Here is a 54,957-nt window from a genome sequence, read left to right as displayed (position 1 = left end):
CCTATATCGGCTCGATGCCCGGCAAGATCATCCAGTCGATGCGCAAGGCGAAGAGTTCGAATCCGCTGTTCCTGCTGGACGAGATCGACAAGATGGGCGCCGATTTCCGCGGCGATCCGTCGTCGGCGCTGCTTGAGGTTCTGGACCCCGAGCAGAACTCGACCTTCAACGACCACTATCTGGAGGTCGACTACGATCTGTCGAACGTCATGTTCATCACGACCGCGAATACGCTGAATATTCCGGGTCCCCTGATGGACCGCATGGAGATCATCCGGATCGCCGGCTATACCGAGAACGAGAAGGTCGAGATCGCGCGCAAGCATCTGATCCCGAACGCCATCTCCAAGCATGGCCTCGATTCCAAGGAATGGTCGATCGACGACGATGCGTTGCTTCTGATGATCCGCCGCTACACCCGCGAAGCGGGCGTGCGTAATTTGGAGCGTGAGCTGTCGACACTCGCCCGCAAGGCGGTGAAGGAGTTGATGATCTCCAAGAAGAAGTCGGTCAAGGTCACCGAGAAGACTCTCGAAGAGTTCCTCGGCGTGCCGAAGTACCGCTTCGGCGAGATCGAGAGCGAGCCGCAGGTCGGTATCGTCACGGGCCTGGCCTGGACCGATGTCGGCGGCGAGCTGCTGACCATCGAAGGCGTCATGATGCCCGGCAAGGGCAAGATGACGGTCACGGGCAATCTGCGCGACGTGATGAAGGAGTCGATCTCGGCGGCGGCGTCTTACGTCCGCTCGCGGGCGATCAACTACGGCATCGAGCCGCCGTTGTTCGACAAGCGCGACATCCACGTCCACGTGCCGGAGGGGGCAACCCCGAAGGACGGACCGTCGGCGGGTGTGGCGATGGCGACCGCGATCATCTCGGTCATGACCGGCATCCCGGTTCGCCACGATGTCGCCATGACTGGCGAGATCACGCTGCGTGGTCGCGTGCTGCCGATCGGCGGTTTGAAGGAGAAGCTGTTGGCGGCCGCCCGCGGCGGCATCAAGACGGTGCTGATTCCCGAGGACAACGCCAAGGATCTCACGGAGATTTCCGATGCGATCAAGGGCGGTATGGACATCATCCCGGTGGCCCGGCTCGACGACGTCGTGGCCAAGGCGCTGGTCCGTGCGCCGGTGCCGATCGTCTGGGAAGAGGACACCAAGGTGCCGGTCAAGCCTGACGGTGCCGACGAGGCGTCCGGTGGCCTGACGGCCCACTGAGCCCGATCAGTCACTACTGATCTGATCCGATCTAGTACAACATGATAAAACGGCGCCTCCGGGCGCCGTTTTTGTTTGTACGGACCGGATCTCCATTGGACAGGCGGAGTTGAAGGGGATGGAAATCGACGGGCAATGCCATTGCGGGCGGGTGGCCTATCGGGCGGAGATCGACCCTGCGAAAGTATCGATCTGTCACTGCACCGATTGCCAGAACCTGACGGGCTCGCCGTACCGGGTCACGGTGATCTGCTCGGCCGAGCAGATCACCGTGACGGGCGCGCCGGCGAAGATTTACGCGAAGACCGGCGACAACGGTCGCACGCGCTTCCAGCATTTTTGCGAGGGTTGTGGTTCCCCGCTGTTCTCCAGCGGCGAGGGCGGGCCCGACGATTGGGGCATCCGCTGGGGCAGCATCCGCCAGCGCGATCAACTCAAGCCGGCGCGGCAAATCTGGTGCCGCTCGGCCGCGCCGTGGATCAACGATATCGCCGGATTGCCTAGACGGCCGGGCGACTAGGGTTTCCGAACAGGCGGGGTATCCGACCCTTGCACCGAAGGGGGCCACAGGGCTAAACAGGCGGCTCAAGGGCGGCTTGCTCAGCTCGTTAGAGCATCTCGTTTACACCGAGAGGGTCGGGGTTCGAATCTCTCGCCTTCGCGCCGAAGTTGCGAAGCGACGAACGCGGACCGTCTGGATTTCGGCCTTCGAGCGGCCCCTGATTCTCCTGCCCGCTCGATCAAGCGAGCTTTGACATGCTACAACCGATCGCTGCCGACTTGCGGAACCTCGGACTGCGAAGCGGGGACACCGTTCTCGTCAGGTGTGCGGCGAGGGCAATCAAGGTTTCGAGCGGAAGTCCGGCTACCGCGCTGTTCGATGGCATCATGAAGACGATCGGGCCGTCCGGAACGCTGGTCACGCTCGCTTTCACCCCCGACTTCTACTTCTGGCAAAAGAAACGGGCCGCGCAATTTCCTTTCCATCCGCGGGCAAAGCCCGATGTTGGGGCATTCTCCCAAATCGTTCTGGATCATCCTTTGTCGGTTCGAAGCCGGCATCCCACGAATTCCTTCGTGGCGCTTGGGCCAAACGCAGACGAGATCGCCCGCGGCCATGACGAGAACGAAACCGCTTTCTATCCGCTCAAGAGACTGATCGAACTCGGCGGCAAACTGCTGCTCGTCGGCTGTGTGGAGTCCAGCCCGGGCTTTAGCACGGTCCATCGTGTCCAGGAGGACCTCGGACTGGCCGACAAGACGCTGATGAGCCGAAAGCGGATCTGCGCGGTGCAGGACGGCGATCGTATACGCTGGTTTGAACGGCGCGACATCTCGGGATGCAGCGCCGGATTCGGCAAGTTCTACGGCCGTTACGAGGCCGCGGGAATCCTGCGGAGCGGATCGGTCGGAGGGGCATATTCCATCTTTGCCGATGCAGCCGCCGCATATCGGGTCGAACGCCCTATTCTGGAAATGGATCCGACTGCTGCCTTCTGCGACGATCCTTCTTGTACTTCCTGCGGTCTTCGGACTTACTCGCCGGCACGAATGACCAGATTTTTTCTTGCCGTGCCGCTGAAAAGCATCCGTCGCATGATGGGCAGAACTGGATGATAGAGTACACGCACGTCGTTGCGTCGATCGATCCCGATCATCCAGTACCTCTCGCCGGGCGGGCAGGTGGGGCGCGTATCACGAAACGCGTCCACGATTCGCTTGAAGCAAACATCCTGGCGATCTTCGACACAGGTGCGTGCAACGCCGTTCTTATCTCAATCGACGGCGTATTTGTTGGCCGCGAACTCAGCGATGCCCTGCTGGAGGCCTGCACCGGCTTTGGCGTGAACGCGCAATCCGTGCTGATCGTTGCCAGTCACACCCATTCCGCCCCGGCGCTGGAAAACACCAAGCCTCTTCTCGGCGTCCGTTGTGACGATCATTTCGCGAGGGTACGGGGGATCCTGGTCAAGGCGGTTTCCAGCGCGCTGAGTTCACTCCCCGGAAGAGCCCCGCTGCGAAGCGGGCGGGCGACTGTAGCTGCCGGCGTGAATCGGAGGCTTCCGCGGCTGCTCCCGCAACTGACCGGGCGCGGCTTTCGTTTCGAACGGACCATCATGGCGCCCAACCCTGACGGTCCGGTCGATCGCACGGTAACGGCACTGATCATGGAGGGGGAAAGGACCGCGGTTGTATGGCATTACACATGTCACCCGACGGGATTTCCCGGTGACCTCGAGATCAGTGCGGACTATCCTGGCATGGTCCGGAACGCCTTGCGGCGGCGATTTGGCGCGGACACCACCGTGATTTTCCTGCCGGGATTCGCCGGCGATACCCGCCCGCAAAGCGCAGTGTCACCCGGCGGCGTGATTCCACTCCTGCGCTTGATGGCGCAAGGCCCGCGCTTTCATGACATGCAGATGGACGGCTGGCTCGGCTGGAGTTCGACGATTTCCGATGCCGTGATGCGGGCAATTGATTCAGCAGTCCCGGTCCATGATGTCGCTCCGGCTGGCGGCAGGGTATCCCAGACGGCGCTCGACGCGTTGATGGTTGGCGCGGATCGCAATCGGGCTGTGGAAGTCCAGCAACTCAGTGCGCTCGGTGAAAAGTTCGTCGCGGTGAGCGCCGAGCCCCTGTTGGGATTGCGCGAACTCTGCCCGGCAAATTCCCTCCTGGTGGGCTACAGCCGCGACGTCTTCGGGTATTGGCCCCCCGAACTGCAAGTCAGGCGGGGCGGCTACGAAGTGAATGGATTCAAGGAATGGTTCGGCGTTCCGCACGAATGGCGGCCCGGCCTCGATCGGGTGTTTTCCAACCTTGTCGTATGAGAATTCCGAGAGGCCGTCGGGGCAGCTGACCGGCGGTACAGCCAGCCCATATTCCAGATTAATCCGGCGCGCGCATGGACACCCCAACATGCCCCGATCAAAACGCCGATCAGGTCGCCTACTGGAACGGTTCCGTCGGACAGCGCTGGGCGGAGCGGTAAATCTGGTGCCGCCCCCCCGCCGCGCCTTGGGTCAACGATATCAGGGATTTACCAGGACGGCCGGGCGACTAGGGTTTCCGAACAGGCGGGGCTATCCGACCCTTGCACCGAAGGGGGCCGCAGGGCTAAACAGGCGGCGAGGGCGGCTAGCTCAGCTGGTTAGAGCATCTCGTTTACACCGAGAGGGTCGGCGGTTCGAATCCGTCGCCGCCTACCAGCCTTCGCCCTGCGGGCTTCGGCTTGGCAAGCCAGCCTTCCGCGGCGGCGGTGGCCAAAAAAGGTTCTGCGCGCATGGCGTGGGCTGCCGCGCCGGATCTCGAAGAAGGCGGACTGTCCAGGCGCGAGACCGAAGCCCCACGCCTCGCTCTTGTTCTTCAGCCTTGTGGGGTTGGCGTGGTAGCCGGGGGACTTAGCGGGGCTCCTCCAAGCGAAACAGGCCCTACAGGTTTAGGCTGCCGAGCCATCTTTTTGCGCACTGCTCGGGATAGCCGGTTTTGAGCGTGCCTTGCTGAAATGGAGGAAGTCACTTCCGGGGTCATTGCATTTTGCAGCGAGTCGACCTTCGCTATGAGCGTGGAGATCTTCGCAGAGATCTTTTTCACGTCTTCATGCTCATCCGCTATCTGAGCGGATATCTTCTTCACACCGCCTTGCTCATCCACGACGCTCTGTCTTAGGGAAGCAAGCGCAATTGAATCCTGCCGAACAATATCTGTGTTTTGCTGCAATAAGAGGTTATTCGCTTGCAGCGCGGCAACATATTGCTGCTGGGCCGACTGAATATCCTTCAATGCGGCGACAGCCGGATCCGGTATTGGATCGGAAGCTTTCTGGCGCGGAAGCAGTTCGGCCAAGCTGCTGATATCAGGCAGAGCAAAATCGCTGATATTCGGCAGAGCAAAGCCGGAGGGCGACATCGTATGGACGGCCGCAGCAGTGTTTATTCCAAGAGCGAACACCGCAAACGCCAGGATCGATTTCCGGCTCGATTTCTTGGTCGGTGCCGTGGATTCGGGTTGTTCGGTTTGGCTCTGCTTTTCCGATGTCGTGGTCACGTGCACAAACCTCAACTGAGTGAACAAAAAAGGAGCCGTCGCCGGATGGTCCGTCGCGACGGCTCCTCTACGCGGCACCCAACTAGAACTGCCTGAGATAATAGGCTGACGAGATTAATTCCGCGTTACGCCTCACTCGTCTGACATGAACTGCAAGCCGCTGCCGGTTGCGCTTTCTATGTGATCGGCGCCGGCGGCGCGCGGGTGCTCTCTGGGCATCGATGACATCCCCCAAATGATGCACATATTGGTGTGCCGGGATGACATGTGATGGAAACTTCCGTACCGTCGTTTCCACATCCCGACACGATGAGGAGAGACCGCGCGAATGGACGCCCCAGCCAGCCACGATCAAAACGCCGACCAGGTTGCCTACTGGAACGGACCGGCCGGCCAGCGCTGGGCCGATCGGCAGGCGGCGCAGGACGTACTGCTCAAGCCGGTTGCCGACCTTGTCGTCGACCGGGCCAAATTCACGCCGGGAGAGCGCGTGATCGACGTTGGCTGCGGCAGCGGCGCTACCGCGATCGCGTTTGCGCGGAAGGTCGCGCCTTCGGGGCGCGTGCTCGGCGTCGACGTCTCGGAGCCGATGCTGGAGCGGGCGCGGCAGGCGGCGCCAAAGGAATTGCCGATCGATTTCGTTCTGGCCGATGCGACCGTCTATCCATTCGAGCCGTCGAGTTTCGACGTGCTGGCGTCGCGCTTCGGCGTGATGTTCTTTGCCGATCCAGCGCTCTCGTTTGCCAACATGCGGAAAGCGCTGCGACCGGCAGGGCGATTGGCGTTCGCCTGCTGGCGCGAGCCGCGCGAAAACCCGTTCTTCATGGCGCCGCTTGCGGCCGCCTACAAGCACGTGCCGAAATTGCCGCAGCAGGGACCGGAAGATCCCGGGCCGTTTGCGTTCGCCTCGGAGGCGCGTGTGCGCCGCATCCTCGGTGAAGCCGGCTTTACCGGCGTCGAGATGGAGGCGTGTCCGCTGCTGCTGGATTCCGCGATCGGCCGCGGTCTCGATGGGGCGGTGCAGGGCGCACTGGAGATCGGTCCGGTGAGCCGCGCGCTGGAGGGCCAGCCCGAAGAACTCCGTAAGGCTGCCGCCAATTCGATCCGCGAAGCACTGACCCCGTTCGCCAAGGGCGATGCGGTGTTGCTGCCAGCGTCGGTCTGGATCGTCACCGCGCGCGCGTCGTAGTTCGCCTTCGTCATTTGCGAGCGGAGCGAAGCAATCCATCCATCGGCGGGCGCCGAGGCATGGATTGCTTCGTCGCTGTCACTCCCTTGCGCAAGCGCTTCGCGCTTGTCGCAGGCAATGACGGGGCGAGAGCTTCGCTGACCTGCCTATCCAGATCGTGACGGGATGCACGATGGTCTGCACGGCCCTTCCATATCCTGGCGGCTGACCCATTCCAATTAAACGCCGGATCGCCATAGCTACGCCACCAAATCGCCCGACGACTCAACGACGCTTGTTGGATCGGGCTGGCGGCGATGCGCATGGGTGCAGCAATGATGCGCTTGTCCGATCTGTATCTAACTCCGGTCCGGACTGGGCTGATTATGGTCACGGTGCTTGTGCTCGGGACGATCATCGTTCGAGTCGTCACTGGGCCCGAACACAGTGAGGTCCGCACGCATGCCACGCACGAGGTCGGCGGCCAAAGCACGTTGGATATAGGCGTAGCAGACCTGAGAGGGTCGCTGCCGTAAGACAACTTGTTGGACGGCATTGCGCGTCCGCCGGGCGACGGACACGAGGAACCTATTTGATCGTCGCTTGCACTGTAATTACGGACGTGCCGGAGGCGGTCGGCCCCTGGCCCGTTGCCTTGATGGCAAAGGTATCGCTCCCCTTGTACCTAGCCTTCGCCTTGTATTCGTAAGTCGTTATGTTGAGCTTTTTCAACTTGCCGTGCGCCGGCTTTTTTAAAATGTCCGAGCTGGTCGCTGTGCCGCGAATTGTGATCGGAAACTGGCAACTTTGCCCCGACGCGACGCTGATATCGCCGGTCGTGTTCTCGCCCCAATCCGCCAGCTCTACCAATTTTGGACAGTCGGGAGCAGCCAGTGCTGGAGATACGGACGTTGAGCCGGTAGCTCCAACGATAAGCGCCAAAGCGACGACGATAGACAACCGCATGGTGGACTTCCTCGTTTTCATGCAAAACCCGAACTGACGGGTGCGATTGGAGCAACGTCTTTCGGTCGGCTTCTTGGCCGTCGGCTTATTACTGCTTGAAGGTCCGCAGTTGATGCAAATCAATGCGATGGAAGCTTTGCCGACGTTGCTACGCCCGTTCTTCCCAAATCATGGCCAGATGCACGATCGTCTCCGCCGCCTTTTCCATGTCCTGGCGGCTGACCCATTCCAGCCGCGAATGAAACGCGTGTTCGCCGGCGAAGATGTTGGGGCAGGGCAGGCCCATGAACGACAGCCGTGAACCGTCGGTGCCGCCGCGGACCGAGCTTCGCACCGGCGTCAGCCCCGCGCGCTTGATTGCCTCGATGGCATAGTCGACGGTTTCGGGGTGGCGGTCGATCACCTGCTTCATGTTGCGGTATTGCGGCTTGATCTCCATCCGGTACGTCGAGCGTGGATAATCCTTCATCACTTGTTTGACGATGCCTTCGAGCAGGGCTTCCTTTTGCTGCAGCCCTTCGTCGGTGAAATCGCGCACGATGAAGCCGATGGTGGCTTTCTCCAGCGCGCCCGTAATGCCGATCGGGTGCAGAAAGCCTTCCTGGCCCTCGGTGGTCTCAGGCGAGCAGGTATCCCTGGGCAGGCGGTCGACGATGGCGGCGGCGATCTTGATCGCGTGCTCCATCTTGCCCTTGGCGAAGCCGGGATGGGTCGAGACGCCCTCGATGGTGATGGTGGCGCCGTCGGCCGAAAAGGTTTCGTCCTCGATATTCCCTGCGGATTCGCCGTCCATCGTATAGGCGAAGTCGGCGCCGAGTTTCTTCAGGTCGACCTTGTCGACGCCGCGGCCGATCTCCTCGTCGGGCGTGAACAGGATCTTGATCGTGCCGTGCTTGATATCAGGATTTTGAATCAGGAACCGCGCCGCGTCCATGATCTCGGCAAGGCCGGCCTTGTTATCGGCCCCCAAGAGCGTGGTGCCGTCGGTCGTGATGATGTCATGCCCGATCTGGCCGGCGAGCGCGGGATGGTCGGCTGGCCGGATCACCTGGCTGGGATCGGCCGCCAGCACGATATCGCCGCCCTGGTAATTCTTCACAATCTGCGGCTTGACGTTGGCGCCGGTGCAGTCCGGAGACGTGTCCATGTGCGAGCAGAAACAGATCACCGGAACTTGTCTGTCGGTATTGGCCGGGATCGTCGCATAGACATAGCCGTGCTCGTCGAGATGGGCGTCGGTGAGCCCCATCGCCTGTAACTCCGAGGCCAGCAGGCGGCCCAGATTCTTCTGCTTCTCGGTGGAAGGGCAGGTCGGCGATGCCGGATCGGACTGGGTGTCGATCACGACATAGCGCAGGAAGCGCTCGGTGACATCGTGGGTGAAGGCTATGGGCGAGGCCGGCATGACGATCCGAAAAACTGGGCAAGGGAAAGCGTTCTATAACAGAAAAGCGCCATTCCGGGTCCCCGCCGGAATGACGCTTTTGGTCGGATCAGGAGGCGCGTTGGAATCAGACGGCTTCCTTGAGTTCCTTGGCGGCGCGGAAGGCGACCTTCTTGCTGGCCTTGATCTGGATCGGCTCGCCGGTGGCGGGGTTGCGCCCGGTGCGGGCGGCGCGCTTGCGGACCTGGAGGATGCCGAGCCCCACGATACGGATCCGCTCGCCCTTCTTCAGGTGTTTTGCAATCTTGCCGACCATGTCGGTCAGGATCGCCTCGGCAGCCTTCTTCGACAGGTCATGTTCCTCGGCCAGCGCTGCGGCCAGATGTTTGAGTGTGATAGTGGCTGGAGTCGCTGCTTTCTTCGCCATATCTGGCGCTCCTCGTTGGTTGAATGGCTTTGAACGCGCTGTGAAACCGGTTCGCGCCGGAAAATGCCTTGCGTGGTGACTTGAAACCCTAAGAGTCCGGTGCAACCAGAGCGGGGGAGGGTTTCAAGAAACCCAGACGTATCAGGCCTTAAACGATTCGGGTAATCGCTGCCTACGCTATTTGGCCTGAAAACAGGGCGTTATTTGCATCGGAATCGCAGAAACGCCCGTCTGACGCTGGGATTCGCAACGTCCTTGACTAAGCGGGAGCGGGCCTTTATGCCCTCGGTTCTGCGCGGATCAGAACATGATTACGGCATCCGCGGGAGTAGCTCAGTTGGTTAGAGCGCCGCCCTGTCACGGCGGAGGCCGCGGGTTCGAGTCCCGTCTCTCGCGCCATTTATCAATGGCTTGAACCGATCTCTTCACGACCAGCCGCAAACAAAAAGGCCGCCCATCAGGCGGCCGTTTTTATTCCAATAAAATTCGATACCGTTTAGCGCACCGTCGAGGTGCTCGAGCTGGTGACGACCACCGGCTTGCCGGCCTTCACGACCTGGGCGGTCTGGCTGTAATCCGCGCCGGTCCGGGCGGAAATGCCGAACGCCGCCACCGCGATGCCAGCCACGAGTGCGACGACCACGATCTTCAAATGGGTACTGCGATCCGCTGAATGAATTGAGTGGTTCATATGATGCCTCCCGGACGCCTTTGACGTCCTGTGTTGGCTAGGGATGTACGCCCCGTGTGTTTCAGTATGGTTTCGCGGTTTCGGCAAAATGGTTTCATTCGGCCGGTTTTTGGCCTGTTTTCCGCCGAATATCCGTGATGTAGATCACATACAGATCGCTCGACCGACAGCGACGCGGGCCGTGCGGACGCCGGCCGGGATCAAAACAATAATAAAAACAAAAGGAAGGGCTCGGCTTCGAGCCGACCGGATCAACTCGCCCGCTGAATATCGGCGACGCCGATACGCGCCAGCGCCAGCGTTGCCACGCTTTGCGCCATGCCGCAAAAAACCGTCATCGCGCTCCAGAACGCCAGCGCAACGGCCACGATGTTGCGGCGGTTGAAGCGGTCGGCAATGCGCGCGATCGGGATGCCTAGCAGCGAATAGAACAGCGCGAAGCCGAAGCCTGCCAGCAGGCCCATCGTTGTGTCGCTGAGCGCAAACTCCTTTTTGATCGGCTCGATCAGAACGTTGAAGATGGTGCGGTCGAGGAAGTTCAGCGCATAGATGACCGTCACAACGCCAGCACGTAATATCGCCGGATCGAGGGCTTTGCGGCGGCGTCCGTTTGCAAGGCTGCCTATGGCGCGAGATCCACCATTTCCCCCTGGATGTTGCTTTTTGCCGAACGGGCCGCCTCACGCCTCGCGAATGAAATTCCCCGCCTCGAATTCCACCGGCGGCGCGTTCGAATCGAAGGAGATGCCGATTGGATCGCGGCCCGCGGCGATCGCCTCAAGCTGATCGCTCAGCATTCGCCGGATCATCAGGATGCCGCGGTCGCTCTGGCCAAAGTGCTCTTCCGAATGCAGCGTCACGGGGCCCTGGCCGACCTGCGCTTCGTAATCGCCGGGGAATTGCTGGTGCTCCTGTTCGGTCATGTCCCACCAGAACTTGCCGTTGAATTTTGAGCGCATCCGTCCGATGTCGCCCGAATTCTTCACCCGGCCCGCGACATAGATGCGGAACGACGTGTCGTCGATCGGCAACGTCCAGCCGATCGACTCGACGCGGGCGAATTGCGCCACGCGCGGATTGGCCACCACGCGCAGCGTCGGGAGGGCGGCTTCCGTCACCCGATAAAACACCTTGCCGTCGTCCTGGCTCCGGATCGAACGCACGGTGACGCCGCGCGAAGACATCTCGAACTTCACCTCCGGCATCGAGGCCATCATGTCAGTGAATTGCGGCCCCGAGAACGATCCGTGCAGCACGGGGACGTGGTAGGGGTCGACGACGTTTTCGAAATGCTGCAGCCAGTTGCAGGGAATGACGGCCGGGCCGCCGCCGCCGATGGAAGAATCATCGGCCTCGACGAACTCGCCGTCGTCCATGTTTTCCAGGCATTCGTAGCGCGGCAGAGCCGGTTTCTTCTCGGCCGGGCCGAGATAGGCGAAGATCAGGCCGTAGCGTTCCTGCAGGGGATACCAGGGCTGGCGAATTTTGTCCTTGAACAGGCCGCCCTCGGGCTCGCAGGGCTGTTCGAGGCAATGGCCCTCGGTGTCGAACTTCCAGCCGTGATAGCAGCAGCGGATGCCGTCTTCCTCGACCTTGCCGTAATAGAGCGTGGTGCCGCGATGGCAGCAGCGAGCGTGCAAGAGGCCGGCCCGCGCGTGCCTGTCGCGAAACAGCACCAGATCCTCGCCGAGCACGCGTAGTTTTCTGGGGATATCGGTGGCGTCGGCGACGAGCCCTACCGGGTGCCAGTAGCGCCGCAGCAGTTCGCCCATCGGCGTGCCGCGGCCGACCGAGGTCAGTTCGGTCCGGGTCGTGGACGGCTTCATGGCGTAGCCGGTCCCGAGATCGCGATCCCGCTGCGTAATGTTCATGCCGCTTCCTCCCGCCACGGCTTCTTGGCGCCGCGGTCGTTTGAGGTGTCCGAGTGAAGTGAAATATAGATCGATGACAATGTCAACGATCGGCATTTCGCATCGCTTGATTGATTTGTTCGATCGCGCTTCGCCACTGACCTTGGCATCGGCTCGCTTTGTTGGCAGAGGTTTGGGATGAGCCAGAAGCCCGGAAAGCAGACCGCGCCTGCGCCCGCTGCGGGGAATGACGAGGCATTGGCGCCGATCACCGCGATGATGTCATCGCGGCTGATGGTGCTGGCCAATCTGCTCAAGCGCGGCGCGATCCTGCGCTACAAGCGGCTGGCGGGGCTCTCCTCGGTGGAGTTCGGCCTGGTGGCCTCGCTGGGGCGGCGGCCGGCGATGAGCGTGGTGCGGCTGGCGGAAGCGGTCGGCATGGATAAGGGGCAGATCAGCCGGGCACTGGCGGAACTGGTCTCGCGCAAGTTGGTCGCCAAGGAGGTCAACCCGCGGGACAACCGCGAGACGCTGGTTTGCCTGACCAAGGCCGGGCTGGCAGCGCATGACACCATTGTGGCAGGCGCACAGGAGCGCAACCGACGGCTCCTGGAACAGCTCAGCAAGGACGACTTCAAGGTGCTGCTCGACCAGATCGATCGCCTGACCGACACGGCTGCCCAGATGCTCGCCGACGAGAAGGATTTGAACTGAAATTCGGCACCTTGCGGCCCGGCGCGGGTTGGTCGGGCGAGGCAGGAACGCAACACTTTTTCGGGTTCTGCCGATACGCCAAGGGCGGGCATAGACGTCAAGATGGCTTGTCTTGCGCCCTCTGTTGCGCTGCGCTAAGCCAAGAATAATTCCAATCAACGAATCTGCGGCCAAATCCGCAGGAAAAGGCACCGCCGATGACCGGCATCCTGCAAAATTACCTTCCACTTGTCGTGTTTATCGGGGTGGCAAGCTTGATCGGTCTGGCGCTCCTGATCGCCCCGTTTCTGGTCGCGTTCCAGCAGCCGGACCCGGAAAAGCTGTCCGCCTATGAATGCGGATTCAACGCATTCGACGACGCCCGCATGAAGTTCGACGTCCGCTTCTACCTGGTCGCGATCCTCTTCATCATTTTCGACCTCGAAGTGGCGTTCCTGTTCCCGTGGGCGGTCGCGTTCGGCAAGCTCGGCGCCACCGGATTCTGGTCCATGATGGTGTTCCTCGCCGTCCTCACGGTCGGCTTTGCTTATGAGTGGAAGAAAGGCGCGCTGGAATGGGATTGAGCCCGACAGCAACTTCAGGCTCTTCGCCCGCGATCGCGCAGGCGCCGAAGGGCATTCTCGACCCCTCGACCGGCAAGCCGGTCGGGGCCAATGACCCGTTCTTCCTCGAGGTCAATCACGAGCTTTCGGACAAGGGCTTCTTCGTCGCTGCCGCTGATGACCTGATCACCTGGGCGCGCACGGGATCCCTGATGTGGATGACGTTCGGTCTCGCCTGCTGTGCGGTCGAGATGATGCAGGTGTCGATGCCGCGCTACGACGTCGAGCGTTTCGGCTTTGCGCCGCGCGCCTCGCCGCGGCAGTCCGACGTCATGATCGTCGCGGGCACGCTGACCAACAAGATGGCGCCGGCGCTGCGCAAGGTCTACGACCAGATGCCGGAGCCGCGTTACGTGATCTCGATGGGGTCGTGCGCCAATGGCGGCGGCTACTATCACTATTCCTACTCGGTCGTGCGCGGCTGCGACCGCATCGTGCCGATCGACATCTACGTGCCCGGATGCCCGCCGACGGCGGAGGCGCTGCTCTACGGCGTGCTGCTGCTGCAGAAGAAGATCCGCCGCATCGGGACCATCGAACGCTAAGGTTTTAGGCAATGGACGACGGCAAGCTCGACGCTCTTGGGCAGACGATTGTTAGCGCGCTTGGCGGCGCGGCCAGCGCCCATGCGGTCGCGTTCAACCAGCTCACCGTCACGGTCGAGGCTGGCAAGATCGTCGATGTCATGAAGTACCTGAGGGACGATCCCGCGCTGCGCTTCGTCAACATCACCGACGTGACGGCGGTGGACTATCCCGGCCGCGAGAAGCGTTTCGACGTGGTCTATCATTTGCTGTCGCCGACGCTGAACGAGCGCATCCGCGTCCGCGCCGAGGCCGACGAGACCACGCAGGTGCCCTCGATCATCGACGTGTTTCCCGGCGCCGATTGGTTCGAGCGCGAGACCTACGATCTCTACGGCGTGATCTTCACCGGCCATCCCGACATGCGCCGGCTCTTGACCGATTACGGCTTCGACGGCCATCCGCTGCGCAAGGATTTCCCGCTCACCGGTTTCGTCGAGGTCCGCTACGACGACCAGGAGAAGCGAGTGCTCTACGAGCCCGTCCGCCTCAACCAGGAATTCCGCAAATTCGATTTCCTCTCGCCCTGGGAAGGCGCGGACTACCCGCTGCCGGGCGATGAGAAGGCTGAGCCGAAGGCCTGACCCATGAACGAACAGAACCTGCGTAACTTTACGATCAACTTCGGACCGCAGCATCCGGCGGCACACGGCGTGCTGCGTCTCGTGCTCGAGCTCGACGGCGAAGTCGTCGAGCGCGTCGATCCACATATCGGATTGCTCCATCGCGGCACCGAGAAGCTGATCGAGCAGAAGACCTATCTGCAGGCGATCCCGTATTTCGATCGGCTCGATTACGTCGCGCCGATGAATCAGGAGCATGCGTTCTGCATGGCGGCGGAAAAGCTGCTCGGCATCACGGTGCCGCGCCGCGGCCAGTTGATCCGCGTGCTCTATTGCGAGATCGGCCGCATCCTGTCGCATCTGCTCAACGTCACCACGCAGGCGATGGACGTCGGCGCCCTGACCCCGCCGCTGTGGGGTTTTGAAGAGCGCGAAAAGCTGATGGTGTTTTATGAGCGGGCCTCCGGCTCGCGCATGCACGCAGCCTATTTCCGCGTCGGCGGTGTGCATCAGGACCTGCCGCCGAAACTGATCGACGATATCGAGGCCTGGTGCGACCCGTTCCTGCAGGTCGTCGCCGACCTCGAAACGCTGCTGACCGGCAACCGCATCTTCAAGCAGCGCAACGTCGATATCGGCGTGGTGACGCTGCAGCAGGCCTGGGAGTGGGGCTTCTCCGGCGTGATGGTGCGCGGCTCGGGCGCTGCCTGGGACCTGCGCAAGTCGCAGCCTTACGAATGCTACGCCGAAATGGATTTCGACATTCCGATCGGCAAGAACGGCGATTGCTACGACCGCTACTGCATCCGCATGGAAGAAATGCGCCAGTCCGTGCGCATCATGAGGCAGTGCATCGCCAAACTCCGCGCGCCAGACGGGCAGGGCCCTGTCGTCGTCGAGGACAACAAGATCGCGCCGCCGCGGCGCGGCGAGATGAAGCGCTCGATGGAAGCGCTGATCCATCACTTCAAGCTCTACACCGAAGGCGTGCACGTGCCGGCCGGCGAAGTCTACGCCGCAGTCGAGGCGCCCAAAGGCGAGTTCGGCGTCTATCTCGTCTCCGACGGCAGCAACAGGCCCTACAAGTGCAAGATCCGCGCGCCGGGCTTTGCCCATCTGCAGGCGATGGATTTCATCTGCAAAGGCCATCTGCTCGCCGACGTCTCGGCCATTCTCGGCTCGCTCGACATCGTGTTCGGAGAGGTCGATCGGTGATGGCGCAGGCGCCCATCCAGTTTGACCGGGCTTCGGGCGCGCTCGTTGGCGCGAACGCGTGGGAGCGTTTGGCCGCGGTTGCGCTGGTGATGGGGTCGAAGGTGGCGTCGAATTTTTCGCATCGCGGCTACAATATATGCGCGAACCTGTTGCGCACGACGCTGCCCGAGCGCGGCATCCAGGTCAAACTCAATCCTGACGCCGTCTTCGAGTTTCCCTATGGTGACGGCTACTGGAGCAAGCTGCTCAATCGAAGCTACAGCTACGAAGACGAGCTGGAGCTGTTGTTCCGCGATTCCGCCGACGTCGACTACACGCTGCTCGATTGCGGCGCCAATTACGGCTATTGGTCGGTCCTGGTGTCGAGCAAGCCGTTCGGTTCGCACAAGGCTATCGCGATCGAGCCGTCGGGACAGAATTTTCCAAAACTCGCCAACAACGCCAAAATCAACGGCAATCGTTTCGAAGCCATGAAATGCGCGATCGGCGCGACACGCGGCACCGCACGGCTGTCCGGCACCAAGCATGAGGCCTTCAGCATCGCCGGGGACCAGTCTGATGGTGAGGAGGTGCCGGTCATCGCGCTGGATAACCTGCTGGACGACGGCAAGATCGCGCCCGGCGGCAAATATCTGATCAAGCTCGACGTCGAAGGCGTCGAGATCGAGGCCATGAAGGGCGGCGCGCGGCTGATGCAGGGCGACAGCGTGCTGCTCTGTGAGGAACACGGCAACGATCCCCAGCACACCGTATCGCGCTACATCCTCGACCATTCGCTGAAGCTGATCGTCTACGATCCGCGCAGCAATCGCCTTGAAACCGTGACCGACCTTTCGATTCTGGACCGGATCAAGGTTTCAACCCATGTCGGCTACAACGTGTTCGGCACCGCAAGCGCATTCTGGCTCGCCCGGATCGATGCGCTCAATGCGAAGACCGCGCGCCGCGTGCAATGAGAGACTGAACGATGTCCGTCCGCCGCCTCGCACCGAAGGAATTGCAGCCCGCGAGCTTTACGTTCTCGGAAGAGAATCTTGCCTGGGCGAAAGCGCAGATCGAAAAGTATCCGCCGGGTCGGCAGGCGTCCGCGGTGATTGCGATCCTGTGGCGCGTCCAGGAGCAGCATGAGGGATGGGTGTCGGAAGCTGCCATCCGCGCCGTCGCCGACCTGCTGGAAATGCCCTACATCCGTGTGCTGGAAGTGGCGACCTTCTACACCATGTTCCAGCTTCAGCCGGTCGGCAAGAAGGCCCATGTGCAGGTCTGCGGCACTACGCCGTGCCGCCTGCGCGGCGCCGAGGACATCATCAAGGTGTGCCAGAGCCGCATCCATCACGATCCCTTCCATCTGTCGAAGGACGGCAATTTCAGCTGGGAAGAGGTCGAGTGCCTGGGCGCCTGCGTGAACGCGCCGATGGTGTTGATCTGGAAGGACACCTACGAGGACCTGACCAAGGAAAACTTTGGCAAGGTGCTCGACGGTTTCGCGTCAGGCAATCCGCCGAAGCCGGGACCGCAGATCGACCGTCAGTTCTCGGCGCCGGTGGGCGGGCCGACGACGCTGAAGGAAACCACATGACGCGTAACGGCACATTGCCCGTGATCGGGCAGGGAAGGGTCAGCGCGATGAAGAACTGGCGCTATATCGGCATGCACGCCATCGCGGCGGCGGCGTTCATTTTTCTCCTGCAGCGTTACGGGCTGAACGCAACGCTCGAATCCAGCCTGTTGTGGGCGCTGACCTTCGGCGGATGCGCCGCGGGTCTCGCTTACGCGCAGTCCAATCGTTGATCCGCTAGGAAGCTTCAAGTCATGCTCGACGACAAGGATCGCATCTTCAAGAACCTCTACGGCCTCCACGACTGGAGGCTTGAGGGCGCACGCCGCCGTGGCGCGTGGGACGGCACCAAGGCGATCATCGACAAGGGCCGCGACTGGATCATCAACGAGATGAAGTCCTCCGGCCTCCGCGGGCGGGGCGGGGCGGGCTTTCCGACCGGCCTGAAATGGTCGTTCATGCCGAAGGAATCGACCGACGGCCGGCCGAGCTATCTCGTGGTCAATGCCGACGAGTCCGAGCCCGGCACCTGCAAGGACCGCGAGATCATGCGGCACGATCCGCATCTCCTCGTCGAGGGCTGCCTGTTGGCGAGCTTCGCGATGAACGCGCATGCCTGCTACATCTATGTGCGCGGCGAGTTCATCCGGGAGCGGGAGCATCTGCAGGCCGCGATCGACCAGGCCTATGACGCAAAGCTGGTCGGCAAGGACAACCTCAATGGCTGGCCGTTCGACATCTATGTCGCGCACGGCGCCGGCGCCTATATCTGCGGCGAGGAAACTGCGCTGCTGGAGAGCCTCGAGGGCAAGAAGGGCCAGCCGCGGCTGAAGCCGCCGTTCCCAGCCAATGTCGGCCTCTATGGCTGCCCGACCACGGTCAACAACGTCGAATCCATTGCGGTTGCGCCCGACATCCTGCGGCGCGGCGCGGCGTGGTTCGCTGCCATCGGCCGACCCAACAATGTCGGCACCAAATTGTTCTGCGTGTCGGGTCATGTCGAGCGGCCCTGCAACGTCGAAGAGGCGATGGGGATTCCGTTCCGCGAACTGATCGAGCGCCATTGCGGCGGCATTCGCGGCGGCTGGGACAATCTGAAGGCGGTGATCCCCGGCGGCTCGTCGGTGCGCATGGTGCCGGCCGAGCAGATCATCGACACGCCGATGGATTTCGACAGCCTCAGCAAATTGCGCTCCGGCCTCGGCACCGCCGCCGTGATCGTGATGGATAAGTCGACTGACCTGATCCGGGCGATCGCGCGCATTTCCTATTTCTACAAGCATGAGAGCTGCGGCCAGTGCACGCCATGCCGCGAAGGCACGGGGTGGATGTGGCGCGTGCTGACCCGCATGGCCGAAGGCCGCGCCCACAAGCGCGAAATCGACATGCTGCTGGAAGTGACGAAGCAGGTCGAAGGCCACACCATCTGCGCGCTCGGTGACGCCGCAGCCTGGCCGATCCAGGGTCTGATCGCGCATTTCCGCCACGAGATCGAGGCGCGCATCGACCAGTATTCGCACAAGGCCGATATCGACGATATCGGCGTGCGCGATCCCGTGAACATGGTCGCGGCGGAGTAGGGATGTCGATGTCGCAACCGAGCTCTTGGTGGCAGAGATACGGGACGCTCGCGCAGATGGCGCAGGCGGCCGTGGCGCTGCTCGGCTTTGTTGCGATCCTGTTCCAGATCAACGAGATCCGCACCAACAACCGCGGCGCCAGCGCGCGGCAGGCATTCCTGGGCTACACGGAACTGGCGTTTCAGAACCCGAAATTCTCGCAGCCCGACTACGACGCGATCAAGGCCGGCAGCCGCGAGGAGCAGGTGCAGTACGAGAGCTTCGTCTCGTATTTTCTCTACGCCTGCGAGGAGACGATCGCGGCCTTCGCCGACAAGCGCGAATGGCAGGCGTCCTGCGATTACGACCTGAAGCCGCATCTGCCGTTCCTGTGCGAGAAGAACGCGGCTCAGCCGGCCTATCTCGCCACCTACGGCGCCGAGACCCAGCAATGGATCAAGGCGTCGCTGAAGACCGCCAGCGTTACATCGCCAGACTGCAAGCTGGGAAAGACTTGAGACAGCAATGACCAAACTCATCATCGACGGCAAAGAGATCGATGTGCCTGCGGAGTTCACGCTGCTGCAGGCGTGCGAGGCCGCGGGCGCCGAAATTCCGCGCTTCTGCTACCACGAGCGGCTGTCGATCGCCGGCAATTGCCGGATGTGCCTCGTCGAGGTGAAGGGCGGCCCGAAGCCGGTCGCAAGCTGCGCCTGGGGCGTGCGGGATTGCCGGCCGGGCCCCAAGGGCGAGCCGCCGGAAATCTCGACGCGTTCACCGATGGTCAAGAAGGCGCGCGAAGGCGTGATGGAATTCCTGCTGATCAACCACCCGCTGGATTGCCCGATCTGCGACCAGGGCGGCGAGTGCGATCTGCAGGACCAGGCGATGGGCTACGGCGTCGATACCTCGCGCTTTGCCGAGAACAAGCGCGCGGTCGAGGACAAGTATCTGGGCGCGCTGGTCAAGACCTCGATGAACCGCTGCATCCAGTGCACGCGCTGCGTCCGCTTCTCCGCCGAAGTCGCCGGCGCCCCGGAGATGGGCGCGACCGGCCGTGGCGAAGACATGGAGATCACGACCTATCTGGAGCAGGCGCTGACCTCTGAACTGCAGGGCAATCTCGTCGATATCTGCCCGGTGGGCGCGCTGACCTCAAAACCTTACGCGTTCGCGGCGCGCCCGTGGGAGCTCGGCAAGACACAGTCGGTCGACGTCATGGACGGTGTTGGCTCCGCGATCCGCGTCGATACCCGCGGCCGTGAGGTGATGCGGATCCTGCCGCGCATCAACGAGGCCGTGAACGAGGAATGGATCTCCGACAAGACCCGCCACGTCGTCGACGGCCTGCGCACGCAGCGGCTTGACCGGCCTTATATTCGTGAGAACGGCAAGCTTCGCGCCGCTTCGTGGCAGGAAGCCTTTGCAGCCATCGCCGCCAAGACGAGCCGTACCGACGGCAAGCGGATCGGTGCGATCGCCGGCGATGTCGCGGCGATCGAGGAAATGTTTGCGCTGAAGGAACTGATGGCGAAATGGGGCTCCGCCAATCTAGCGGTGCAGGGGGGCGACGCCTTCAGCGCCGGCGCCGGTCGTTCGACCTACATTTTCAATCCCACTATTGCGGGCATCGAGCAGGCCGACGCGCTTCTGATCATCGGCGCGAACCCACGCAAAGAAGCCGCCGTTCTCAACGCGCGCATCCGCAAGCGCTGGCGTACCGGTCAGCTCAAGGTCGCCGTGATCGGCGCCAAGGCGGACCTCACCTATGATTACGACTATCTCGGCGCGGGCACCGATACGCTCAGCGAACTCGCGAGCGGCAAGCATTCCTTCACCGAGGTGCTGAAGGGTGCCAAGCATCCGATCGTGCTGGTCGGCGCCGGTGCGCTGGCGCGGCATGACGGCGCGGCGGTGCTGGGGCTGGCGGCCAAGGTCGTGGCCGGCGTCGGTGCGCTCAAGGACGGTTGGAACGGCTTTGCCGTGCTGCAGGATACCGCCTCGCGGGCGGGCGCGCTCGATATCGGCTTTGCGGCCGGCAAAGGCGGCCTCAACCTGGCGCAGATGACGACCTTCGGCACGCTCGACGTGCTGTTCCTGCTCGGCGCGGATGAAGTGAAAGTGCCGGATGGCACGTTCGTGGTGTATATTGGCACCCATGGCGACCGCGGCGCGCATCGCGCCGACGTCATCCTGCCGGGCGCGGCCTATACCGAAAAATCCGGCCTCTATGTCAACACCGAGGGCCGCGTGCAGATCGCCAGCCGCGCGGCGTTCCCGCCGGGCGAGGCGCGCGAGGACTGGGCGATCGTCCGTGCGTTGTCGGATGTGCTCGGCAAGAAGCTGCCCTATGATTCCCTCGGGGCGCTGCGCCAGGCGCTGTTCAAGGCCGTCCCGCATCTGATGCGGATCGACCAGATCGAGCCGGGCAAGGCCGAAGACGTCAAGGCGCTGGCGGGTAAGAAGGGCGGCAAGGTCGACAAGACCCCGTTCAAGAGTTCGGTCGAGGATTTCTATCTGACCAACCCGATCGCGCGGGCCTCGGCGGTGATGGCGGAATGTTCCCGGCTGGCGTCCGGGCGAATGCTGACGGCAGCGGAGTGAGCGTGACCTGATGGCTGATTTCTTCGCAAGCTCGTTCTGGACCGGCTTTCTCTGGCCGCTGATCGTCATGGTCGCGCAGAGCCTGTTGCTGCTCGTCGTGCTGCTGGTCGCGATCGCCTACATCCTGCTCGCTGACCGCAAGATCTGGGCGGCGGTGCAGATCCGCCGCGGCCCCAACGTCGTCGGCCCCTGGGGCCTCTTGCAATCCTTCGCGGACCTTCTGAAGTTCGTGCTGAAGGAACCGGTCATTCCCTCCGGCTCCAACAAGGGCGTGTTCCTGCTGGCGCCGCTGGTGTCCTGCGTGCTGGCGCTGGCCGCCTGGGCCGTGATCCCGATGGATCTCGGCTGGGTCATCTCCGACATCAATGTCGGCGTGCTCTACATCTTCGCGATCTCGTCGCTGTCGATCTACGGCGTCATCATGGCCGGCTGGTCGTCGAATTCGAAATATCCGTTCCTGGCCGCGCTTCGCTCCGCGGCGCAGATGGTGTCCTACGAAGTCTCGATCGGCTTCGTCATCATCACCGTTTTGCTGTGCGCCGGCTCGCTCAATCTCTCGGCCGTGGTGGAAGCGCAGAACACCCGCGGCTTCGCCAGCCTGATCGGCCTGCCGCAGCTCACCATCCTGAACTGGTATGTGTGGCCGCTGTTCCCGATGTTCGTGGTGTTCTATGTCTCGGCGTTGGCCGAAACCAACCGCCCGCCGTTCGACCTGGTGGAAGCGGAATCCGAGTTGGTCGCGGGCTTCATGACCGAATACGGCTCGACGCCGTATCTGCTGTTCATGCTCGGCGAATATGTCGCGATCACCACGATGTGCGCGTTGGCAACGATCATGTTCCTCGGCGGCTGGCTGCCGCCGGTGGACCTGCCGCCGTTCAACTGGATCCCCGGCGTGATCTGGTTCGCGCTGAAGGTGTTCTTCATGTTCTTCATGTTCGCGATGGCGAAGGCGATCGTGCCACGCTACCGCTACGATCAACTGATGCGGCTCGGCTGGAAGGTGTTTTTGCCGCTGTCGCTGGCGATGGTGGTGATTGTGGCCGGCGTGCTGCAATTCACCGGCCTCGCGCCGAAGTGAGGTTGCTATGAGTGTCAACATCAACGCAACGGCCCGCGCGCTTCTGCTGAGCGAATTCGTATCGGCGTTCTTTCTCGCCATGCGCTATTTCTTCAAGCCGAAGCCGACGCTGAATTATCCCTTCGAGAAGGGGCCGATCTCCCCGCGCTTCCGCGGCGAGCATGCGCTGCGCCGCTATCCGAACGGCGAGGAGCGCTGCATCGCCTGCAAGCTGTGCGAGGCGATCTGCCCGGCGCAGGCGATCACGATCGAGGCCGGGCCGCGCCGCAACGACGGCACCCGCCGCACCGTGCGCTACGACATCGACATGGTGAAATGCATCTATTGCGGCCTGTGCCAGGAAGCCTGTCCGGTCGATGCCATCGTCGAGGGACCGAATTTCGAATTCGCGACCGAGACCCGCGAGGAACTCTATTATGACAAGGCGAAACTGCTCGCCAATGGCGACCGCTGGGAGCGCGAGATTGCGAAAGCAATCGAACTCGACGCGCCGTACCGGTGAGGTGAGGGCATGATCGTTTCCGCGCTGTTCTTCTATCTCTTTGCCGGCGTCTGCGTGGCGTCGGCGGTCATGGTGATTGTGTCGCGCAATCCCGTGCACTCCGTGCTGTTCCTGATCCTGGCGTTCGTCAACGCTTCCGGCCTGTTTATCCTGATGGGCGCCGAATTTCTGGCAATGATTCTGGTGGTCGTCTATGTCGGCGCCGTCGCGGTGCTGTTCCTGTTCGTGATCATGATGCTCGACGTCGATTTCGTCGAGCTGCGCGAGGGCTTCCTGGAATATTTGCCAATTGGCCTGGTGATCGGCGCGATTTTCCTCGTCGAACTGCTGCTGGTCGCCGGCGGCTGGGTCATCAATCCCGGCACCGTCAAGCAGATCACGGCGGCGATCCCGGCCAATGTCAGCAACACCGAGGCGCTCGGGCTGGTGCTCTATACGAAGTACATCCACTACTTCCAGATCGCCGGCATGGTGCTTCTGGTGGCGATGATCGGCGCCATCGTGCTGACGCTGCGCCACAAGGCGAAGGTCAAGCGGCAGGACATCAACGTGCAGAACGCGCGGACGCCGGAGCTCGCGATGGCCGTGCGCCAGGTGGCGTCTGGACAGGGGCTGCAGGATGCGGATGCGGCGGAGTGGGTGAAATGACGATCGGTCTGGGGCACTATCTCGCGGTCGGCGCCATCCTGTTCACGCTTGGCATTCTCGGCATCTTCCTGAACCGCAAGAACATCATCGTCATCCTGATGTCGATCGAGCTGATCCTGCTCGCCGTCAACATCAACCTGGTGGCGTTCTCGACCTTCCTCGGCGACATCGTCGGGCAGGTGTTCGCGCTGCTCGTGCTGACGGTCGCGGCCGCTGAAGCTGCGATCGGTCTTGCCGTACTCGTGGTCTATTTCCGAAATCGCGGCTCGATTGCGGTTGAAGACGTTAATTTGATGAAGGGCTAAGGGCAGCTATGGTTCAGGCAATCGTCTTTCTGCCGCTGCTGGGCGCCATTCTGGCCGGCCTGATCGCGATCTTCGGGGCGCATGCGCGCAACCCGAGCGGCGATGCGGTCGAGCATCACGACCATGGGCACGGCGATCACGCCCATGCGGCTGACGCCCATGACGACCATGGTCATGGCGATCACGGCCACGACGACCACCACGTCTCGGAACCGCCGGCGCAGGGGTCGCGCGCGGCCGAGCTGATCACCACGGGACTTCTGTTCGTTTCCGCGGCGCTTTCCTGGGTGGTGCTGGTCGAGATCGGCTTCCTGCACCGTGATGTCGTCAGGATCGCGCTGTTTCCCTGGATCAATTCCGGCGATCTGCAGGTGGCGTGGGCGCTGCGGGTCGACACGCTGACCGCCGTGATGCTGGTCGTGGTGAACACCGTCTCCTCGCTCGTGCACCTCTATTCCATCGGCTACATGGACGAGGATCCGAACCGGCCGCGCTTCTTCAGCTATCTCAGCCTGTTCACCTTCGCGATGCTGATGCTGGTGACCGCGGACAATCTGGTCCAGCTCTTCTTCGGCTGGGAGGGCGTCGGTCTCGCCAGCTACCTCCTGATCGGCTTCTGGTATCAGAAACCGTCGGCGAACGCGGCGGCGATCAAGGCCTTCGTGGTCAACCGTGTCGGCGATTTCGGCTTCGCGCTCGGCATTTTCGCCATCTACATGCTGCTCAATACCACCGATTTCGAGACGATCTTCGCCGGCGCGCCGGGGCTGTCGGGCAAGACCATCAATTTCTTCGGCTGGCATGCCGATGCGCTGACATTGACCTGCCTGCTGCTGTTCATGGGCGCGATGGGCAAATCGGCCCAGTTCCTGCTGCACACCTGGTTGCCGGACGCCATGGAAGGCCCCACCCCGGTCTCGGCGCTGATCCACGCGGCGACCATGGTGACCGCCGGCGTGTTCATGGTGGCGCGGCTGTCGCCGCTGTTCGAGCTCGCGCCCAACGCGCAGGCGGTCGTCATGTTCTTCGGCGCCACCACCGCGTTCTTTGCCGCGACCGTCGGCCTCGTCCAGAACGACATCAAGCGCATCGTCGCCTATTCGACCTGTTCGCAGCTCGGCTACATGTTCGTGGCGATGGGAGCAGGGGCCTATTCGGTCGGCATCTTCCATCTGTTCACGCACGCCTTCTTCAAGGCGCTGTTGTTCTTGGGCTCCGGCTCGGTGATCTACGCGATGCATCACGAGCAGGACATCCGCAACATGGGCGGGCTGTGGCGCAAGATCCCCTACACCTACAGCGTGATGGTGATCGGCACCCTGGCGCTGACCGGCTTCCCGCTCACGGCCGGCTATTTCTCCAAGGACGCGATCATCGAGTCGGCCTATGTCGCGCACAATCCGTTCGGATACTACGGCTTCGCGATGACGGTGATCGCGGCGGCACTGACCTCGTTCTATTCGTGGCGCCTGATTTTCAAGACGTTCCACGGCGAGCCGCATGATCAGCATCATTACGAGGCCGCCCACGAGGCGCCACTATGGATGCTGATCCCGATCGGCATCCTCGCTGCAGGTTCGATCCTGGCCGGTTTCCCGTTCTACGAACTGTTTGCCGGCCACGGTGTGGGAGAGTTCTTCCGCGAGTCGCTGAAGATGCATCCGAACATCATCGACGAGATGCACCACATTCCGAAGATCATCGTCTATCTGCCAACCGTCATGATGGCGATTGGCCTTTACATCTCTTACGTCTTCTACATCCGCCGGCCGTATCTGCCGGTCGAGCTCGCCAACCAGCACCAGATGCTCTACCAGTTCCTGCTCAACAAATGGTATTTCGACGAGCTCTATGACTTCATCTTCGTTCGTCCGGCGAAGTGGCTCGGCCGCTTCCTGTGGAAGAAGGGCGACGGCTTGGTCATCGACGGCTTCGGCCCGGATGGTGTTTCGGCGCGCGTGCTCGATGTCACCCGCAATGTGGTGAAGATCCAGACCGGCTACCTCTATCACTATGCCTTTGCGATGCTGATCGGGGTCGCGGGGCTGATCACCTGGTTCATGTTCGGCTTGGGAGGCCAGTAATGACAACCTGGCCCATCCTTTCGGTCGTCACGTTTCTGCCGGTCATCGGCGCGCTGGCGATCTATCTCACCCGCGGCGACGACGAGGCCGCGCGCCGTAATGCGCGCTGGATCGCGCTGTGGACCACGCTGGTCACCTTTGCGGTGTCGCTGATCCTGGTCTGGCGCTTCGATGCGGCCAATCCGGATTTCCAGTTCATCGAAAAGGCGAACTGGCTCGCCAGCGGCATCACCTATCACATGGGTGTCGACGGCATTTCGCTGCCATTCGTGATCCTGACCACTGCCCTGATGCCGTTCTGCATCATCGCGAGCTGGAAATCGATCACGATGCGGGTGCGCGAATACATGATGGCGTTCCTGCTCTTGGAAACGCTGATGGTCGGCACCTTCTCCGCGCTCGACCTCGTGCTGTTCTACCTGTTCTTCGAGGGCGGCCTGATCCCGATGTTCCTGATCATCGGCGTCTGGGGCGGCCCGCGCCGGGTCTACGCGTCGTTCAAGTTCTTCCTCTACACGCTGCTCGGCTCGGTGCTGATGTTGCTCGCCATCATGGCGCTGTACTGGAACGCCGGCACCACCGACATCCCGACGCTGATGCAGACCGCGGTGCCGCGCAGCTTGCAGACCTGGGCGTGGCTGGCGTTCTTTGCCTCCTTCGCCGTGAAGATGCCGATGTGGCCGGTACACACCTGGCTTCCCGATGCGCACGTCGAGGCGCCGACGGCAGGCTCGGTGATCCTGGCAGCGATCCTGTTGAAGATGGGCGGCTACGGCTTCCTGCGCTTCTCGCTGCCGATGTTCCCGCTGGCGTCGCATGATTTCGCCTGGATCATCTTCACGCTGTCGGTGATCGCCATCGTTTACACCTCGCTGGTGGCCTTGATGCAGGAAGACATCAAGAAGCTGATCGCCTATTCGTCGGTGGCGCACATGGGCTTCGTCACCATGGGCATCTTCGCCGGCACCACGCAGGGCGTGGCCGGCGGCGTATTCCAGATGGTGTCGCACGGGATCGTCTCCGGCGCGCTGTTCCTGTGCGTCGGCATCGTCTACGACCGCATGCATACCCGCGAGATCGCGGCCTATGGCGGCCTGGTAAACCGGATGCCGCTCTACGCCCTGGTGTTCATGGTCTTCACCATGGCCAATGTCGGTCTGCCCGGCACTAGCGGCTTCGTCGGTGAATTCATGACGCTGCTCGGCACCTTCAAGGTCTCGATCCCGACCGCGACCTTTGCAACCCTCGGCGTGATCCTGTCGGCCGGCTATGCGCTGTGGCTCTATCGCAAGGTGGTGTTCGGCGCGCTGACCAAGCCGTCGCTCGCCAGCATCAAGGACCTGACGTTCCGCGAGAGCCTGACGCTGTTCCCACTGGTGTTTCTCACCATCCTGTTCGGCGTCTATCCGAAGCCGGTGCTCGATATGTCGGCCGCCTCGGTTCAGCAACTCGTCAACAATTACAATGCCGCCGTGACTGCCGTGAAGGCAGCCGCGCTGGTCGTCCAGTAAGGCCGCCGCCATGAGCTTTTCCAGTGCAGGTTACGAGTTGCTGCCGGTGCTGCCGGAGCTGGTGCTGGCCGTCGGCGCCATGGCGCTGCTGATGCTGGGCGCCTATCGCGGCGGCGAGGGGACGACCAGGCTCGTTACCACGCTTGCCGTGGTGCTGCTGGTCATCACCGGCGTGCTGGAGCTGATGCTGCCGGCCGGCAAGCTCACGACTTTCGGCGGCAGCTTCATCGTCGACGACTTCGCCCGCTTCCTGAAGATCCTTGCGATCATCGGTTCGGCGGTGACGCTGATCCTATCGACGGAGTTCCTGTCCGACCCGTCGCGGCGCATTTTCGAGTATTCGATCCTGGTGCTGCTCTCCACGCTTGGCATGATGGTGCTGATCTCGGCCGCCGACCTGATCATGCTCTATCTCGGGCTCGAGCTGATGAGCCTCGCGCTCTACGTGGTCGCTGCCTCTAACCGCGACAACGCCAAGTCCACCGAGGCCGGGCTGAAGTACTTTGTGCTCGGCGCGCTGTCCTCGGGCATGCTGCTCTACGGCGCCTCGCTGATCTACGGCTTCACCGGCACGGTCGATTTTGCCGGCATTGCGGCGGCGGTGAAGACCGGCAGCGTCGGCATCGTGTTCGGCCTGGTGTTCCTGCTGGCTGGACTCTGCTTCAAGGTGTCCGCCGTGCCGTTCCACATGTGGACGCCAGACGTCTATGAGGGCGCGCCGACGCCGGTCACGGCGTTCTTCGCCTCCGCGCCGAAGGTTGCCGCGCTCGCCGTATTCACCCGTGTGACGCTGACGGCTTTCCCCGGGATCGTCCCGCAATGGCAGCAGATCCTCGTCTTCGTCGCAATCGCCTCGATGGCGCTGGGCTCGTTCGCCGCCATCGGGCAGAAGAACATCAAGCGCCTGATGGCCTATTCGTCCATCGGCCATATGGGCTTTGCGCTGGTCGGGCTCGCATCGGGCACCGTCGAGGGCGCGCAGGGCGTGCTAGTCTATATCGCGATCTATGTCGCGATGACGCTCGGCACCTTCGCGGTCATCCTTTCCATGAAGCGCGACGGTCAGCCGATGGAGCAGATCAGCGATTTCGCAGGCCTGTCGCGCACCAATCCGCTGCTGGCCTTCTTCTTCGCGATGCTGCTGTTCTCGCTGGCCGGCATTCCGCCGCTCGCGGGCTTCTTTGCCAAATGGTACGTGTTCGTGGCCGCGATCAAGGCGGGCCTGTTCACGCTCGCCGTCATCGGCGTGCTGACCAGCGTGGTGGGCGCGTTCTATTATCTCACCATCATCAAGGTGATGTATTTCGACGAGCCGGCGGGCAATATCGAGCCGATGCGCATCGAATTGCGCACGGTGCTGGCGGTTGCGGGTATCTTCAACATTTTCTTCTTCGTCTATCCGGGGCCGCTGGTCAGCGTCGCCTCGGCGGCGGCGAAGTCGCTTTTCCCAGGATGACCTTTACGCTCGGTCCCACAGCCAGATCGGCGGGCTACGGTCTCGCCGCCTTCGACCAGATCGGTTCGACCAACGCCGAAGCCATGTCCCGCGCCCGCGACGGCGAGCGCGGCCCGATGTGGTTCGTGACGACCGAGCAGACGGCGGGCCGAGGCCGCCGGCAGCGCGCCTGGATCGCGCCGCGCGGCAACCTCGCCAGCAGCGTTCTCGAAGTCATGGATGTTTCTCCCGCCGTTGCAGCGACCATGGGCTTCGCCTTTGGTTTGGCACATGAAACAGCGCTGCAGCGTGTCAGCGTAGAGGCCAATCTGCGGCTGGCCGGATCGGATCAATTGAAATATCTCCTGAAATGGCCAAACGACATTCTAGTCCGCGGGCAGAAGCTTTGCGGCTTGCTGGTGGAGGCTGAGGCCATGACAGACGGTGGCCTCGCCGTCGTGGCGGGGATCGGCACCAACATCATCGCCGCGCCAGAGGGGACGCCGACGCCGGCCACTTCGCTGGCCGCGCTCGGCGTCCATGTCGGTGCGGAAGAGTTGTTCGCCGCACTGTCGGATACCTGGGTCGAATTCCGCGGCATCTGGGACAATGGCCGCGGGTTTGCCGAAATCCGAAAGCTGTGGCTGGAGCGCGCCTTTGGCGTCGGTGAACGGGTCGCGATCCAGACCGGAACCGCGAAGGTGGAAGGCACGTTCGATACGATCGATGATACCGGCTGCCTGATCGTCCGCACCGCGGATGGCAGGCGCATGCCGATCACGGCCGGCGAGGTCTATTTCGGCGCTGCGGCGTCAGTGGGAGCGGCCTGATGGCGCGGCCGGATGAACTGACCTTTGCGCCGCTCGGCGGCGTCGGCGAGATCGGCATGAACCTGTCGATCTACGGGCTCGGCAACCGCAACCAGCGGTCCTGGCTCGCGGTCGATCTCGGCGTTTCCTTTGGCGACGAGGAGCATTTGCCGGGGATTGACCTGATCATGCCCGACATCCGCTTCCTGCAGAAGGAGCGCAAGAACCTGATGGGCCTCGTGCTGACGCATGCCCATGAGGACCATTTCGGCGCCATCATAGACCTCTGGCCGAAGCTGCAATGCCCCATCTATGCCACCAAGTTCAGCGCCGCTTTGTTCGAGGCCAAATGCGCCTCCGAGCGCAATCCGCCGAAGATCCCCGTGACCGTGGTGCCGTCGGGCGGCCGGATCAATCTCGGGCCGTTCACCGTCGAATTCATCCCGGTTGCGCACTCGATTCCGGAATCGCATGCGCTGGCCATCCATACCTCCGCCGGCACCGTGCTGCACACCGGGGACTGGAAGATCGACCCGACGCCCATCATCGGCCTGCCGACGGACGAGCGGCGGCTGCGCGAACTCGGCGATGCCGGCGTGCTGGCGCTGGTCGGGGATTCCACCAACGCGGTGCGGGATGGGCGCTCGCCCTCGGAAACCGAGGTCGCCGCCACGATCGCCAAGCTGGTGAAGGCGGCCAAGGGCCGGGTCGCCGTCACGACCTTTGCCTCCAATGTCGCGCGCGTGAAGGCAGTGGCGGATGCCGCGAAGGCCGCCGATCGCGAGGTGGTGGTGGTCGGCCGCGCCATGGAGCGCGTGGTGCAGGTCGCCCGCGAGACCGGCTATCTCGACGGCGTGCAGAATTTCCGTGGCGCCGATTATTATGGGCATTTCCCGCCGGACAAGGTGCTGGCGCTGTGCACCGGCAGCCAGGGCGAGCCGCGGGCGGCGCTCGCCAGGATCGCCAATAACGACCATCCGCAGGTGACGCTGAACAAGGGTGACAGCGTGATCTTTTCCTCGCGCACCATCCCCGGCAACGAGAAAGCGGTCGGCGGCATCATCAATGGCCTGGTCAGCCAGGGCATCGAGGTCATCACCGACCGCACCGATCTCGTCCACGTCTCCGGCCATCCGCGCCGCGACGAGTTGCGCGACATGATCTCATGGGTGCGCCCGCAGATCCTGATCCCCGTCCATGGCGAGGCGCTGCATCTGGCCGAGCACGCCAAGCTGGCGCGCACCGCCGGCGTGCCGAGGGTGCTGATCTGCCGCAATGGCGATCTGGTCAAGCTCGGACCGGGCGACCCTGCCATCATCGACGAATTGCCGTCGGGGCGCCTCTACAAGGACGGCAATATCCTGGAGGATTCCAAATCCCGCGCCGTGGTCGAGCGGCGCCGGATGGGATTTGCCGGCTGCGCCTTCGTGGCGATCGCCATGACCGACAAGGGCGAACTGGCCGACGATCCCGAGGTTGATCTCGTCGGCATCCCCGAGAAGAATGCGGCCGGCGAGGTCATCGACGAGATCGTGTTCGATACGGTGGTTTCGACGGTGGAAAACCTGCCGCGGGCGCGGCGGCGCGATGCGGACGCGACCGCGGAATCGGTGCGCCGCGCGGTGCGGGCCGTCATCAACGAGCAATGGGGCAAGAAGCCGATTTGCCTCGTTCATGTGCTGACGGTTTGAGGTAGAAAGCGTTTCGAAACCGAGCGGATGCGCCGGGGGAAGACGCATCAAAGCAGGGAGTGGAGTGTCATGCTGGGCCGGCTCAATCATGTCGCGATCGCGGTCAAGGACGCGGAAAAGGCCGCCAAAATCTACGGCGGCGCGTTCGGAGCTGAAATCTCCGGCGCGGTGCCGCTGCCGGAGCATGGCGTCATCACCGTGTTCGTGACGCTGCCCAACACCAAGATCGAGTTCATCCAGCCGCTCGGCGAGGCCTCGCCGATCGCCAAATTCGTCGAGCGCAATGCCGACGGCGGCATCCATCATATCTGCTACGACGTGCCCGACATCATCGCCGCGCGCGACAAACTGATCAGCGAGGGCGCGCGCGTGCTCGGCGACGGCGTGCCGAAGATCGGCGCCCACGGGAAGCCGGTGCTGTTTTTCCACCCGAAGGATTTTTCCGGCGCGCTCGTCGAAATCGAACAGGCCTGAACCCATGGCCTACAGCGTCTCCACAGCCCTAGCGATCTACTTTGTGCTCTGGTGGGTCGTGCTGTTCGTGACGCTGCCGTTCGGCGTCCGCAGCCAGCACGAAGACGGCGAGGGTGCGCCCGGCACCGATCCCGGGGCGCCGGTGATGGCGCGGATGGGCTACAAGCTGCTCTGGACCACGCTGATCTCGGCTGTGGTTTTCGGCATCGGGATGTGGGCGTATCACCAAGGCTATCTGAACATCGAGCGGCTGTCGAAGCTGATGGGGCTGCCGTTCTAGGATTGAGCACAATGTTGCGCAGCGCAATTCCAGTGATTTTGCTGCTTGCATCGGTCGGCGGCCAGGCTGTCGCGATGGATCAATCCGCCATGGAGGAAACCAATTGCCTGATGGCCTGCGATGCCAATCAGGAAAATTGCGGGGCCGGGCAGACTTCCCTGAACAAGGGCCATTCGCTTGCCGCCTATCCTTCACAACGCAAAACGAATTCGTCCCCGGTCCCGGGCTCTCGCCGAACGACCGGACTCTCGGCGACCCATGAGAGGACGCCGTCTCAGCCAATCGCGGGCAAGCGTTAGTCTGCCGGGGGAACAGGAATGACTATTCAAAGAATTTTGCTGGCGCTCGTGGTGCTGCTCGCCGTAGGCCTTGGCGGCGCGTTCTATATGAACTGGAAGACGCTGGGGCAGCTTCGGACGGTGAAGGCTTTCGTCGAGAGCTCGGTCTTCGCCGACGCGGTGGCCGCGTGCGAGAGGGCGCAGAGCACGACCCCGTTCAAATGGACCGGCGGCAAGCAGACCGCTGTCATTGGCCTGACGTCCGTCAAGCTGAACAAGGATACGATCATCCCAAGCTACACGTTGGTCGCTGACAGCGTCTTTTGCGACTATGACCCCATCAAGAGAAAGGCCGACATCGGATCGAACTTCCTGGAACGGGAAACATTCTAGGGTCAGCGCCTCGCTACTGACGACAGCTCCGGCGGGACCTGAGTTAATCCGGGCGTTTAGATCATCGCTTGCGGGCCACAATGTAGGGGCGTTGGTCCTTGCCCTTGCTGGCGTGGCTTTCCCTGACAAGGACGTCGAAACCCGCGTCAACGATCAGCTGCTCCAGTGCGGACGCGCCGAGGGAGCTGACATGCGGCGCCATTCCGATGGCTCGCATCGCGGGTAGCGCAAGCAGCCGGATCAGCGGGTTCATGTCTCCCAGGCAAGGCGTTTTCGAGATGAACAGGCCTCCAGGCTTCAGCAGGACGTGGATGCTGCGCAGCGTGCCCGGCACGTTGCGCACCAGATGCAGATAGTTGAAGCCCAGAATGGCATCGAACCGGCTTTCTTCGTGGACCAGTTCTTCGGCGGTCGCGGTGCGAAAGGAAAGTGCCGGGATCGATTCGGCCGCCAGCTTCTCTTCGGCGATCGCGATCATCCCGCCGGAAATGTCCGTCGCGAGATAGCTCCGCACGCCATCCGCAAGTCGCAGCGCCGTCGTTCCCGTGCCGCAACCCAGTTCCAGCACACTGTCTCCAGGCTGCAGATGGGCGCGCGCACGTTCGAGCGTGCGCTCGTATCCGTTCGGATCTGCGATGCGGGATCTGGCGTATTTGCGGGAAGACCTGTCCCAGAAACGGGCGTCGCTTGTGATGTTCATGTGCCGTCCACCTTTTCGGCGAGCTTACTATATGCGCCAGACAGGGAAATTGCGGAAATCGGTAACATTGATATACGCAAATGCATGAGAGCGATGGATTGGAACCATTTGCGCGCCTTTCATGCGACCGCGACGGACGGGTCCCTGTCGGCGGCGGCGCGCCGGCTGGGGCTGACGCAGCCCACGCTGTCGCGGCAGGTCTTGGCGCTTGAGGCCGAACTGGGCGTGGCCCTGTTCGACCGGATCGGCCGCAAGCTTGTGCTGACGCAGACCGGGGCGGATCTGCTCGAGCATATCCGGATGATTGGTGATGCCGCCGATGCCGTCGCCCTGGCCGCCAGCGGCCGGGTGCAGGAGATCGGCGGGCGCGTCAGCATCTCGGCCACCGACACGTTTTCTGCCTATGTCCTGCCCGAGATCATCGCGCGCATCAGATCGACCGCCCCGCAGATCACGATCATGATCGTGGCCTCCAACGACCTCAGCGATCTGCACCGCAGAGAGGCGGACATAGCCATTCGGCATGTGCGGCCCGATCGGCCTGGGCTGATCGGGCAGCATATCCGCGATACCGAGGCGGCATTCTATGCGTCGGAGGACTGGATCGCCCGCCATGGCATGCCTGCGGAACCGGCCGATCTGGCGAGGGCAGATCTGATCGGTTTTGACGATGCCGTGCGCTTTTCGGGCTATCTGGGCGGGATCGGCATTCCGATGGACGCCGCCGACTTCCGGCTGATGTCGGATTCCGGGGTCACGATCTGGGAGATGGTCATTCGCGGCCTGGGTGTCGCTGCCATGCTGCGCGAGGTGGCTGACCGGACACCGGGAGTGAGAAGGTTGGTGCCGGACATGGCACCGATCCCGGTCCCGATCTGGCTGGTCACCCACCGGGACCTGCAATCCAGCCCCCGCATCCGTCTGGTGCAGAGTATCCTGGCCGAGGAACTGTCCCGGATGTAGGTGCACGTGAGTTCGTAGATGCCGTCGGAAGAAGCTGCAGGGATCATCGACCTTTACCAGCGCAAGGCGCGGGACTGGATCGAGAGTCGCGCACGCGCCAGCCTGTTTGAAAAACCCTGGCTCGACCGTTTCCGGGTGCTGCTGCCGCCGGCTGGCCCAATCCTCGATATCGGGTGCGGATCCGCCGAGCCGATGGCCGCGTATCTGATCGAACTTGGTCATTCCGTCGTTGGCGTGGATTCATCCCCGGCCATGATCGAGGTCTGCCGAGGGCATTTTCCCAGGCAGGAATGGATCGTCGCCGATATGCGCAAGCTTGCCTTGCGGCGGCAGTTTTCCGGCATCCTGGCGTGGGACAGTTTCTTCCACCTCTGCTACGACGACCAGCGCCGGATGTTTCCGATATTTCGCGAGCACGCAGCGCCGAACGCGGCACTGATGTTCACAAGCGGTCCCGGGCATGGAGAGGCGATCGGGAATTTCGGAGGCGAGCCGCTGTATCATGCCAGCCTCGACCCGGCCGAATATCGTTCATTGCTCGACCAGAACGGCTTTGGCGTGGTGTCGCACGTCGTGGAGGACCCCGACTGTGGCGGCCATACCATCTGGCTCGCGCAGCGCATTTGAGACGGTGGGGCAAATGCGGACGGTGAACGCTGGTCGCTGACAGCGTTTTGCGATTATGATCCGGTCAAGAAAAAGGCCGATATCGGATCGAATTTCCTGGAACGGGAGTGAACCGCGCCTCCCGCACTGGCACGGGGGACAAAGGGGATGAGCTCACAGCATCGATCGTCGGCTGGTCCCCGGCCGGACGAATACCGAATTCTTCATGAAGCTGACCTGCGGGATTACCTCGCAGGGCTTTCCGTGGTTGCCGGCCGGCTCGGCGGCGCACCCGCGTCCTGGACGATCAGCGAGGTCGGCGACGGCAACCTCAACCTCGTGTTCATCGTCAAGGGGGATGCGGGCGGCATTGCCGTCAAGCAGGCGCTGCCTTACGTGCGCCTCGTCGGCGAGAGCTGGCCGCTGCCGCTGTCGCGCTCGCATTACGAATATCTGGCCCTGACGCATCAGGCGCGGCTGGCGCCCGGACTGGTGCCGGCCGTGTTGCACCACAACGAGGCGCTCGCCCTCGTCGTCATGGAGCTGCTCGAGCCGCACATCATCATGCGCAAGGGGCTTGTTGCTGGCACGCTCTATCCAAGCTTTGTCGGGGACATCGCGACCTTTCTGGCGCGCACGCTGTTTTTCTCTTCCGACCTCGCGATTCCCGCTGCCCAGAAGAAGGAGGGGATTGCGGCGTTCGCCGGTAACCATGCGCTCTGCAAGATCACCGAAGACTTGATCTTCACCGACCCCTACCGCGTGGCCGAGCAGAACCGCTGGACGCAGCCCTGGCTCGATGCGACAGCGGCCGCCTTCCGCGAAGACCTCGACCTCCACGCCGCGATCTCGCGGCTGAAACTGAAATTTCTGAACGCACCGGAAGCGCTGATCCACGGAGACCTCCACACCGGCTCGATCATGGTGACGGAAGGCTCGACTGTCGTGATCGATCCCGAGTTCGCCTTCTACGGACCGATGGGATTCGATCTCGGCGCAGTCATCGGCAACCTCCTGATGAGCTATCTCGCCTCCGCCGGTCATGAGCGTTCGCCGGGCGAACGGCGGCTGTTCGAGGTCTGGGTGCTGGAAACGATCGAAAACGTCTGGACAGAGTTCGCCCACGAGTTCCTCGAGCTCTGGCGCACGGAAGCTCACGGTGACGCCTACCCAAAAACGCTATTCGAACGCGAGGCGGGCGCGGCGCGGCTGGAGGCTGAGCGGCAGGCCTACATGGAACGGCTGTTCCAGGACACGATCGGGTTCTCGGCCGCAAAAATCATCCGCCGCATTCTGGGGCTGGCGCATAACATCGATTTCGAATTGATCGAGGACCCGAAGCGGCGGGCGATCTCCGAGGCACGGAGTTTGCGGCTGGCGCGGGCGATGATGGTGGACACGGCGTCGTTCCCGACCATCGGCGCCGTCACGAAAGTGGCGAGGGAACTCCGCGACTGGCAGCCCGACTTCGCCTGATTGTTTCAGATCATCTGCGAGAGGGCGTTCCCCGGATGCAGTGCAGCGCGCCGCGCTGCGGCGTGGTGCACTGCTGGTCCGGGGTCTAATGGCTGTGATGAGTCTGAGGTGGGTCCCGGCTCTGCGGAGCAGCGTTGCCGGACGATGCCATGCATCGCCTTGGCTGCACCGCGTCCGGGACACGGGAGCGCAGGCCTATTCCGCCGCCCGTTCCCTCAACCTCTGCGCATAGACGTTGATGATGAGCGCCGCCAGCAGGATCAGGCCGCGGATCAATATCTTCAAAAAACTGTCGATGTTGACGTGATCTAGTCCGTTGTTGAGGACGCCGAGCACGAACAAGCCGACGATGGTGTTGCCGATGCCGCCGCGTCCGCCAAAGAGGCTGGTGCCGCCGACCACGACGGCGGCGATCGAATCCAGCAGATACGTGTCAAACTCGTTCTGCTGCGCGCTGCCGAAATGTGCCACGCCGAGCATGCCGCCAATGCCGGCACACACGGCCGAAATCACCATGACGCTGCCGAGGATCAGCTTGACGTTGAGGCCGGAATATTCCGCCGCCTCGCGGTTTCCGCCGACCATGTAAACGTAGCGGCCGAAGCGGGTGTAGGTCAGCACCAGATGGCCGCCGAGCAGCATCAGGGCGGCCACGATCACGATCCAGGGAATGCCGCCTATCGATGTCGATCCGAGCGTCGTGACCAGCGGAGGCACCTTGTAGGCGATCTGCCCGCGCACCAATAGCGCCGAGACGCCGGCCGCGATCTGCATCATCGCCAGCGTCATGATGAAGGACGGGATGCCGATGACAGTCAGCCCGAACGCGTTGACGAGGCCGAGCAGGGCGCAAAGCGCCAGCGCCAGCAGGATCGCGGCCCATCCAGGCATCGGGACGTTGGCGATGTTGACGTAGGATTCCTGTAGCGTGAAATAGGCGACCGCAATGCCGGTGACGTTGGCGATGGCGGCGACCGACAGATCGATTTCGGCGCACAGGATCACGAAGGTGAGGCCGACGGCGATGATGCCGGTGACCGAAATCTGGGTCAGGATGTTGCCGAAATTGTCCAGCGTCGCAAAGGATGGGCTGGCGACCGCGAAGAAGCTGAACAGGCAGATCAGCGTCAGGAACGGCGCGATGTTGCGCATCTGGGAGCGCAGCATCGCGGCGAGCCCGCGAGGCCGTTTCCGATCTGCGGCGACTGTCACGCTTTCACCTGAAGTCATGTCGGTCTCCTCACGCCGCTTCCAGGAGGCGGTCCTTGCTGATCTGTTCGTTGGCAAACTCCCGCACGACAGCGCCGCGCTTGAGCACGATGACGCGGTCGGCGAGCGACAGCACCGTCTCCGGCTCGGTGGAGAGCACGATGATGGCGAGTCCTTTTGCGCGTAGATCCCTGACGATGTGGATGACGTCGTTCTTGGCGCCGACATCCATGCCGCGGGTCGGCTCGCACAGCACCAACAGCCGCGGCGGATAGCTCAGCCATTTCGCCAGCGCCACCTTCTGCTGATTGCCGCCCGACAGCATGCCGAGGTCGAGATCGACGGCCGCGGGCCGGATCCGCAACTGCTCGACCTGTCGATTGGCGATCGCTCGCTCGCGAGACGGCTTGAGCAGCAATGACGAGATGCGATCGAGGATGCTGATCGAGACGTTCTTGTAGACCGGCTCCTGCAGGAACAGCATGTCGCGGCGACTCTCGGGAACGAAGGCGATCCCGGAACGCCTGGCATCCGCCGTGCTGCGGAAGGCCTTTTGGTTGCCTGCGACCGCGAGCGTGCCGAGGTCGGGCTTTATTTTGCCGAACAGGATTCGCGCCAGCTCGAGCTGCCCGCATCCCATGAAGCCGTAGATGCCGAGCACCTCGCCGGCGCGGGCCTCGAACGAAACCTCGCGCAGGCGGCCCGCCAGCGTCAGCCCGTTTGCGTTCAGCACCACTGGCTGATCGGTCGGCGGCGGCAGCATGATGTCGTGGGTGTAGGTCTCCTCCAGGGCCTCGCGGCCCTTGCCGATCATCGCCTCGATCAGGGCCGGCTTGCTCGTCTCCGACGCGGCGGTTTCCGCGACCTTCCTGCCGTTGCGGAACACGGTCACGGTGTCGGAGACGCGCAGGATGTCCTCGATGAAATGCGAAATGAAGACGATGCTGGTGCCTTCGTCGCGCAAACGCTTCAGCGTCGCGAACAGGCGTTCCACTTCCGGCGGCGACAGCGCCGAGGTCGGCTCATCGAGAATGATGATGCGGGCGCCCGAGAACAGCACGCGGGCGATCTCGATCAGCTGCTGCAGTCCGATCGGGAGGTCGCCGAGCCGCGACATCGGATCGACGTCGATGCCGAACCTCTTGAGCTGCTCGCCGGCCTCGCGCGCCATGCGCCGCCATTGCACCAGACCTACGCGGTTGGTCGGCTGGTTGCCGAGAAACACGTTCTCCGCCACCGTTAGATCAGGCGCCACGCTGAGTTCCTGATGAACCATCGCGATCCCGGCCGCGTGCGCGTCGCGCACCGATCGAAATCGGGTCTCCCTTCCGTCCAGCACGAACCGGCCGGAAAAATCCGCATGCACGCCGGCGATGATCTTCATCAGCGTGCTTTTCCCCGCGCCGTTCTCGCCGACGAGACCATGGATCTCGCCGGCGGTCAGCGCGAAGTCGACTCCACGAAGGGCTTCGACGCCGCCGAAGGCCTTCGTGATGTCGTGCAGTTCGAGGATGGGCTGCTGTCCCCTGGACATGCTGGTTCAGATCAGGAAGTGATCCTCCATCCATTGCATGCCGGCCGCGTTGGCTTTCGTCACCACCGGGCCATCCGTGATCACGTGCTTCGGGATACCCTGTCCGCTCTTCTCGCCCGCGGTCACCGCGGCGACGCCGGCGACGATGGCGCCGCCATGGATGCGGCAGGAGGGATTGCGGACGGTCGCGAACATGCGGCCTTCGCTCACTGCCTGGATCGCTGGCGGCATGGCGTCGACGCCGCCGATCAGGATGTTGGTGCGGTTGCGCGCCTTCATGATGTTGTAGGCGGCCAGCGCCATGTCGTCATTGTGGAAGAAGGCCGCATCGATCTGCGGGTGCTTTGTCAGATAGGTCTCCCACAGCCGCGCCGTCTTCGAGACGTCCCAGTCCGCGGGCTGGGTGTCGAGCACCTCGATGTTCGGGAATTGCTTCACGACGGTGTTGAAACCCTTGGCGCGGCCCTGTGCGCCGGTATGGCCGAGCGCGCCTTGGGTCATGATGATCTTGCCCTTGCCACCCATCGCGTTGCAAAGCGCCTGCGTCACCGAAGCGCCCATGAATTCATTGTCGGGCGCCAGGAACGAATGAACCTTGATCTGGTCGAGCGGCGCAATCAGCGTGTCCATGTCGATCACGGGAATGCCGGCATCGATCATCTTCTGCACCGGCTGGGTCAGTGTGCCGATGCCGAACGCCTGGATGGCGACGAAATCCCATTTCTGCGAGGCCATGTTGTCGATCGCGGCGCGCTGCTTGACCGCGTCGAGCTGGCCGTCGAACCAGGTAACCTCGACGTTGAACAGCTTGCCCCACCATTCCGCCGCCTGCTTGCCCTGCGCGCACCAGGTGGCCTGCAGGCCCGCATTGGAGAACGCCGCCTTCAGCGGTTTCTCCGAACGTGCGGCTGCCGCCAGCGCCGGGTTGATGCCCAACCCGCCGAGCAGGGCGGTGGATGCGCCAGCCGCCGCCGCTGTCTGAAGAAGATTACGCCTTGTCGTAGAGGATTTCTCAGTCCCGGACATTGCTCGCTCCCTCGTTTGTCATTTTATTACCGACGGCGTCGATTGCACGCACCGCGGATTGAGGCAGTCTTTCACACTCGGCGCATTTGCGCCACCGGTTGGCCCGATGCCGGCAACAATGACGTCTCACTAATCTTTGTGGCTGATAGGCCGCGGTCAGGGGCTGGCAATTTCACACTGCGCTGCAACGAGACCTTCGATCTCGCCGAGCAATGTTCGCCACGCCGCATCGATTTCGTCCGACCAGTCCGCTCCGATGATGTCGCGCAGCGTCTGCGCGATGATGCCGAAGAACGCGACGAACAAGTCGTTCGGCGTGCCGTAGGCGTCGTGCGAGGAAACCTCTGAGATGATCAGGCGGAAATGACCGGTGCGTTCGCCGGCAAAATCCAGAATGGCGTCGATCGTCAACGCCAGCATCGAACCCTGGACAAGTTCGCTGCCCTCGGTGCGGAACATCGTCCGCGCTTCGGGATGCGCGTCGAACAAGCGACGATAGACCAGCGGCGTCAAATCCTCGCAACGCTCGGCGGCTAGTTCAAAACTTCGCTCGATCGGATTTGACGATGCCATCATTGCCGCTTGCGATCGTCGGAAAAGACGTCTCGCAAAAAGAAACGTCTCGAAAAAAAAGAGCAGGGCGCCAAGCCCTGCTCAAAAATTGTGTCGACCCTTAATTTCCCCGAAAATTTAGATTTGCTCTTGATTGTCGAGGCGACGCTGCTTGTGCGCGTCAGGGCTCCTCCCGAGACTTGGACCACCAAGCTAAACCTCTCGGCCAGCCTGAGCCTGAATTGGTAGACCATCTTTTTCGTCTTGTCACCATTTTCGGCAACGTTTGTTCAAAATTCCAGCAATCTGCGAAATGATTGGGAAGTTACTACTGATGGTTGTGGATTTAGCTGCAATACCCCCGAGGCTTGGTATCGGAGTAGGGCGCCCTTCAAAAGCTGCAAAACGCATCGTTTTTTGCCAGCTTCTCTCCTTGGAACGGCAACATACTTCCGGGAACCTGATCTCGACTTCGGACTCTCATGGTGATTAAGGTTCGAAGCGGATGGGTTTGCGATGCGCCGGCGGTTGAAGAATTTTCTGCCAATTGTCCTGATTGCTCTGGTGGTGCAGATTTTTGCACCGATCGGCGCATGCTGGGCGGCGAGCATCGTGGCCTCCGATCCGCTCGCCGGCGCCGTCATCTGCCACGGCAATGGTGCGCCCGGTGCAGGGCAGACCGACCCAGCCGGCCACCGCGCTCATGATGGATGCTGTTCGGTTTGCAGCGTGCTGCACACCGGCGCGCCGGTCGATGTACCGCAGACTGCGGCGATCGCCGTCGAGCGGGTTGCCGAGCAGGTGGCCTGGTTCGATTTTGCCTTCCGGCTGACGAACGCTCGCGCCGGTTCACACGCGCAGGCGCGCGCGCCTCCCGCCATTTCCTGACGACCTGGAACACCCAATGATCGGTGCGGCGACTGCCGTGCCGGTTGGTGCAGTCATTGAAGCCGGCCAAAGAGCTGGCGTCAGGAATATCTTATGTATCGTTATCATGCCTTGGGTGGCGCGAGCCTGCTTGTGCTCGGCAGCGCGCTCACCCTTGCGCCGTCGACCGCAGAGGCCCAGACGGCGTTGCCGGCGGTGACCGTCGAGGCGCCGCGCGCAACGGCCGCCAGACCCGCGGCCCGAAGGCCGGCCGTTCGCTCGTCCGCCCGGACGCAGGCGAGGCCGCCTTCGGCCAACCCCGCGCCTTCCGCGTCGCTAACCGCGGGCATTACGCCGAGCGTGGCGCGCGCGCTGCTTTACCAGGCGCCCAATGGCCAGACCGAGACGACCATCGATCGCAGCCAGTTTGACAACCGGCCGGCGTTCTCCGTGGCCGACGTGCTGCGCGAGAGCCCCGGCATCTCGGTGAAGCAGGGCAACGGTCCGCGCGATATCGGCATCTCGATTCGCGGCTCCAACGCCCGCAACGGTTTTGGCATCCGCAATCTCGTAATCTTCGACGACGGCTTCCCGGTCACGCAACCGGACGGGCTGTCCCGCAGCGACCTGATCGATCCGCGTGCCTATGGCGCGATCGACGTCATCCGGGGGCCATCGTCGGCGCTCTATGGCAATTACGCGACCGGTGGCGCGCTAAACTTTCGCACCCGCCCGGGCGGCACGATCGACGGCGCCGAGTATGGCGTCGATGGCGGCAGTTTTGGCTACCTCAACAACTATCTAACTTACGGCAGGAAGGTCGGCAATTTCGAGGGCTCGCTGTTCGCCAGCGATGCGCGCGGCGACGGGTTCATCGGCAATAGCTGGTTCAATACCCAGACGGTGAATTTTTTAGGCACGTTACAGGTGACGCCCGACGACCGGTTTACGGTCAAGTTCATCAACAACAATCTCGATACAAGGCTGCCGCTCCGCCAGACGCTCAGCCAGTATTATCAGAATCCGTTCCAGCAGGGCTGCACGACGGGTACGACCGCCGCGCTCGGATGCCCGGTGGTGCCATTGTTCAACAATGGCTTTAATGGCGCAACGACATCCCACACCGCTACTCAGGCGGGCCTTGGCCGCGACGACAGGCGAACGATCGTCGGCGGGCGATGGGAGCACGATTTCGACAACACGACGACCTGGCGCAACCAGTTCGTGTTTGACGATCGGAACATCAGCCAGCCGACCGGAGGCACCAGCGCGATCGGCGATTTTCCGTCGTACAATTACATGAGCGACGTCACCAAGCGCGGCGAAATTCTCGGCTTGGAATCCACCACCTATTTCGGTGCCTTCTACAATACGCTGACAGCGTCGAGCGACTCGAGATTCGTGATGCCGGGCGGCAACGCCACGCTGGGCAGGCTGCAGAGCAATACCTGGAGCGAGACCACGAACTACGGCGTTCGCGCGCGCGAGGAATTGAAGCTGACGCCGCAATTGACCGCCATCGCCGGGATCGGCTGGGAAGCGACGCATCTGAAGGGAATCAATACGGCCTACAATTACGGGACATCGCCGGTTCCGAACCCGACGATCATTCCGACGACTGCCGACCGGCAATTCCAGAACACCGCGCCCGAGCTGGCGCTGCTCTACAAGCTGAATCCCGAGTGGCAGTTCCGCGGGCGTGTTGCCACCGGATACGGCACGCCGCAGATCGGAAATCTCTTCGTCCTTTCGGACGGTACACCCGGCAATAACACGCAACTCCAGGCGCAACAAAACCTCGGCTACGATCTCGGCTTCGACTGGACGCCAAACAGCGCGCTCAAGTTCAGTGCGACCGGCTTCTATGAGTTCTTCCGCAACGAACTGGTGAGCCAGGCGACACGCACGGCCGGCGTCAGTTACATGTTCAACGCGCCGCGATCCGAGCATCGCGGCGTGGAGCTGGCCGCTGACTGGAAATTCTATCCCGGCTGGCGCTTCACCGCGGCCTATACCTATCTCGATCAGTACTACACCGAATATACCGAAGACCTTAGAAGCCAGGGCGCAGGCGGGACGGTCTTCAGCTTCAACCGCGCGGGCAACAAGATCCCTGGTATCTCGCCGCACGAACTGACGGCGCGTCTTGGTTATGAGCAGATGTGGGGGCCGCTTGCAGGGCTCGGGGCGTTTGTCGAGGTTCAGTGGAAGGATTCGTTCTACATGGACAACGCCAATTTGCAGAAGGCGCCCGGCTACGAACTGGTCAATCTCAACGTCCACTACAAGACGGACCTCCAATCCGACTACTTCAAGTCGTTGAGCATGTATGTCGAAGTCAGGAACGTGTTCGACCGGACCTACGTTGCGTCTGCCAACAACATCGGCAATTCGGTCAGCGCGGTCGGCCTTCAAGGTCTCAGCACGACCGGCTCGATCTACGCCGGCTCGCCGCGCGCATTCATTGCCGGAATGAAGCTGGCGTTCAAATGACCGGACAACACTGCAGGAGGAGTAAAGCCATGCTGCGAATGAGCCTGCTCGCGACGCTCGCCTTCTCGCTTTGCCAAACCGCAGCGCAAGCGCAAATGAGCCATCATCAGCATGCCTCGGAAGCGGCGTGTGAGGAGGTCGCGTTGCGCTGCGCGTCGAAGGTGACGCCGGCCTTCGCGCCAGATGGCACGCTGTGGCTCGCCTGGATGGCGGGGGGCCAGATATCGGTAGCGAGTTCGAAGGATCAGGGACGCAGCTTTTCGACGCCGGTTCAGGTAACCAAGGAAAAGCTCAAGCTCGACTGGGGCCCGGATGCGCGTCCCCAGATCGTCGTCGAGAAAAACGGCGGCGTCGCGCTGGCGTTTTCGATCTTCAGGGACAAGGCGTTCAATGGCCAAGTGCTCGCTACCCGGTCGATCGACGGCGGTCAAAGCTTTGCCGAGTTGCAGCCTATCACCGCGAGTAACGAGAGCCAGCGTTTCGCGGCGCTCGGCCTCGATGCTGATGGCTCGGTGTTTGCGGCTTGGATCGACAAGCGCAACCGGGTACCCGCGCAGCAGGACGGCAAGAAATACGAAGGCGCAGGGTTGTTCTTCGCATCGTCGAAGGATGGCGGCGCGACTTACTCCGAAGCGCGTTTGGCGAGCGACAACACCTGCGAGTGCTGCCGGCTTGGTCTGGCATTCGCAGGCCCCGGCCGTCCTGTGGTCGTGTTCAGGAACATCTTCGAAGGCGGTGTGCGGGATCACGCGGTCATGACGTTCGCCGATCCGGCCACGCCAAGCGAGGTTCGCCGCGTCAGCAATGACGATTGGCAGATTTCGGCCTGCCCGCATCATGGTCCAAGTCTTTCGATCTCGGCTGCGGGCACCTATCACGTGAGCTGGTACACCAACGGCAAGGCCCGCAAGGGGCTGTTCTATGCCCGCTCGGACGACCAGGGCCGTACGTTTTCCGATCCGCTTCCGCTCGGCCGATCCGACCGCAATCCGACGCGGCCGTACGTTCTTGCCGGCCCGCACGGCGCCACCATGGCCTGGAAGGAGTTCGACGGCGAGAAGACCTCGGTCAACGCGATGACTTCGCATGACGAGGGCAAGAGCTGGTCGACGCCGGTCGCGATCGCCACGACGACTGATACCTCCGACCACCCGCTGCTGGTCAGCGACGGGCACAAGACCTACCTTTCCTGGATGACCAAGGCCGACGGATATCGCCTGCTGCCGATCGGAGACGGATCATGAAGCGCCTCCTGCTCGCCGCTATATTCCTCCTTACCTGTCTGGCCGCCGCCCCGGCAGCCGAGACGCCGTCCGAGCTCAAACCGTTTGTGCGAGGGAGCTGGCAGGAGGTGCTGCGTTCGCACGCCGGCCGACCAACGCTGGTGCATTTCTGGGGCGTCACCTGCGGCCCCTGCAAGGTCGAGTTGCCGCTGCTCGGGCAATTCATGAAGGAGCATTCCGAGGTCGACGTCGTGATGATCAGCGCCGATCTCGTTCCGAATCTGCCGGGTGCTGCGCGCGCGATGCTGGAGAAGGCCGGGCTGGGAACGGCGGAGAACTGGCTTTTCAGCGATGGTTTTGTCGAACGCCTCCGGTTCGAGATCGACCCGGCCTGGCAGGGCGAGATTCCGCGCACGCTGCTGATTGCGCGGGACGGAGCCGTCACCACCATAGAGGGTTCGGCCGAAATATCGGACCTCGAGAAGTGGCTAGCTCAACAAAAAGCTGTAATGAGATGAGAAACGAGCTTATTGGGTATTGCGGCGACTCGGGCGCTTTGGGGTGACCATGCGACGGCGACTGGAAGTCTTCATTCCAATCGTACTGCTCTCGATCATGGTGCAATTGCTGGCGCCGATCGGGGCATTTCGCGCGGTCGCATATGCGGTCTCCGATCCGCTTTATATGGCGACGATCTGTTCCGGCATGGCGTCATCGCAGGACGCCTCACAGACGACGCCTGCCAAGGCACAGCACGGCGCCAATTGCTGCGGGTTCTGCAGCGTCAGCCATGGCGGCGCCGTTGCGGTCGATCCGCCGCCGCTGATCTTTGTCGTCTTGCAGCGCCAATACCAGCTCATCACATGGCTGGAAGCTACGGATCATATGCCGTCGGTGGGCGCTGGTTCGCACGCACAGGCGCGAGCGCCACCTTCCATTTCCTGACCTCACTTGACCTCCGTCAAATGGTGCGGCCCGCGGCCGTGCCTGTTCGTTCAGTTGAGCAAAGCCGGCCCAAGAGCTGGTGTCAGGATTATCCATGTTTCGTCTTGCATCACCCGTCGGGCTCGTGCGCAGCACGGTGCTGGCATCGGCCGCCGTTTTTGTATCGCCGTTCAGCGCCGAGGCGCAGAGCGAACGACAGAGCCTTCCGCCGGTGACTGTTACCGCGCCGGAACAGAAGCGCGCCACCAGCGCCCGTCCACCCCGCAGCGCGGCGCGGTCCGCGCGCCCCGTCCGGCAGGTGCGCGCTCCGGCGCCGCCGGCCGCTGGCGATCAGGGGCAGGGCGGCCGCGGCGCCCTGGCGGTGCTCAGCGCGCAGCAGGCGCTGACCGAGATCAACAACACCCCGGGCGGCGTCGCGGTCGTGCCGGCCGCGGCCTACAGGAATTCGACCGTCGCCAACACCATCAAGGACATCCTGGATTATGTGCCTGGCGTCTTTGCCCAGCCGAAATGGGGCGACGATACGCGGCTTTCGATCCGCGGTTCCGGCCTGTCGCGCAATTTCCACTTGCGCGGCATCCAGCTCTACATGGACGGCATTCCGATCAACACCGCTGACGGCTACGGCGACTTCCAGGAGATCGACCCGACCGCCTACAAATATGTCGAGGTCTGGAAGGGCGCCAATGCGCTGCAGTTCGGCGCAAACTCGCTCGGCGGCGCCATCAATTTCGTGATTCCGACCGGCCGCGATCCGTGGCCGAACGGGGTGTCGGCCGATATGGGCGCATTCGGGTTCAAGCGGCTGCAAGCCAATGCCGGCGGTGCAATCGGTCCATGGGACGGTTTCGTCACCGCGTCGACCCAGGCCTCGGATGGCTTCAGGGACCACAGTTCCGGCAGCGCCACCCGCGTCAGCGGCAATGTTGGCTACCAGTTCTCGCCGGACGCCGAAACACGGTTCTATTTCAACGCCAATGAGATCCGCCAGCGCATCCCCGGCACCGTCACCAAGCAATCGGCCTTGACCGATCCCCAAGCTGCCGCGCCGGCAAACGTCGCGCTGGATCAGCAGCGCAACCTCAATACCGTCAGGCTCGCCAACAAGACGACAATCCGGTTTGAAGACACCAAGGTCGAATTTGGCGTCTTCGGCGTCGATCGCCATTTGATGCATCCGATCTTCCAGTGGCTCGATTACAGCTACAAGGACTATGGCGGCTTCGCCAAGGTGACCGATGACCGCTTTATCGGCGGCTTCCGCAACCGCCTGGTCGCCGGCATCAACGTCCTCAACGGCAGCATCGACAACCAGCAATTCGCCAATCTCGGCGGACAGAAGGGCGCGCTGCTGTCGTCGTCGATGGACCGCTCGAAAAACACCTCCCTCTATATCGAGGACAGTTTCTACTTCCTGCCGAACGTCGCAGCGATTGCCGGCACGCAATTCCTCTACGCCACCCGCGACCGGCAGGATCGCTTCCTCAGCAATGGTGATCAGTCGGGATCGACCGAGTTCAATCTCTGGTCGCCGAAGGCCGGCCTGCTCTGGAATATCGATCCGACCTGGCAGGCTTTTGCCAACATCTCGCGAAGCGCCGAGGTGCCAAGTTTTGGCGAAAGCGCGAATGTACCGGGGGTCGCGATCATTCCCTTCACCAGCATCCGCCCGCAGACCGCTACGACCTATGAGATCGGAACGCGGATGAAGCGGCCCGACTATGCCTGGGAGCTCACCGCCTATCGCTCCAATATCCGAAACGAACTGCAATGTCTCTACAGCGCGTTCGGCAATTGCAACGTCACCAACGCGGACCGCACCGTTCACCAGGGCATCGAAGCGGGAGCGGGCGCCGCGATTTTCCAGGGCATCTTCAACAACGGCCCGGCGCCGGACAAGCTCTGGCTGAACCTCGCATACACGTTCAACGATTTCCGTTTCGACAATGATGCAGCCTTCGGCAACAACCTGTTGCCCGGCGCCCCGCGCCACTACCTCCGGGCCGAGTTGCTGTACAAGAATCCGACCGGCTTCTATTTCGGTCCCAATGTCGAATGGGTGCCGCAGGCTTATTTCGTCGATAGTGCGAATACGCTGAAGACCGAGGCCTATGCGCTGCTCGGGTTGAAGGCTGGCTTCGACAACGGCGGTCCGATTTCGGCCTATATCGAGGGGCGCAATCTTCTGAACAAGGCCTATATCGCCAGTACCAGCATCATTAATCAGGCAACTCCCACATCGCCCTTGTTCGAGCCCGGCAACGGAAGGGCAGTTTTTGCGGGGATGAAGTACAGATGGTAGGTATCCATCCGACGCAGACCAATGCGGAACCCAGTTGAATACGAAAGTCGAACCATGAAGAACATTATGCGCACGCTTGCTTGCGTGGCCGCCCTGTTTGCTTTCCTGGGCGCACCCGCGCATGCCCAGGAGGTCAAGGCCGGCGATCTCGTCATTACGCAGGCCTGGAGCCGCGCCACGCCCGGCGGCGCCAAGATTGCCGGCGGCTATCTTACGATCGAGAACAAGGGCACTGCGCCAGATCGCCTGATCAGCGGCTCCGGCGATTTCGCCGGCAAGGTCGAGATTCACGAGATGGCGATGAACAACGGCGTCATGACGATGCGGTCGCTCGACAAGGGGTTGCCGATCGAGCCGGGAAAGACCGTCAAGCTCGCGCCGGGCGGCTACCATTTGATGCTGATGGATCTGAAGACGCCGCTCAAGCAGGGCGACAAGGTGCCGCTCACGCTCGAGTTCGAGAAGGCCGGCAAGGTGACGCTGTCGCTCGATGTGCAGGGCGTTGGCGCGCAGGCGCCTGCGGGCGGGGATCATTCCGGCGGACACATGAAGAAGTAGGGGCCAGCCAATGTCGAAGATTGTTTTTGCCGTCACCGCGCTGGCTGCGCTATCGGCGTCTCAGGCCACCGCTCATGTCACCCTCGAGAAACGGCAGGCGCCAGTGGGCTCATACTACAAGGCGGTGTTCGCCGTGCCGCACGGCTGCGCGGGATCGCCGACCGTCAAGCTGCGGGTGCAAATTCCGGAAGGCGTGATCGGCATCAAGCCGATGCCCAAGCCCGGCTGGACCGTCGAGACGGTCAAGGGCAAGTACGTCACTGAGTATGAGTTTCACGGTGGGAAGATTTCCGAAGGCGTCAAGGAAGTGGTGTGGAGCGGCGGCAAGGTCGCCGACGACAATTACGATGAATTCGTCTTCTCCAGCTATCTCACGGCGGGCCTGAAGCCGGACACCACGCTGTATTTTCCCGTGGTGCAGGAATGCGAGCAGGGGGTTAGCCGCTGGATCGATACTCCGGCGGAAGGCCGTACCGGTCATGGACATGACAGCAAGACACCAGCGCCGGGGCTCAAGCTAACTACGAAGCCGTAAAGCAATCCCGATGGCGCGTGTGCTCGCGAGCCTTGCCGCGCTGCTGTCGGCGCTATGTATTGCGAGCGCCGCGTGGGCCCATGCGACGCTTGTCTCTTCGGAACCGGCCGACGGCAGCGTGCTGGCGCAGCCGCCGAAGATGGTGCAGTTGAACTTCAACGAGAGCATCACGCCGGCCGTGATCGGCGTCATCGATGCCAATGGTAAGGCGCGCGACGTCGCCACGCGCGCGGTCGGCCAATCCGTGCTGATCGTTCTGCCCGACGACCTGCCGCTGGGCACGCAGATCGTCAGCTACCGCGTGGTCTCGCAGGACGGCCATCCCGTGGCGGGATCGATGGTGTTTTCAATCGGCGCCGTGACCGGGAGCGCACCGCCGGCGAAGACAGGTCCGCTGGCGGTGCTGATCTGGCTGGCGCGGATCGGGGTCTATCTCGGGCTGTTCGTGGGCGTCGGCGGCGCGTTCTTCGCGGCCTGGATCGGGCAGGACCCGAGCGGATCGACGGTCAGCCGCGGCGCGCTTGCCATCGGTCTCGTTAGTGCAGTGGCTTCGCTCGGCCTGCAGGGCCTCGATCTCCTCAACCTTCCCCTTGGCGGCATCGCGACGTCGGCGCCGTGGACGAGCGCGCTCGCTACCTCGCTCGGGCCGTCGCTGTTGATTGCGATCGTGGTGATGGCCATCGCCTGGTTCGCATGGCAAAGCCCGAGCATCCTGATCGCCTGGGTGTTGAGCACGCTCGCGATAGTGGGCGTCGGGCTGTCGCTGGCGGCCAGCGGGCATGCGGCGACCGCCTCGCCGCAATGGCTGACCCGGCCATCGCTGTTCCTGCACGGCGTCGCTGCGGCCTACTGGGTCGGCGCGCTGGCGCCGCTGGCCGCCATGGTGCATCGGCGCAATGCCGACCTGCCGCGCGTGCTCAAGCAGTTTTCGGCAATCGCAATGCTGCTGGTCGGGCTGCTGGTGCTGAGCGGATTGGTGCTGTCAGTCATCCAGCTCGGGAGCATTCGCGCGCTGATCGAAACCCAATACGGCATCCTTCTCTCGATCAAGCTGACGCTGGTGATCTCGTTGCTCGCCCTTGCGGCGCTGAACCGGTTTGTCTTCTCGCCCACGGTCGTTGCGGATTACGAGAACAGCCGGCCGCTGCTGCGGTCGATCGTGCTGGAATGCGTTCTCGTCGTTGGCATCCTTGCGGTCGTCGCCGGCTGGCGCTTCACGCCGCCGCCGCGCGCCTCAGTTGATCCTGTTGCCGCGCCGCTCTCGGTTCATATCCATACTGATGCAGCGATGTTTCAGGTGCTGGTTTCGCCGGGCAAGGTCGGCGCCAACGACTTTGTGCTGCAGTTGATGACGGGCGACGCAGCCCTGCTACCGGCCAAGGAGGCGACGCTGATCCTGAGCTTGCCGGAGCGCGGCATCGAGCCGATGGAGCGTCGCGCGACGCTCGGGCCGGACGGCTACTGGCACGTGCGCGGCGTGGCGCTGCCGCTGCCCGGCCGTTGGCGGATGCAGATCGAGGCGCTGGTGACAGACTTCCAGAAGATCACGCTGCAAGACGAACTGCAGGTGCGCTGACACCTGCCAATAATTTGCAGGATGGGTAGAGCGCAGCGAAACCCATCATTTCTTGTGGGGATCGCTTCGCTCCACCCATCCTACGAAACCACGCCAAAATGGGCTTCAAATCCGCGTTTCCTGCGGCTTTTCACACTTCCCGGCCTTGTATTTTGGCACCCGATCCGGTTTCACTGCACCTCTTCCGGTATCCCACTGATTCCTTGAGTTGTCCCATGCGGTTGTCGCGGTTTTTTCTACCCATCCTGAAAGAGAATCCGAAAGAGGCGGAGATCGTCTCGCATCGGCTGATGCTGCGCGCAGGCATGATGCGGCAGGAAGCGGCCGGCATCTACGCCTGGCTGCCGCTGGGCTTTCGGGTCCTGAAAAAGATCGAGCAGATCGTCCGCGAGGAACAGGACCGCGCCGGTGCGCTGGAACTGTTGATGCCGACGCTGCAGCTTGCCGATCTCTGGCGCGAGAGCGGCCGCTACGATGCCTATGGTCCGGAGATGCTGCGCATCGCAGACCGCCACAAGCGCGAATTGCTGTACGGGCCGACGAATGAGGAAATGATCACCGAGATCTTTCGCGCTTACGTCAAATCCTACAGAAGTCTGCCGCTCAATCTCTATCACATCCAGTGGAAGTTCCGCGACGAGCAGCGCCCGCGTTTCGGCGTGATGCGCGGCCGCGAATTCCTGATGAAGGACGCTTACTCGTTCGACATCGACGAGGCGGCGGCGCGCCGTTCCTATAACCGGATGTTCGTTGCTTATTTGCGCACCTTCGCGCGGATGGGACTGAAGGCAATCCCGATGCGCGCCGAGACCGGCCCGATCGGCGGCGATCTCAGCCATGAATTCATCGTGCTGGCGGAAACCGGCGAATCCGGCGTGTTCTGCAACAGCGACGTGCTCAACCTGCCGATCCCGCCCGATGACGTCGATTATGACGGCGACCTCACAGACATCATCAAGCAATGGACGTCGGTCTACGCCGCGACCGAGGACGTTCACGATGCCGACCGCTACGAACGCGAAGTGCCTGCCGACAAGCGCGTCAATACGCGCGGCATCGAGGTCGGCCAGATCTTCTATTTCGGCACCAAATATTCCGATGCGATGAAGGCGCTGGTTGCCGGCGCCGACGGCGTCGACGTGCCGATCCATGGCGGCTCCTATGGCGTTGGCGTCTCGCGCCTGGTCGGCGCCATCATCGAGGCTTGCCATGACGACGCCGGCATCAAATGGCCGGAGGCCGTCGCGCCGTTCACTGCCGTGATTTTGAACCTGAAGCAGGGGGATGCTACCGTCGATGGCGCGTGCGAGAAGCTTTATCGCGAGCTTCAGGCCAAGGGAATCGACGTGCTCTATGACGATACCGACCAGCGCGCCGGCGCAAAATTCGCGGCCGCCGATCTGATCGGTATCCCCTGGCAGATTCTGGTCGGGCCGAAGGGACTTGCTGAGGGCAAGCTCGAGATCAAGCGGCGCAGCGACGGTTCGCGCGAGAATCTCAGCCCGGCGGAAGTGGTAGCGAGGATAGCGGGATAAGATATCCACTGTGGCGGTAATGTTGGCCATTAAGGCCACATTTGGCCCGAATCATGGGATTATCGAGTAATGGATGAGACCATGAACGAGACAACCCGAACCCCACCTTTTGCGCCCTTCGAATGGCTGTTGTCCGGGCGTTATCTGCGTGCGCGTCGCAGGGAAGGCTTTATTTCGGTCATCGCCGGCTTTTCGTTCCTCGGCATCATGCTCGGCGTCGCCACGCTGATCATCGTGATGGCCGTGATGAATGGCTTCCGCAAGGAACTCCTGGACAAGATCCTCGGGCTGAACGGGCATCTCCTGGTGCAGCCGCTGGAATCGCCGCTGACCGACTGGAAGGACGTCGCCGAGCGTATCAGCCAGGTCGACGGCATCCGCCTTGCCGCGCCGGTCGTGGACGGTCAGGCGCTGGCGTCTTCGGCCTTCAACGCCGCCGGTGTACTGGTGCGCGGCATGCGCTCCGCAGACCTGAACAACCTCACCTCGATCGCCAAGAACATCAAACAGGGCACGATGGAAGGTTTTGACGAGGGGCAGGGCGTCATCATCGGACGCCGGCTCGCCGATCAATTGTCGCTGCACGCCGGCGACACCATCACGCTGGTCGCGCCCAAGGGCGCGGTGACCCCGATGGGCACGACGCCGCGCATAAAGCCCTACAAGGTGGCGGCCGTATTCGAGATCGGTATGTCGGAATATGACGCCAGCTTCGTGTTCATGCCGCTGCCGGAATCGCAGGCCTATTTCAACCGCAAGGACGACGTGACCGCAATCGAGGTGTTCACCACCAACCCCGATCGAATCGACGTGTTCCGCAAGAGCGTGACGGAGGCCGCAGGAAGGCCGGTGTTCCTGGTCGACTGGCGGCAGCGCAACTCGACCTTTTTCAATGCACTTCAGGTCGAGCGCAACGTGATGTTTTTGATCCTGACCATGATCGTGCTGGTTGCCGCGCTCAACATCGTCTCGGGCCTGATCATGCTGGTCAAGGACAAGGGGCAGGACATCGCCATCCTGCGCACGATGGGCGCCTCGCAGGGCTCGATCATGCGGATATTCCTGATCACGGGCGCGGCGATCGGCGTGGTCGGCACGCTGACCGGATTCTTCGTCGGCATGCTGATCTGCCTGAACATCGAATCGATCCGGCAGTTCCTGTCCTGGATGACCAACACCGAATTGTTCTCGCCGGAACTCTACTTCCTCTCCCGGCTTCCGGCCGAGATCGATTTCGGCGAGACCACCGCGGTCGTGATCATGGCGCTGACGCTGTCGTTCCTGGCGACGCTCTATCCGTCCTGGCGCGCCGCGCGCCTCGATCCCGTCGACGCGCTCCGGTACGAGTGAGGACGAGATGGCCGAGGAGGCAGAAGATGTACCGATTATCTATCTCCACGAGATAAAACGGGAGTACAAGCAGGGCGAGGCGACGTTGACCATTCTCAACGGCGCCAAGCTGGCGCTGTGGGCGGGGCAGTCGGTGGCGCTGGTGGCGCCGTCGGGTTCGGGCAAATCGACGCTCCTGCATATCGCAGGGCTGCTCGAAAGCCCCGATGAGGGCGAAGTCTACGTCGCGGGCACGCCGACCTCGCAATTATCAGACATCGAGCGCACCCAGATCCGGCGCTCCGACATCGGCTTCGTCTATCAGCAGCACCGGCTGCTGCCGGAATTCACCGCGCTTGAAAACGTCATGCTGCCGCAGATGATTCGTGGGCTCAAACGTTCCGAGACGATCAAGCGCTCGGAGGAGATCCTGGCTTATCTCGGACTCGGCGAGCGCATCACGCACCGGCCGGCGGAACTCTCCGGCGGCGAACAGCAGCGTGTCGCCATCGCGCGCGCAGTTGCCAATGCGCCGCGGGCGCTATTGGCCGACGAGCCGACCGGAAATCTCGATCCGCATACCGCCGATCACGTGTTCAAGGCGCTGATGCAGCTCGTGAAGGCGACGCAGGTCGCGATGCTGATCGCCACCCACAATATGGAACTGGCCGGCCGGATGGACCGGCGGGTGTCGCTGGTCGACGGGCAGGTCGTCGAAATGGAATAGTTGTGTTCAGTAAGCGCCGTGCCTGCGCGCCGGCCGATCCTGATACGCATTTGCAAAATAGGGATTGACGACGCATTGCGCCGAGCGGCCCGAGGCCGACGCGTTGCATTGAGGAATCGACGTATACCTGCACTCATAATAGGTGACCGGGCCGT

55 protein-coding genes, 3 tRNA genes and 2 pseudogenes (2 of these 60 only partly in view) are annotated in these 54,957 nt (G+C 62.6%); 46 read left to right on the top strand and 14 right to left on the bottom strand.

Translation table 11 applies throughout. From position 1 onward, the window contains the following. The 6 genes from lon to IVB22_RS00785 all read left to right on the top strand — a co-directional run. On the top strand, positions 1–1,220 hold the 3' portion of the coding sequence (gene lon / locus IVB22_RS00810) for an endopeptidase La (protein ID WP_247515436.1). The gene continues 1,207 nt to the left of window position 1, outside the view; only the last 1,220 of its 2,427 coding nucleotides appear in the window; its start codon lies off the left edge, out of view; the stop codon is at positions 1,218–1,220. 118 nt (positions 1,221–1,338) lie between these two features. After that, positions 1,339–1,740, top strand: coding sequence for a GFA family protein (locus IVB22_RS00805; protein ID WP_247515435.1), 402 nt, complete (start codon positions 1,339–1,341; stop codon positions 1,738–1,740). Positions 1,741–1,811: 71 nt separating this feature from the next. Next, positions 1,812–1,883 (top strand) — tRNA-Val (locus IVB22_RS00800). 93 nt (positions 1,884–1,976) lie between these two features. Further along, positions 1,977–2,837: an AAC(3) family N-acetyltransferase gene (locus IVB22_RS00795; RefSeq protein ID WP_247515434.1), complete on the top strand. Its 861-nt coding sequence runs from the start codon at positions 1,977–1,979 to the stop codon at positions 2,835–2,837. After that, positions 2,834–4,054 carry a hypothetical protein gene (locus IVB22_RS00790; RefSeq protein ID WP_247515433.1) on the top strand — a complete coding sequence of 407 codons (1,221 nt, stop codon included), beginning with the start codon at positions 2,834–2,836 and terminating at the stop codon, positions 4,052–4,054. Before IVB22_RS00795 ends, IVB22_RS00790 begins: the two co-directional genes overlap by 4 nt. 301 nt (positions 4,055–4,355) lie before the next feature. After that, positions 4,356–4,432 (top strand) — tRNA-Val (locus tag IVB22_RS00785). Between the two features lie 157 nt (positions 4,433–4,589). Here IVB22_RS00785 and IVB22_RS00780 read toward each other — a convergent pair. Next, on the bottom strand, positions 4,590–5,270 hold the full coding sequence (locus tag IVB22_RS00780; protein ID WP_308200339.1) for a hypothetical protein: 681 nt from the start codon (positions 5,268–5,270) through the stop codon (positions 4,590–4,592). A 328-nt stretch (positions 5,271–5,598) separates the two neighbouring features. Here IVB22_RS00780 and IVB22_RS00775 point away from each other — a divergent pair, with 328 nt between their 5' ends. Continuing rightward, entirely contained in the window at positions 5,599–6,459 is an 861-nt protein-coding gene (locus IVB22_RS00775; protein ID WP_247515432.1) for a class I SAM-dependent methyltransferase, read from the top strand. A gap of 567 nt (positions 6,460–7,026) precedes the next feature. Here the strand turns inward: IVB22_RS00775 and IVB22_RS00770 are convergent. The 3 genes and pseudogenes from IVB22_RS00770 to IVB22_RS00760 form a co-directional block, all read right to left on the bottom strand. Continuing rightward, positions 7,027–7,404 (bottom strand): hypothetical protein, encoded by a 378-nt coding sequence (locus tag IVB22_RS00770; RefSeq protein WP_247515431.1) that lies wholly within the window; start codon positions 7,402–7,404, stop codon positions 7,027–7,029. Positions 7,405–7,552: 148 nt separating this feature from the next. Then, positions 7,553–8,809 (bottom strand): peptidase T, encoded by a 1,257-nt coding sequence (gene pepT, locus IVB22_RS00765; RefSeq protein WP_247515430.1) that lies wholly within the window; start codon positions 8,807–8,809, stop codon positions 7,553–7,555. A 106-nt stretch (positions 8,810–8,915) separates the two neighbouring features. Further along, positions 8,916–9,227: pseudogene (locus IVB22_RS00760) on the bottom strand (HU family DNA-binding protein); the annotation flags it as partial. Between the two features lie 310 nt (positions 9,228–9,537). On the opposite strand from IVB22_RS00760, the gene IVB22_RS00755 reads away from it, so the two are divergent. After that, positions 9,538–9,614: transfer RNA gene (locus IVB22_RS00755), tRNA-Asp, on the top strand. 97 nt (positions 9,615–9,711) lie between these two features. On the opposite strand, the gene IVB22_RS00750 is transcribed toward IVB22_RS00755, so the two are convergent. From IVB22_RS00750 to IVB22_RS00740, 3 genes and pseudogenes are all read right to left on the bottom strand, one after another. Then, positions 9,712–9,906, bottom strand: coding sequence for a hypothetical protein (locus IVB22_RS00750; protein ID WP_214491641.1), 195 nt, complete (start codon positions 9,904–9,906; stop codon positions 9,712–9,714). A gap of 275 nt (positions 9,907–10,181) precedes the next feature. Next, positions 10,182–10,522 (bottom strand): annotated as a pseudogene (locus IVB22_RS00745) (MFS transporter); the annotation flags it as partial. A gap of 64 nt (positions 10,523–10,586) precedes the next feature. Continuing rightward, a complete protein-coding gene (locus tag IVB22_RS00740; protein ID WP_247515428.1) occupies positions 10,587–11,777 on the bottom strand; it encodes an aromatic ring-hydroxylating dioxygenase subunit alpha in 1,191 nt (396 codons plus the stop codon). A gap of 177 nt (positions 11,778–11,954) precedes the next feature. Between IVB22_RS00740 and IVB22_RS00735 the strand changes: the two genes are divergently transcribed. The 22 genes from IVB22_RS00735 to IVB22_RS00630 all read left to right on the top strand — a co-directional run bounded on the left by IVB22_RS00735 (position 11,955) and on the right by IVB22_RS00630 (position 31,975). Next, positions 11,955–12,470 (top strand): MarR family winged helix-turn-helix transcriptional regulator, encoded by a 516-nt coding sequence (locus IVB22_RS00735; RefSeq protein ID WP_247515427.1) that lies wholly within the window; start codon positions 11,955–11,957, stop codon positions 12,468–12,470. A gap of 197 nt (positions 12,471–12,667) precedes the next feature. Then, the gene (locus IVB22_RS00730) at positions 12,668–13,033 is read left to right on the top strand and encodes an NADH-quinone oxidoreductase subunit A (RefSeq protein WP_057856661.1); all 366 of its coding nucleotides are present in this window, start codon (positions 12,668–12,670) and stop codon (positions 13,031–13,033) included. Then, positions 13,024–13,617, top strand: coding sequence for an NADH-quinone oxidoreductase subunit B family protein (locus IVB22_RS00725; protein WP_374207424.1), 594 nt, complete (start codon positions 13,024–13,026; stop codon positions 13,615–13,617). Before IVB22_RS00730 ends, IVB22_RS00725 begins: the two co-directional genes overlap by 10 nt. Before the next feature lie 11 nt (positions 13,618–13,628). Next, positions 13,629–14,240 (top strand): NADH-quinone oxidoreductase subunit C, encoded by a 612-nt coding sequence (locus tag IVB22_RS00720; protein ID WP_247515425.1) that lies wholly within the window; start codon positions 13,629–13,631, stop codon positions 14,238–14,240. A 3-nt stretch (positions 14,241–14,243) separates the two neighbouring features. Then, positions 14,244–15,434 (top strand): NADH-quinone oxidoreductase subunit D, encoded by a 1,191-nt coding sequence (locus tag IVB22_RS00715; RefSeq protein ID WP_247515424.1) that lies wholly within the window; start codon positions 14,244–14,246, stop codon positions 15,432–15,434. Then, positions 15,434–16,390: an FkbM family methyltransferase gene (locus IVB22_RS00710; protein ID WP_247515423.1), complete on the top strand. Its 957-nt coding sequence runs from the start codon at positions 15,434–15,436 to the stop codon at positions 16,388–16,390. The genes IVB22_RS00715 and IVB22_RS00710 overlap by 1 nt, the downstream gene beginning before the upstream one ends. 11 nt (positions 16,391–16,401) lie before the next feature. Continuing rightward, positions 16,402–17,013 carry an NADH-quinone oxidoreductase subunit NuoE gene (gene nuoE / locus IVB22_RS00705; RefSeq protein ID WP_108516285.1) on the top strand — a complete coding sequence of 204 codons (612 nt, stop codon included), beginning with the start codon at positions 16,402–16,404 and terminating at the stop codon, positions 17,011–17,013. Next, positions 17,010–17,225: a hypothetical protein gene (locus IVB22_RS00700; RefSeq protein ID WP_247515422.1), complete on the top strand. Its 216-nt coding sequence runs from the start codon at positions 17,010–17,012 to the stop codon at positions 17,223–17,225. Before nuoE ends, IVB22_RS00700 begins: the two co-directional genes overlap by 4 nt. A 21-nt stretch (positions 17,226–17,246) precedes the next feature. Beyond that, positions 17,247–18,572, top strand: coding sequence for an NADH-quinone oxidoreductase subunit NuoF (gene nuoF, locus IVB22_RS00695; protein WP_247515421.1), 1,326 nt, complete (start codon positions 17,247–17,249; stop codon positions 18,570–18,572). A gap of 2 nt (positions 18,573–18,574) precedes the next feature. Continuing rightward, complete coding sequence (locus tag IVB22_RS00690) at positions 18,575–19,069, top strand: hypothetical protein (protein ID WP_247515420.1); 495 nt, start codon at positions 18,575–18,577, stop codon at positions 19,067–19,069. Positions 19,070–19,076: 7 nt separating this feature from the next. Further along, positions 19,077–21,155: an NADH-quinone oxidoreductase subunit NuoG gene (gene nuoG, locus IVB22_RS00685; RefSeq protein WP_247515419.1), complete on the top strand. Its 2,079-nt coding sequence runs from the start codon at positions 19,077–19,079 to the stop codon at positions 21,153–21,155. A gap of 10 nt (positions 21,156–21,165) precedes the next feature. Next, a complete protein-coding gene (gene nuoH / locus IVB22_RS00680; RefSeq protein ID WP_247515418.1) occupies positions 21,166–22,236 on the top strand; it encodes an NADH-quinone oxidoreductase subunit NuoH in 1,071 nt (356 codons plus the stop codon). A gap of 7 nt (positions 22,237–22,243) precedes the next feature. After that, positions 22,244–22,738, top strand: a complete 495-nt coding sequence (gene nuoI, locus IVB22_RS00675) for an NADH-quinone oxidoreductase subunit NuoI (protein WP_247515417.1) — start codon at positions 22,244–22,246, stop codon at positions 22,736–22,738. Between the two features lie 9 nt (positions 22,739–22,747). Beyond that, positions 22,748–23,386: an NADH-quinone oxidoreductase subunit J gene (locus IVB22_RS00670; RefSeq protein ID WP_247515416.1), complete on the top strand. Its 639-nt coding sequence runs from the start codon at positions 22,748–22,750 to the stop codon at positions 23,384–23,386. Continuing rightward, entirely contained in the window at positions 23,383–23,691 is a 309-nt protein-coding gene (nuoK, locus tag IVB22_RS00665; RefSeq protein ID WP_171581897.1) for an NADH-quinone oxidoreductase subunit NuoK, read from the top strand. Before IVB22_RS00670 ends, nuoK begins: the two co-directional genes overlap by 4 nt. Before the next feature lie 8 nt (positions 23,692–23,699). Continuing rightward, positions 23,700–25,775: an NADH-quinone oxidoreductase subunit L gene (gene nuoL, locus IVB22_RS00660; RefSeq protein ID WP_247515415.1), complete on the top strand. Its 2,076-nt coding sequence runs from the start codon at positions 23,700–23,702 to the stop codon at positions 25,773–25,775. Then, complete coding sequence (locus IVB22_RS00655) at positions 25,775–27,286, top strand: NADH-quinone oxidoreductase subunit M (RefSeq protein ID WP_247515414.1); 1,512 nt, start codon at positions 25,775–25,777, stop codon at positions 27,284–27,286. Before nuoL ends, IVB22_RS00655 begins: the two co-directional genes overlap by 1 nt. A gap of 10 nt (positions 27,287–27,296) precedes the next feature. Beyond that, positions 27,297–28,742, top strand: coding sequence for an NADH-quinone oxidoreductase subunit NuoN (gene nuoN, locus IVB22_RS00650; protein ID WP_247515413.1), 1,446 nt, complete (start codon positions 27,297–27,299; stop codon positions 28,740–28,742). Further along, complete coding sequence (locus IVB22_RS00645) at positions 28,739–29,551, top strand: biotin--[acetyl-CoA-carboxylase] ligase (RefSeq protein WP_247515412.1); 813 nt, start codon at positions 28,739–28,741, stop codon at positions 29,549–29,551. Before nuoN ends, IVB22_RS00645 begins: the two co-directional genes overlap by 4 nt. Further along, positions 29,551–31,221, top strand: a complete 1,671-nt coding sequence (locus tag IVB22_RS00640; RefSeq protein WP_247515411.1) for a ribonuclease J — start codon at positions 29,551–29,553, stop codon at positions 31,219–31,221. The genes IVB22_RS00645 and IVB22_RS00640 overlap by 1 nt, the downstream gene beginning before the upstream one ends. A gap of 69 nt (positions 31,222–31,290) precedes the next feature. Then, positions 31,291–31,695 (top strand): methylmalonyl-CoA epimerase, encoded by a 405-nt coding sequence (mce, locus tag IVB22_RS00635; RefSeq protein WP_057849481.1) that lies wholly within the window; start codon positions 31,291–31,293, stop codon positions 31,693–31,695. 4 nt (positions 31,696–31,699) lie between these two features. Further along, positions 31,700–31,975: a DUF1467 family protein gene (locus IVB22_RS00630; protein ID WP_247515410.1), complete on the top strand. Its 276-nt coding sequence runs from the start codon at positions 31,700–31,702 to the stop codon at positions 31,973–31,975. Here the strand turns inward: IVB22_RS00630 and IVB22_RS00625 are convergent. Continuing rightward, positions 31,972–32,148, bottom strand: a complete 177-nt coding sequence (locus IVB22_RS00625) for a hypothetical protein (RefSeq protein WP_247515409.1) — start codon at positions 32,146–32,148, stop codon at positions 31,972–31,974. The genes IVB22_RS00630 and IVB22_RS00625 overlap by 4 nt on opposite strands. A gap of 144 nt (positions 32,149–32,292) precedes the next feature. Between IVB22_RS00625 and IVB22_RS00620 the strand changes: the two genes are divergently transcribed. Continuing rightward, positions 32,293–32,646: a hypothetical protein gene (locus IVB22_RS00620; protein ID WP_247515408.1), complete on the top strand. Its 354-nt coding sequence runs from the start codon at positions 32,293–32,295 to the stop codon at positions 32,644–32,646. 61 nt (positions 32,647–32,707) lie between these two features. Here IVB22_RS00620 and IVB22_RS00615 read toward each other — a convergent pair whose 3' ends face one another. Further along, on the bottom strand, positions 32,708–33,346 hold the full coding sequence (locus IVB22_RS00615) for a bifunctional 2-polyprenyl-6-hydroxyphenol methylase/3-demethylubiquinol 3-O-methyltransferase UbiG (protein ID WP_247515407.1): 639 nt from the start codon (positions 33,344–33,346) through the stop codon (positions 32,708–32,710). 93 nt (positions 33,347–33,439) lie between these two features. Here IVB22_RS00615 and IVB22_RS00610 point away from each other — a divergent pair, with 93 nt between their 5' ends. From IVB22_RS00610 to mtnK, 3 genes are all read left to right on the top strand, one after another. Further along, positions 33,440–34,309 (top strand): LysR family transcriptional regulator, encoded by an 870-nt coding sequence (locus tag IVB22_RS00610; RefSeq protein ID WP_247515406.1) that lies wholly within the window; start codon positions 33,440–33,442, stop codon positions 34,307–34,309. A gap of 18 nt (positions 34,310–34,327) precedes the next feature. Continuing rightward, complete coding sequence (locus tag IVB22_RS00605) at positions 34,328–34,936, top strand: trans-aconitate 2-methyltransferase (RefSeq protein WP_247515405.1); 609 nt, start codon at positions 34,328–34,330, stop codon at positions 34,934–34,936. A 147-nt stretch (positions 34,937–35,083) separates the two neighbouring features. Next, on the top strand, positions 35,084–36,391 hold the full coding sequence (gene mtnK / locus IVB22_RS00600; protein WP_247515404.1) for an S-methyl-5-thioribose kinase: 1,308 nt from the start codon (positions 35,084–35,086) through the stop codon (positions 36,389–36,391). 195 nt (positions 36,392–36,586) lie between these two features. Here mtnK and IVB22_RS00595 read toward each other — a convergent pair whose 3' ends face one another. The 4 genes from IVB22_RS00595 to IVB22_RS00580 form a co-directional block, all read right to left on the bottom strand. Beyond that, the gene (locus tag IVB22_RS00595) at positions 36,587–37,621 is read right to left on the bottom strand and encodes an ABC transporter permease (RefSeq protein WP_214491687.1); all 1,035 of its coding nucleotides are present in this window, start codon (positions 37,619–37,621) and stop codon (positions 36,587–36,589) included. A gap of 10 nt (positions 37,622–37,631) precedes the next feature. After that, positions 37,632–39,134, bottom strand: a complete 1,503-nt coding sequence (locus IVB22_RS00590) for a sugar ABC transporter ATP-binding protein (protein WP_247515403.1) — start codon at positions 39,132–39,134, stop codon at positions 37,632–37,634. Between the two features lie 6 nt (positions 39,135–39,140). After that, positions 39,141–40,160 carry a sugar ABC transporter substrate-binding protein gene (locus tag IVB22_RS00585; protein WP_247515402.1) on the bottom strand — a complete coding sequence of 340 codons (1,020 nt, stop codon included), beginning with the start codon at positions 40,158–40,160 and terminating at the stop codon, positions 39,141–39,143. Between the two features lie 156 nt (positions 40,161–40,316). Further along, positions 40,317–40,736, bottom strand: coding sequence for a globin (locus IVB22_RS00580; RefSeq protein ID WP_247515401.1), 420 nt, complete (start codon positions 40,734–40,736; stop codon positions 40,317–40,319). Positions 40,737–41,228: 492 nt separating this feature from the next. Between IVB22_RS00580 and IVB22_RS00575 the strand changes: the two genes are divergently transcribed. The 12 genes from IVB22_RS00575 to IVB22_RS00520 all read left to right on the top strand — a co-directional run bounded on the left by IVB22_RS00575 (position 41,229) and on the right by IVB22_RS00520 (position 54,802). Further along, positions 41,229–41,600, top strand: coding sequence for a DUF2946 domain-containing protein (locus IVB22_RS00575; RefSeq protein WP_247515400.1), 372 nt, complete (start codon positions 41,229–41,231; stop codon positions 41,598–41,600). A gap of 93 nt (positions 41,601–41,693) precedes the next feature. Then, complete coding sequence (locus tag IVB22_RS00570; protein ID WP_247515399.1) at positions 41,694–44,072, top strand: TonB-dependent receptor; 2,379 nt, start codon at positions 41,694–41,696, stop codon at positions 44,070–44,072. 29 nt (positions 44,073–44,101) lie between these two features. Next, positions 44,102–45,316: a sialidase family protein gene (locus tag IVB22_RS00565; protein ID WP_247515398.1), complete on the top strand. Its 1,215-nt coding sequence runs from the start codon at positions 44,102–44,104 to the stop codon at positions 45,314–45,316. Further along, the gene (locus tag IVB22_RS00560; RefSeq protein ID WP_247515397.1) at positions 45,313–45,813 is read left to right on the top strand and encodes a TlpA disulfide reductase family protein; all 501 of its coding nucleotides are present in this window, start codon (positions 45,313–45,315) and stop codon (positions 45,811–45,813) included. The genes IVB22_RS00565 and IVB22_RS00560 overlap by 4 nt, the downstream gene beginning before the upstream one ends. 49 nt (positions 45,814–45,862) lie before the next feature. After that, positions 45,863–46,240 (top strand): DUF2946 family protein, encoded by a 378-nt coding sequence (locus tag IVB22_RS00555; RefSeq protein ID WP_247515396.1) that lies wholly within the window; start codon positions 45,863–45,865, stop codon positions 46,238–46,240. Between the two features lie 94 nt (positions 46,241–46,334). Next, entirely contained in the window at positions 46,335–48,542 is a 2,208-nt protein-coding gene (locus IVB22_RS00550) for a TonB-dependent receptor (protein WP_247515395.1), read from the top strand. 54 nt (positions 48,543–48,596) lie between these two features. Beyond that, positions 48,597–49,100 carry a copper chaperone PCu(A)C gene (locus IVB22_RS00545; protein WP_247515394.1) on the top strand — a complete coding sequence of 168 codons (504 nt, stop codon included), beginning with the start codon at positions 48,597–48,599 and terminating at the stop codon, positions 49,098–49,100. A 10-nt stretch (positions 49,101–49,110) separates the two neighbouring features. Further along, entirely contained in the window at positions 49,111–49,635 is a 525-nt protein-coding gene (locus IVB22_RS00540) for a YcnI family protein (RefSeq protein ID WP_247515393.1), read from the top strand. Between the two features lie 10 nt (positions 49,636–49,645). Beyond that, complete coding sequence (locus IVB22_RS00535; protein ID WP_247515392.1) at positions 49,646–51,211, top strand: copper resistance protein CopC; 1,566 nt, start codon at positions 49,646–49,648, stop codon at positions 51,209–51,211. Positions 51,212–51,426: 215 nt separating this feature from the next. After that, the gene (proS, locus tag IVB22_RS00530; protein ID WP_247515391.1) at positions 51,427–52,746 is read left to right on the top strand and encodes a proline--tRNA ligase; all 1,320 of its coding nucleotides are present in this window, start codon (positions 51,427–51,429) and stop codon (positions 52,744–52,746) included. 69 nt (positions 52,747–52,815) lie between these two features. Further along, positions 52,816–54,096, top strand: a complete 1,281-nt coding sequence (locus IVB22_RS00525) for a lipoprotein-releasing ABC transporter permease subunit (protein WP_247515390.1) — start codon at positions 52,816–52,818, stop codon at positions 54,094–54,096. Between the two features lie 7 nt (positions 54,097–54,103). Beyond that, positions 54,104–54,802, top strand: a complete 699-nt coding sequence (locus tag IVB22_RS00520) for an ABC transporter ATP-binding protein (RefSeq protein WP_247515389.1) — start codon at positions 54,104–54,106, stop codon at positions 54,800–54,802. Between the two features lie 6 nt (positions 54,803–54,808). Here the strand turns inward: IVB22_RS00520 and IVB22_RS00515 are convergent, their stop codons facing one another. After that, positions 54,809–54,957, bottom strand: the 3' portion of a protein-coding gene (locus tag IVB22_RS00515; RefSeq protein ID WP_247515388.1) for a DUF3551 domain-containing protein. The gene runs 106 nt beyond the window's last position; only the last 149 of its 255 coding nucleotides appear in the window; the start codon falls outside the window, past its right edge — the gene reads right to left on this strand; it ends in the stop codon at positions 54,809–54,811.

Origin of the sequence: Bradyrhizobium sp. 190, from assembly GCF_023073415.1 — a bacterium.
Lineage (GTDB): Bacteria > Pseudomonadota > Alphaproteobacteria > Rhizobiales > Xanthobacteraceae > Bradyrhizobium.
Note: the sequence above shows the minus strand (reverse complement) of the source record. Positions and strands in the feature narration are given on the sequence as shown.

Excerpts from the sequence above, each read along its gene's own strand:
- IVB22_RS00805 (WP_247515435.1), top strand. The coding sequence starts at position 1,339 with ATGGAAATCGACGGGCAATGCCATTGCGGGCGGGTGGCCTATCGGGCG.
- IVB22_RS00795 (WP_247515434.1), top strand. The coding sequence starts at position 1,977 with ATGCTACAACCGATCGCTGCCGACTTGCGGAACCTCGGACTGCGAAGC.
- IVB22_RS00790 (WP_247515433.1), top strand. The coding sequence starts at position 2,834 with ATGATAGAGTACACGCACGTCGTTGCGTCGATCGATCCCGATCATCCA.
- IVB22_RS00775 (WP_247515432.1), top strand. The coding sequence starts at position 5,599 with ATGGACGCCCCAGCCAGCCACGATCAAAACGCCGACCAGGTTGCCTAC.
- IVB22_RS00770 (WP_247515431.1), bottom strand. The coding sequence starts at position 7,404 with ATGCGGTTGTCTATCGTCGTCGCTTTGGCGCTTATCGTTGGAGCTACC.
- pepT (WP_247515430.1), bottom strand. The coding sequence starts at position 8,809 with ATGCCGGCCTCGCCCATAGCCTTCACCCACGATGTCACCGAGCGCTTC.
- IVB22_RS00750 (WP_214491641.1), bottom strand. The coding sequence starts at position 9,906 with ATGAACCACTCAATTCATTCAGCGGATCGCAGTACCCATTTGAAGATC.
- IVB22_RS00740 (WP_247515428.1), bottom strand. The coding sequence starts at position 11,777 with ATGAACATTACGCAGCGGGATCGCGATCTCGGGACCGGCTACGCCATG.
- IVB22_RS00735 (WP_247515427.1), top strand. The coding sequence starts at position 11,955 with ATGAGCCAGAAGCCCGGAAAGCAGACCGCGCCTGCGCCCGCTGCGGGG.
- IVB22_RS00730 (WP_057856661.1), top strand. The coding sequence starts at position 12,668 with ATGACCGGCATCCTGCAAAATTACCTTCCACTTGTCGTGTTTATCGGG.
- IVB22_RS00725 (WP_374207424.1), top strand. The coding sequence starts at position 13,024 with ATGGGATTGAGCCCGACAGCAACTTCAGGCTCTTCGCCCGCGATCGCG.
- IVB22_RS00720 (WP_247515425.1), top strand. The coding sequence starts at position 13,629 with ATGGACGACGGCAAGCTCGACGCTCTTGGGCAGACGATTGTTAGCGCG.
- IVB22_RS00715 (WP_247515424.1), top strand. The coding sequence starts at position 14,244 with ATGAACGAACAGAACCTGCGTAACTTTACGATCAACTTCGGACCGCAG.
- IVB22_RS00710 (WP_247515423.1), top strand. The coding sequence starts at position 15,434 with ATGGCGCAGGCGCCCATCCAGTTTGACCGGGCTTCGGGCGCGCTCGTT.
- nuoE (WP_108516285.1), top strand. The coding sequence starts at position 16,402 with ATGTCCGTCCGCCGCCTCGCACCGAAGGAATTGCAGCCCGCGAGCTTT.
- IVB22_RS00700 (WP_247515422.1), top strand. The coding sequence starts at position 17,010 with ATGACGCGTAACGGCACATTGCCCGTGATCGGGCAGGGAAGGGTCAGC.
- nuoF (WP_247515421.1), top strand. The coding sequence starts at position 17,247 with ATGCTCGACGACAAGGATCGCATCTTCAAGAACCTCTACGGCCTCCAC.
- IVB22_RS00690 (WP_247515420.1), top strand. The coding sequence starts at position 18,575 with ATGTCGATGTCGCAACCGAGCTCTTGGTGGCAGAGATACGGGACGCTC.
- nuoG (WP_247515419.1), top strand. The coding sequence starts at position 19,077 with ATGACCAAACTCATCATCGACGGCAAAGAGATCGATGTGCCTGCGGAG.
- nuoH (WP_247515418.1), top strand. The coding sequence starts at position 21,166 with ATGGCTGATTTCTTCGCAAGCTCGTTCTGGACCGGCTTTCTCTGGCCG.
- nuoI (WP_247515417.1), top strand. The coding sequence starts at position 22,244 with ATGAGTGTCAACATCAACGCAACGGCCCGCGCGCTTCTGCTGAGCGAA.
- IVB22_RS00670 (WP_247515416.1), top strand. The coding sequence starts at position 22,748 with ATGATCGTTTCCGCGCTGTTCTTCTATCTCTTTGCCGGCGTCTGCGTG.
- nuoK (WP_171581897.1), top strand. The coding sequence starts at position 23,383 with ATGACGATCGGTCTGGGGCACTATCTCGCGGTCGGCGCCATCCTGTTC.
- nuoL (WP_247515415.1), top strand. The coding sequence starts at position 23,700 with ATGGTTCAGGCAATCGTCTTTCTGCCGCTGCTGGGCGCCATTCTGGCC.
- IVB22_RS00655 (WP_247515414.1), top strand. The coding sequence starts at position 25,775 with ATGACAACCTGGCCCATCCTTTCGGTCGTCACGTTTCTGCCGGTCATC.
- nuoN (WP_247515413.1), top strand. The coding sequence starts at position 27,297 with ATGAGCTTTTCCAGTGCAGGTTACGAGTTGCTGCCGGTGCTGCCGGAG.
- IVB22_RS00645 (WP_247515412.1), top strand. The coding sequence starts at position 28,739 with ATGACCTTTACGCTCGGTCCCACAGCCAGATCGGCGGGCTACGGTCTC.
- IVB22_RS00640 (WP_247515411.1), top strand. The coding sequence starts at position 29,551 with ATGGCGCGGCCGGATGAACTGACCTTTGCGCCGCTCGGCGGCGTCGGC.
- mce (WP_057849481.1), top strand. The coding sequence starts at position 31,291 with ATGCTGGGCCGGCTCAATCATGTCGCGATCGCGGTCAAGGACGCGGAA.
- IVB22_RS00630 (WP_247515410.1), top strand. The coding sequence starts at position 31,700 with ATGGCCTACAGCGTCTCCACAGCCCTAGCGATCTACTTTGTGCTCTGG.
- IVB22_RS00625 (WP_247515409.1), bottom strand. The coding sequence starts at position 32,148 with ATGGCCCTTGTTCAGGGAAGTCTGCCCGGCCCCGCAATTTTCCTGATT.
- IVB22_RS00620 (WP_247515408.1), top strand. The coding sequence starts at position 32,293 with ATGACTATTCAAAGAATTTTGCTGGCGCTCGTGGTGCTGCTCGCCGTA.
- IVB22_RS00615 (WP_247515407.1), bottom strand. The coding sequence starts at position 33,346 with ATGAACATCACAAGCGACGCCCGTTTCTGGGACAGGTCTTCCCGCAAA.
- IVB22_RS00610 (WP_247515406.1), top strand. The coding sequence starts at position 33,440 with ATGGATTGGAACCATTTGCGCGCCTTTCATGCGACCGCGACGGACGGG.
- IVB22_RS00605 (WP_247515405.1), top strand. The coding sequence starts at position 34,328 with ATGCCGTCGGAAGAAGCTGCAGGGATCATCGACCTTTACCAGCGCAAG.
- mtnK (WP_247515404.1), top strand. The coding sequence starts at position 35,084 with ATGAGCTCACAGCATCGATCGTCGGCTGGTCCCCGGCCGGACGAATAC.
- IVB22_RS00595 (WP_214491687.1), bottom strand. The coding sequence starts at position 37,621 with ATGACTTCAGGTGAAAGCGTGACAGTCGCCGCAGATCGGAAACGGCCT.
- IVB22_RS00590 (WP_247515403.1), bottom strand. The coding sequence starts at position 39,134 with ATGTCCAGGGGACAGCAGCCCATCCTCGAACTGCACGACATCACGAAG.
- IVB22_RS00585 (WP_247515402.1), bottom strand. The coding sequence starts at position 40,160 with ATGTCCGGGACTGAGAAATCCTCTACGACAAGGCGTAATCTTCTTCAG.
- IVB22_RS00580 (WP_247515401.1), bottom strand. The coding sequence starts at position 40,736 with ATGATGGCATCGTCAAATCCGATCGAGCGAAGTTTTGAACTAGCCGCC.
- IVB22_RS00575 (WP_247515400.1), top strand. The coding sequence starts at position 41,229 with ATGCGCCGGCGGTTGAAGAATTTTCTGCCAATTGTCCTGATTGCTCTG.
- IVB22_RS00570 (WP_247515399.1), top strand. The coding sequence starts at position 41,694 with ATGTATCGTTATCATGCCTTGGGTGGCGCGAGCCTGCTTGTGCTCGGC.
- IVB22_RS00565 (WP_247515398.1), top strand. The coding sequence starts at position 44,102 with ATGCTGCGAATGAGCCTGCTCGCGACGCTCGCCTTCTCGCTTTGCCAA.
- IVB22_RS00560 (WP_247515397.1), top strand. The coding sequence starts at position 45,313 with ATGAAGCGCCTCCTGCTCGCCGCTATATTCCTCCTTACCTGTCTGGCC.
- IVB22_RS00555 (WP_247515396.1), top strand. The coding sequence starts at position 45,863 with ATGCGACGGCGACTGGAAGTCTTCATTCCAATCGTACTGCTCTCGATC.
- IVB22_RS00550 (WP_247515395.1), top strand. The coding sequence starts at position 46,335 with ATGTTTCGTCTTGCATCACCCGTCGGGCTCGTGCGCAGCACGGTGCTG.
- IVB22_RS00545 (WP_247515394.1), top strand. The coding sequence starts at position 48,597 with ATGAAGAACATTATGCGCACGCTTGCTTGCGTGGCCGCCCTGTTTGCT.
- IVB22_RS00540 (WP_247515393.1), top strand. The coding sequence starts at position 49,111 with ATGTCGAAGATTGTTTTTGCCGTCACCGCGCTGGCTGCGCTATCGGCG.
- IVB22_RS00535 (WP_247515392.1), top strand. The coding sequence starts at position 49,646 with ATGGCGCGTGTGCTCGCGAGCCTTGCCGCGCTGCTGTCGGCGCTATGT.
- proS (WP_247515391.1), top strand. The coding sequence starts at position 51,427 with ATGCGGTTGTCGCGGTTTTTTCTACCCATCCTGAAAGAGAATCCGAAA.
- IVB22_RS00525 (WP_247515390.1), top strand. The coding sequence starts at position 52,816 with ATGGATGAGACCATGAACGAGACAACCCGAACCCCACCTTTTGCGCCC.
- IVB22_RS00520 (WP_247515389.1), top strand. The coding sequence starts at position 54,104 with ATGGCCGAGGAGGCAGAAGATGTACCGATTATCTATCTCCACGAGATA.